Consider the following 57,671-nt stretch of genomic DNA (forward strand, 5'->3'; position numbering starts at 1 on the left):
AGCCCCAGAAAACGAAGCGGGCGAGGCCAGGGAAGGCAAGCCTCGCCCGGCACGTACGCTGGACGATGTAGAAACTCGTCGCGATCAGCGCATTGCCTCCGAAGGCGAAAATGACGGCGGACGTATGGAGCGGGCGGAGCCGGCCGAACGTCGTGTACTCGAAATTGAGATTGAGCACGGGAAAGGCGAGCTGGAGCGCGATGTAGAGCCCCGCCAGGAACCCCGCCATGCCCCAGAATACGGTCGCGATGATGCCCCAGCGGACCGGATCGTCGTCATAGCGGCTCTCGTCGGGCCGTGGTGCCGCGCCGCGCGCGAGCGACGCGAAATCCGCCTTGTTCGCGGTCGCGAATGCCGCGATCAGCGCGGCGGCGACCACGATCCACATATGGATGGCGAAGCCCGAATCCGCGGCCGCTGCGGCGGCCACAAAAGCCAAAAACGCGACGATCAACCAACCGCCGACCTTCATTGTCAGAGTTTCCATGCGCCCTTCCCTTTGCAAAGCGTGCCCCGCTCATAGGGGGCATGGCATCCGACTCTTTGATCGGAATCAAGAACCGGGCCGGGACAGGCGCTCTTTCCGTCGTCATAGAAAAAATCAATGAAAATCCCGGGACTTGGGAAGGATGCGGACATTGCGCGGATGGCCGCGATTGCGCAGGGCAGCGGAGCCGCGCCCAGCCTGGGGATGCGCGACCTCGTCGGCGGGCGAGAGTGCGGGTTCGGCGACATGTCCGTCCGAAAGCCGGTCGAGCGCATCCGTGTGGTCGACGATATGCGCCGCCATCAGATGGACGACGCCTTCTTCGCTGCGCTGCACTTCGCCGTGAATCACCATGAGGCGCGAGGCCATGACCGGGCGGCGCAACCGCTCCATGTGCCGGGCCCATAACAGCGCGTTGACGATGCCGGTCTCGTCCTCGATCGTGATGAAGATGGCATTGCCCTTGCCCGGCCGCTGGCGGATCAGGACGACGCCGGCCGCCCTGACCTGGGCCCCGTCCTTCGCCGCGTTGACGGCCGCGCAGCGCAGCACCTCTTCCCGGTCGAACAGCGGGCGGAGGAACGCCATCGGGTGCGCCTTCAGCGACAAGCGGAGCGTCTGGTAGTCGGCGACGACATGTTCGGCGGCTTGCATGGCGGGGAGTCTCGGATCGGGTTCTTCCCGAAGTTCGCGCATATCGGCATGGGCGAAAAGCGGCAGCTCGCCACCTGGCATGCGGCGCACCTCCCACAGGGCGACGCGCCGGTCCTTGCCGATCGAGCGGCAGGCGTCGGCATCGGCGAGCAGGCGCAGCGCCCGGCGCGGCAGGTTCGCGCGGCGGGCCAGGTCCTCGATCCCCGCGAAGCGGCCCCGGGCGCGCGCGGCCTCGATCCGCCCGGCCCATTCCTCGCGGAAGCCGTCGATCTGGCGCAGGCCGAGGCGCAGCGCGAGCGCGCCCTCCCCCGCCGGTTCGAGACTGCTGTCCCAGGTGCTGGCGTTGATATCGGGCGCGCGCACCTCCCCGCCATGCTCGCGGAGATCGCGGACGAGCTGGGCCGGCGCGTAGAAGCCCATCGGCTGCGCATTCAGCAGCGCGCAGGTGAAGACCGCCGGATGATGGCATTTGATCCAGCTCGACACATAGACCAACCGCGCGAAGGACAGCGCATGGCTCTCGGGAAAGCCATAGCTGCCGAACCCCTCGATCTGCCGGAAGCAGCGCTCGGCGAAATCGCGGTCGTACCCGCGCGCCGCCATCCCCTCGATCATCTTCTGCTCGAACTGGTCGATCGTGCCGACATTGCGGAAGGTCGCCATGGCGCGGCGCAGGCGGTTGGCGTCCTCGGGCGAGAAATCGGCGGCGACGATGGCGAGCTTCATCGCCTGTTCCTGGAACAGCGGCACGCCGAACGTCTTGCCGAGCACGCCCTTGAGCTCGTCGGGATCGTGCGGCGGATGGGGCGAGGGATAGTCGACCGGCTCCTTGCCCGAACGCCGCCGGAGATAGGGATGGACCATGTCGCCCTCGATCGGCCCGGGGCGGACGATCGCGACCTGGATCACCAGATCGTAGAATTCGCGCGGGCGCAGCCGCGGCAGCATGTTGATCTGCGCGCGGCTCTCGACCTGGAAGACGCCGATGCTGTCGCCTGCGCAGAGCATGTCGTAGACCGCCGGGTCCTCGTGCCGGATCGTGTCCAGCTCGTAATCGCCGAGCCCGTGCCGCCGCATCAGATCGAAGCTCTTGCGGATGCAGGTCAGCATGCCGAGCGCGAGGATATCGACCTTCATCAGGCCGAGCGCGTCGATATCGTCCTTGTCCCATTCGATGAAGGTGCGGTCCTCCATCGCCGCATTGTGGATCGGCACCAGCTCGTCGAGCCGCCCCTCGGTCAGCACATAGCCGCCGACATGCTGGGAGAGGTGGCGCGGGAATTCGAGGATCTGGTCGACCAGCGCCTTCAGCCGCGCGATCTCCGGATTGTCGAGGCTGAAGCCGGTCTCCGCGATCCGCTCCGCCTCCATCTCGCGCGCATAGCTGCCCCAGACCGTGCTCACGAGCCGGCTGGTCACGTCCTCCGACAGCCCCAGCGCCTTGCCGACCTCGCGCACCGCGCTGCGCGGCCGGTAATGGATGACGGTCGCGGCGATCCCGGCCCGTTCGCGGCCATAGCGGCGATAGATATACTGCATCACCTCTTCGCGCCGCTCATGCTCGAAATCGACGTCGATATCGGGCGGCTCCCGGCGCTCCCGCGACACGAAGCGCGAAAAGAGCAGGTTATGCTCGACCGGATCGACCGATGTGATCCTGAGCAGGTAGCAGACGATCGAATTGGCCGCCGATCCGCGCCCCTGGCAGAGGATCGGCGGATCCTGCGACCGGGCGAACTTCACGACATCGTGCACGGTGAGGAAATAATAGGCATAGTCCTGGTCGCGGATCAGCGCGAACTCTTCGTCCATCAGCGCATGGGCTTTGGCCGGAATGCCGTCGGGCCAGCGCTCCTTCGCCGCCTCGAGGACGATATGTTCGAGCCAGTCCTGCGGCGCCCAGCCCCTGGGCACGGGCTCGTGCGGATATTCGTAGCGCAGATCGTCCAGCGTGAAATCGATGCGGGACAGCAGGTCGCCCGATGCCGCGATCGCCTCCGGACAGGCGCGGAACAGCCGGGCCATCTCGCCGGGCGGCTTCAGGTGCCGCTCGGCATTGGCGGCGAGCAGCTTTCCGGCATGGGCGATCGTCACACCCTCGCGGATGCAGGTCAGCACGTCGTGCAATTGGCGATGCCGCGGGGTCGCATAGAGCGCGTCGTTGGTGGCGAGCAGCGGCAGGCCGAGGCGCGCGGCGAAGGCCGCCAGCCTTTCCAGCCTGCGGTGATCGCGCCCGCTGCGCGGCATCGTCGCACCGATCCAGAGCGCGCCCGGCGCCGCATCCGCGAGACAGCGCAGCGCGCTTTCATGGTCCGCATCGGCCATCGCGATCAGCAGCAGGTCCTCGCAATGATCGAGCAGGTCCCCGAGCTGGAGCAGGCAATCGCCCTTCTCCGCCCGCCGGTTGCCGACCGTCAGAAGGCGCGTGAGCCGCCCCCAGCCGTGGCGGCTTTTGGGATAGGCGACAATGTCCGGCGTGCCGTCGACGAAACAGAGCCGCGCCCCGACGACGAGCCGGAACCGAAAGGCGGCGCGCGCCTCTTCGGGCAGATCCTCCAGCGCATCGCGAAGCGCGACATGCGCGCGGACGACCCCGGCCACCGTGTTGCGGTCGGCGATGCCGATGCCCGCCATGCCCAGCGCGACCGCCTGCCCGACCATCTCGCCGGGATGCGAGGCGCCGCGCAGGAAGGAATAGTTGGTCGCGGCGACGAGCTCGGCGAAGTTCATGGCCATGACCTCGCTCTCCCTCCGCAAGAGCAGGGGGAGAGGGATTTGGCAGTTAATCCCTTGCGACAAGGATTCGTCATTGCGAGGAGCGGAGCGACGAAGCAATCCAGAGCCGCACGCGCCTCGCCAGTTGCTCTGGATTGCCGCGTCGTCTGGCGGCTCCTCGCAATGACGACCTGAATTGCAATGTCGGTACGTGGCGCAAGGAAATAAACATCGCGGGATTTAAGGGACGGTCCCGATCGTGACCTGCTCATGCGAACAGCCCGTGCAGATACCAGCGGGGATCGGCTTTCTCCCGGCCGAACAGGCCGTGACGGAAGACCCAGTAGCGCCGCCCGGCCGCATCCTCGATCCGGTAATAGTCGCGCGTCAGCCGGGTGCGGCCCAGCGGGTCGCGGCTGCCGTGCCACCATTCCGAAGCGATGCGTTCGGGGCCCTCGTAGCGCACCACCTCGCGCAGCTTGCCCCGCCAGCGGAAGCGGTGGGGCGGCCCGTCCGGCACCTCGGCGATCACGCTGATCGGCTCGGGCGGATCGAACAGCTGCAGGGGGCGCAGGGGCGGCTCGCCGGGTTCGGGCACCGGCCAGGACATGGAAGCCGCGGCTTCGAGGGCGGGCACGGCGATCTGGCCCCGTTCGGGAATATGCGTATCGCCGGGGCGGAACCGGTGTAGCCGGTCGCGCCCGAACCGCGTGCTCAGCCGGTCGAGCAGTTCGGCGACCGCGCCGTCCCGCGCCTCCCGGCCCGTCCCGCCTTCCAGGCCCGGTTGGCGCGGCGCGAGCGGCTCGGTCACGGGCACCGCCAGCTCGACGCAATCGAAGCCGAAACCCGGATCGAGCGGATCGGCCAGCGCCCCGATCCGCTCGTCGAAGAGCCGGCGGATCGCCGCAAGATCGCGCGTCGGCAGCCCGGTCTCGACGCGGAGCGCCCGGGTGCGGCCGTCGGTCCGGTGGAACAGCGCCGTGAAGCGCCGCCCGCCGCGATCGCGGCGCGCCAGCGCTTCGATGGCCTCGGCGATCAACTCTTCGAGCACGGCCAGCGCATAGTCGCTGTTCGCCACGGGCTCGGCGAAGCGGCGCGCGACGCGGATGCGCGGCTCGCGGTATTCGGGGTCGAGCGGGCTCTCGGCCTCTCCCAGCAGGCGTTCCAGCGCCAGCACCGCCACCGCCCCGAACCGCGCCGCGATCGCCGCGCGCGGCCGGTCCGCTACCGCGCCGACCGTCTTGAGGCCCGCGCGGCGCAAGCCGAGATCGCTTTCGGGATCGAGTTCGAGCGCGGCGACCGGCAGGCGGCGGATCGCGGCGGCTTCCCCTGCGCCGTCTCCGCTGCCGTGCCGGGCCAGCGCATGGGCGGACTGGGCGGTCGAGCCGCGCGCGGAACGGACGGTCATGCCGATCGCTTCGAGCCGCGCCGCCGCCGTCCTTGCCAGCGCTTCCTCGCCGCCGAACAGATGCGCGCAGCCGGTGATGTCGAGCAGCAGCCCGCCGGGCGGATCGGCCGCCACCATCGGCGTGTAGCGGACGCAGTCCCGCGCCAGCCGGTCGAGCCAGTACGCATCGGCCAGCGGATCATGGTCGTGGACGGCGAGATCGGGCACCCGCGCCCGCGCATCGGCCAATGCGAGGTCTGGCGCGAGGCCCAGCGCTTCGGCGACCGGATTGACCGCCATGAGGCGCATCGCCCCCTTCACCTTCTCGACGAAGGCGAGCGGCCCTTCAGGCGCGGACGGCAGCCGCCCGCAGATCCGCAGCCTGTCGGCCGGCAGATAGGGAAACCAGAGCGCCAGGAAGCGCCGGCGGCCGGTCCGTCCCTTCGGCGGGTTCCCGGACTGCCTCGGAGCCCGGATCGGTGAAGCGCCGCCGGTCACGATCCCATTCCAGCCGCCAGCTTTGCCCGGCCGGCCCGGCGCGGCGGCGCAGCAGGGTCAGGTCGAAGGCCGGGATGCCGGGCGCATTGGCCGCGAGCGGACGGGACGGCGCGGCGCGCACCGACCAGCGGGTGTCGGCGGTGCTCGGCGCCGGCGTGCCGCCCGGGCGCAGCATCAGCGCGGTGACGCCCGACCGCTCGGCCGCCAGGGTCAGCCGGCGGCTGGCCATCAGGTCCAGCAGATGCGGATTTCCCCAGCATTCGGCGACTACCGCGCCCAGCCCGGCGCACCGCAGCGCATCGGCCGCGCAGCGCAGCAGCGACAGCGTGTCGGGAACGGTGGCGAGGATAAGCGCCGCCGGGTCGCCGCCCAGCTCGGCCAGGCCCGCGGCATGGAAGCGCCCGCCGCGCCGCCCGGCCTCTTCGGTGCGCAGCCAGAGCAGCGGCTTTCCCCCGCCTCCGTCCTGCGCGAGGATGCCGAGCATCGCGGCGAAACCGGCCGCCGCGCCGCCATCCTCGGCGTCTTCCGCGAAAATTTCGTGCAGCTGTCCATGCCGCAGACCTCCATCGAGATAGGCGTCGAGCGGCGCATGGCCCAGGGCCAGGACGCCGGACGCGTCTTCCCGCGCATCGCCGGACCCATGGTCCGCCAGGCGCGCCCGAAGCGCGGAGAGGATTGGAGCCGACTCACGCATAATCGTTCTTGTTTTGTTCCATACTGGCAGGAACGATGGACGAGTCAAGCGCCCGGCGCCTCCGGACAGTTGTTGGCCTGCCCCAGCAGCCGATGAAGCGGACTGCATTATCGAGGCTGAGGATGTTTCACGTGCGCACCCGGCATATTCGCGCTACGCGATCTGAAGTTGAAGAAGCCGTATGGGTCGGCTGTTTCCTTTCGGTTCGCATGTGTCGGTAAAGCTCTGCTTCATCTCGGCCGATCCACATCTATCTCCGAGGTCTCTGGAGAAAAGGGCTGGAGGAATGAACAATGCTGAAATCCATGAAGGGCCCATCAAGTCTCATTGCGAGCAGCGTGCTGATTGCGGCATGCCAAGCGATACCTCCAAGCGATAATCCGAGACTCGACGCGGTCAGTTGTCCCGCAGACGGTTATCAATCGCTTGTCGGCGCCCAGCTGGCGGCGGTCACGCTTCCAGCCGGACTAGTCATGCGCGTGATCAATCCGGGCGATGCCGTAACGCAGGATTATCGCCCGGACAGGATGAATGTCGACCTGGACGAACGCGGGGTCATCACTCGGGTATATTGCGGTTGAGGCCAGCCGGATGACCGGGCCTTCGTGCCCGTTGCGGCAAAATTCGGCGGCGGCTAATGGTCGGGCCGATCGCTATCACCGTTTCGATTCGAAAGGAATCCCGGTCATGGGGACCGAGGGTATCAGTGCGGTTTTCGAACGCGAACGCGAAGCGCTCCGCCGCTTTCTGCTGGCGCGCGGCGCCGGAGAAGAGGCCGAAGACCTGCTGCAGGAACTGTGGGTCAAGCTGCATAATTCCCCGACCGGGCCGATTGCGGACGCCCGTTCCTATTTGTTCCGGGCGGCCAATAATCTCATGATCGACCGGGCGCGCATGACCCTCCGGCGGAAGAAGCGCGAACAGGACTGGGATTTCGCCAATCACGGCGACCAGGCCGGCGTTTCGGCCATCCCGTCTCAGGAGCGCATACTTATCTCGCGCGAAACCCTGGGTCGGGTGCAGGAGGCACTCGACGCCTTGGGAGAGCGGCCGGCGGCCATATTCCGCCGCCATCGGATCGACGGGCTTAGCCAGCGCGCGATCGCGGAGGAAATGGGCCTGGGACTGAGCACCGTCGAGAAGGATCTGCGCAAGGCGTATCGCGCGCTGATCGATTTCCAGACGCGGTTGGATAAGGAATAGCGGCAATGGCGACGTCTTACCCAAGAGGGACTGACCATGAACGCTCCTGAGCGACAGATTGAAGACGAAGCGATCGGCTGGATCGTCCGCATGCGCGAACCCGATTTCGCGGACTGGGACGGCTTTACCCGATGGCTGGAGCAGGACCCGCGCCATAATGGCGTCTATGAGACAATGGCGCTCGCCGATGAGGATAGCGAGCCGCTCGTGGACGCCCTGAAAAATCCGCCCGTATCGCCGCTCGACCGCGGCATCGCGGAGCCCGAACGGCCTGTTTTCAAGCGACGGGCGGTGCTGGGCTTCGGCATTGCCGCGTCGGCAACCGCCATCGTCGCGGGCTATACGTTGCTCGATACCGGACCCGCGCTCACACAGGTCGCGACGGCCGATGGCGAGCGCCGCAACGTGACGTTGGCGGACGGCAGCCGGATCGCGATCAACGGCGGAACCCGGCTCGTCTATGCAGCCGATGGCCGTTTCGCGCGGCTCGATCGCGGCGAAGCGCTGTTCACGGTCGTCCACAACGATGCCGACCCGTTTATCGTCGAAACCGGCGGGACCGTCCTGCGCGACGCGGGTACGATATTCAATGTCGCGGCGCGCGAAGACGTAACCGATATCGCCGTCTCCGAAGGGGCCGTGATCGTGAATCCGGAGCGCCAGGCGATCCGTCTGGATGCGGGGCAGGCCCTGCAAATCGCCGAGGGCCGGCTGCTGCGCCGGGATGTCGCGCTCGGCGATGTCGCGAGCTGGCGCGAGGACCGGCTGATCTATCACAACATGCCGCTGCCGGTCGTCGCATCCGATATCTCGCGCAACACGGGCGTGCCGATCGCGGTCGCGCCCGATCTTGCGACCGAGCGGTTCACAGGGGTGCTTCGGCTCGACGAAGATCCGAACCGCTTCGTGCCCACGCTGGGCCGCCTTGTCGGCGCCGAAGCGCGGGAGAGCGAGACGGGCTGGACCTTGTCCAGGGGCTGAATGTGGGGGGGCTCGTCAGACTGCTAGTCGGTGCGCTGCTGCTGGCATGCGCCGTACCCGGGCAGGCCTCGGGCCGCGTCGCAATCGACATTCCCGCCGGCCCGCTCGGCCGGAGTATCACAATCCTGTCGGACCAGGCCGATATCAGCATCGCGCTGTCCGACCCGGCGCTTGCACTGCGATCGGCACCGGCGGTGCGGGGGCGGATGACCGCGCGGCAGGCCCTTGTCCGGCTGCTCGAAAACGCTGCTGCGCGCCCCACGCTCGTCGGCGACCGGGCCTGGCGCATCACGCCTGCCGTGCGGCAGCGGGCACCGATACCGGCGCCGGCGCCGGCCCGCGCGCTTGCCCCGGCACCTACCGTGGTTCCGATCGAGCCGATCGTCGTGACCGGGTCAAAGCGCGATCTGTTGCTCAGCAACTATCCCGGCACGGCCAGCGTCCTGATCGGCGACGCACTGAACATCGGCGTGCCCGGGCGCGGTACGGAGGCGATCGTCGAGCGTTTCGCGACCGTGTCCTCCACCCATAGCGGCCCCGGCCGCAACAAGCTCTTCATTCGCGGCATCGCCGATTCGAGCTTTCTCGGACCGACCCAGGCGACGGTCGGACAATATCTCGGCGATATGCGGCTCAACTATAACGCCTCGGATCCGAACCTGCGGCTGTACGATATCGAACGCGTGGAAGTGCTCGAGGGGCCGCAGGGCACGCTCTATGGCGCGGGCGCGCTCGGCGGCATCATCCGCATCGTCCGCAATCCGCCCGAACTGGACGTATTGGCGCTTGAAGGTTCGGCGGGTGTCTCGCTGACCGAGCATGGTGATCCGAGCATCGACGGGGGCGGCATGGTCAATATCCCGCTCGCACCGGGCCGGGCGGGCTTGCGCCTGATCGGCTATGGCGCGCTGGACGGCGGCTATATCGACGATCTGGGCCGCGACCGCGAGGACGTGAACCGCGTGACGACCTATGGCGGGCGGGCCAGCCTGAGGCTGGCTCCGGCCGAGGGCTGGACGATGGATATCGGCGGCGTGTTCCAGACGATCGACGGGCGCGACAGCCAATATGCCGATCGTGGCGCGCCGCCGCTGACCCGGACGAGCGCGATCGCCCAAGGCTATTCGAACGATTTCTTCATGGGCGACGTGGTCATTTCCCATGACTGGGACGAGATGCGCTTCACGTCGTCGACCGGGATTGTCCATCAGCGGCTCGAAGAGCGTTTCGATGCCACGCGGATCGGCGGGACGCCGATGACCTTCGATCAGGAGCGACGCATCCTCCTCGTCTCGACGGAAAACCGTCTCGCCAGCCGGTTGCATGACGGCTTCGGCTGGGTTGTCGGCGCGAGCCTGCTCCACAACAGGGTCCGGACCGAAAGGCTGTTCGGCCCGGCCCGCGGCCCGATGGATGCGACCGGGGTCCGCAACGCCATCAACGAAGGCACTTTGTTCGCCGAGATTTCTTTCCAGCCGGTCGACCGGTTGACGGTCATAGCCGGCGGCCGTTTCAGCCATGCGCGGCTCAACGGAAAGGGGCTCAACGTGCAGGCGCCCGCCTCCGCGCTGACCGATCCGGGCGAACGCTCGGAAACATCCGTCCTGCCATCGGTCGCCGCGATGTTCGAATTGTCATCGGAATCGACATTGGTCTTCCGCGCGCAACAGGGTTTCCGCCCGGGCGGCCTCGTCGTGCGCGACGATTTCATCCAGCGGATCGAGAATGACCGGGTGACGACGCTGGAGTTCGGCGTCCGCCATGGTTCGCGCGAGAGCGGACGGTTCGATATCGCCGCAACCGTCGCCTATTCGCGATGGACGGATATCCAGGCCGATATCGTCGATTTCAGCGGCTTTCCGACGACAGCGAATATCGGCGACGGCCGCATATATACGTTCGACGCGCGTGCCGGGTGGCGGCCGATCGACGGGCTCGCCTTCGAGGCCGGCTTCTTCGTCAACAACAGCAAAGTCGACGAACCGGTGTCCGGGATCGTGCTGGCGCGCACCGACCGATTGCCCAATGTCGCCGATGTCGGGGCGCAATTGTCTTTCCACTATACCAGGCCGCTATCCGAGCGATTGACGCTGAACCTGTCGGGAACAGCACGCTATGATGGCGATTCCCGCCTCGGCATCGGACCGATCCTTGGCGAACCGCAGGGCGATGTGGCGGAAGCCGATCTTTATGCACGGATCGGCACGGAGCGATATGGCGTATCGCTCGGCATCGCCAATCTGTTCGATACGGTCGGCAATCGCTTCGCCGTCGGAACGCCGTTCGCGCTGCCCTTCCGGCGGCAGGTTACGCCGCTGCGCCCGCGCACGGTGCGTCTCGGTTTCGACGCGCGCTTCTAGAATAGAACAGAAATTTCGCGCCGGCATAAGGCTGGCGGCCGCGCATGTCGTCTTCTCACCGAAGGGCCGGAGGAAAGCCTTCCGCCTCCCGGACAAGAAGGGACTGTGTTTATGCGTATGTTACTCGGCTGCACCTGTCTTACGCCCATCCTCGTGCTGGGCCATCCCGTTCAGGCCCAGACGGTCATCGATACCGCGATCACCAATCCGATCCGTACCTCGACGGTCGATGACGGTGAGCGTGACGACATCCGGATCACCGAAGATGGCAGCATCAGGCCGAGCTCCGGCACCGCCATCACCATCGACAGCAACAACGATGTCGACAATGAAGGAACCATTGCGATCCGCGGCGCGAACAATGCAATCGGCATCCGCGCTCTGGCCGGGAACAGCGGCGACATCATCAACGACGGCGCCATCACCATCGACGAGGATTACACGCCCGAAGACGATGATGACGATGGCGATCTCGACGGTCCATTCGCCCAAGGATCGGGACGCTACGGCATCTTGATCGAAGATGGCGGCACCTTTCGCGGCGATGTCGACAATAGCGGCGTCATCACCGTCGAGGGCAATGAATCCGGCGCCATCGTAATCGAAAGCCGGCTCGAAGGGGCGCTCGACCATAGCGGGACGATCTCCGTCGTCGGCGACAACAGTTACGGCATCCACGCGGTCGAGATCACCGATACGGTGACGATCGTGGGCGGCGTCAGCGTCCGCGGTGAGGATTCCATCGGCGTTGCGCTGGACGGCGATGTCGGCGGCCGGGTGACGTTCCAGAACAGCGTCACGGTGACCGGCTTCCGGACCATTCCGCGCCCGTCCGACACCGACGATCTCGACGCGGACGATCTGTTGATCGGTGGCCCCGCCGTCCGGATCGCCGGCAATGTCGATGGCGGCATCCTGTTCGACGCCCCTCCCCCCGATCTCGACGAAGATGACGATGATGAGGACGATGACGGGATCGACGACGGCGAAGAGACCACGACCGTCATCCTCTCCCAGGGTTCGGCAGCGGCGGTCGAGATCGGATCGGCGGACACCGATATCACGATCGGCGCGCTGGCCGACAATGGAGATGGTCACGGCATCGTCGTCCGCGGAATCATCACCGGTGACGGGATCTATGAGGATGTCGATGCCAACGGGCTGATCATCGGCGGGCGTGGCGGGGCTGTCGATATTGCCGGCGGCATGCGCATCACCGGCCGGGTGCGGGCCGTATCCGATGGCGGCAATGCGACCGCGCTGCGCCTGGGTGACGGGACGACCACTGAAGAGATCATCGTCAACGGGGAAGTGTTCGCCGCCGGCGGCTCGGATGCGGCAAGTCTCGTCCGGGCGATCACCATCGATGCGGGCGCGTCGGCGCGGGAAATCCGCAATAGCGGCACCATCGTTGCGGAGTCGGATGGCGACGGGCGCGCATTTGCCATTCTCGACGAGTCGGGCAACGTCGACACTGTCCGCAATACGGGCGCGATTATTGCGCGCGGCGGCGAGGGCCGCCGCCACACGGCGATCGATCTACGCAACAACAAAGACGGCGCCACGGTTCGCCAATTGCTGCGCGCCAGCGATGCCGATGCGCCGCGGATCGTCGGCGATGTCCAACTCGGCGACGGCGATGACCTGTTCGAGGTTGCCGCGGGTTCGGTGACCGGCGACATCATCCTGCGCGCCGGCGACGACAGGCTGATCCTCGACGAAGACTCAGAGGTTGAAGGCGATGCCGATTTCGGTGCGGGCGACGACGAACTGGTGCTCGCCGGCAGCTCCCGTTTCGATGGCGATGCCGATTTCGGCGATGGTGCAAACCGGCTGAGTCTCGCGGGCGAAGCGGTGTTCAGAGGTGCAATCGCGAACAGCGGCAGTCTCGATCTCGTCATGGATGGCGGCGTGCTCGACGTGACCAATACGGGCACGATCGCGCTCGCCTCGATGACCCTTGGCGAGGGCAGCATGATCGGTGTCACCATAGACACCGAGGCCGGAACGAACACGCTGTACGATGTCGCGGGCACGGCCAGCTTCGGGAAGGATAGCGCGGTCATGGTCCGGGTGGCGAACCTCGCCGATATCGGCGGCGAAATCGTGATCCTGCGCGCCGGCACGCTCGAAGGTGCGGACAATCTGTCGCAGGATTCGGCGAACCTTCCGTTTCTTCTTCAAGGCGGGCTCAGCGTCGACGAACCGGCCGGCGAGATCAGCTTGGAAGTATCGCGCAAGCCGACCGAAGAGCTCGGGCTCAACGGCTCCCAGAGACGCGCCTTCGATGCGATCTTCGCCGCACTCGAAAATGACGAGGACGTTGCGGCCGCCTATCTGTCGATCTTCGATGGCGATGACTTCCGCACCGCCGTTCGCCAGATGCTGCCCGACCATGCGGGCGGCACTTTCGAAACGGCAATGCAGGGATCGCGCGCCACGGCCCGCTTTCTTGCCGACCCCTCCTCCGCATTTGCCGACCAGGGGGGCTGGGGCTTCTGGATCCAGCAGGTCAACTGGGGCACCTCGTCCGATTTCGGCGACACCGCGGCCTATGACATTCTCGGCTGGGGCATTACCGGCGGCGCCGAGATCAAGGCAGGGGAGATCGGCAGTTTCGGCGTCTCGCTCGCCTATCTGTACAGCGAGATCGACGACGAAGGCACGCTCAATACCGTCGATGCCGAGCAGTTCGAGGCGGCCGGTTACTGGCGTGGCCAATGGGGCGATTTCAGCGCCCATGCCCGGGCTTCGATCGCACAGATCGATTTCGACGGCCGCCGCGAATTCAGTGGCGAAACCGCGGATGAGGCGGTTGTCCGCCGGGCCCGCGGCGAATGGGACGGCCGACTATACTCGCTTTCGGCCGGCATGAGCTACGAGTTCGGCACGGGGCGCTTCCGCGTGCGTCCGGTCGCAACGATCGACTATCACAACCTGCACGAGGACGGTTACGCCGAAACCGGTGGCGGCGACGCTTTCAACCTGACGGTCGACGAGCGAACCAGCGACGAACTCGCGGCGACGGCGCGCCTCGTGGCCTCGCTTCATTTCGGCGACGAGAATCGTGCCGCCAGCTGGATGCGGGTCGAGCTCGATGGTGGCCGTCGCCAGATCCTGGGCGGCGATATCGGCGAGACGACGGCGCGCTTTGCGGACGGCGACGATTTCACGCTTGCCGCCGAAGAACGGACCGACGGCTGGATCGGCGCGCTGCGTGTGATCGGCGGTCGTGCCGGATTCTCGATCGGCGGTGAATTCAGCGCCGAAGAGCAGCAGGACCGCTTCGTCGTCGGCCTGCGCGCGTCGCTCCGAGTGGGTTTTTGAACGATCGGCAGGCGGTGCGTATCGATCGCCTGCCGTCGAGTCCTTGGCGATGACCGAAGTCTCCCTCGCACATGCCCCCCGCAGGAAGACTATCTCGGCATCGCCAAGGACGACCAAATGAGGCGTCGATCGAACCCGGTCGGGACGCGTGTGCGATCACGGAAACGATCCAGTGACGAGAGATAGATTTCTGATTGCCGTTGTCTTGATGATGATCTTCGGCGCGCCGACGCCGGAGCTAAGCCGTAAGATCTGCTGGACGTGCGGCGAGGCGGAAGCCGACACGCCCGACCACCCAACTGCCAATTATTGCAGACAACTCCCCATTTATCACTGGCGATATTGAGGCACTATGAGGCGCGGCACCGCTACCCTCGACCAGCGGCACCGCTGTTGGCAAAGGCCGGCTAATCTTGCAGGTTTCTTCGACCAGTCCACTCGCTTGCGCCGGGCCCCTGTGAGGCCAATCAGCGGCGGAGAACGGATAGCCAGCGTCTTCTGTTTCGAATGATACTGGTAATACATGCGCCAGAGTTTCGAACCGCTCGGCGTGGCCAGCGGATAGAAGCGGTGACGATCTCAAGCTTGTATGGCTTGGCCCTGGGCTTGGCGGTCCGGTCCTTGACGTCCGTCGGCATGACCTTTCTCCAAGGTACCGCATTTTCAGGATCGATACCACAAATGTCCACGCCCGTTCATGGGTTCGGCGCGAACGGGAGAAAACGGGTCTCTGGCGGAGAGGGCGGGATTCGAACGCGATAATCAAATGTTTGTTTTGTTTGAATTTATTTTAGCACCGATCTCGAAATACCATGATAGACGCCACGAAATTCGGTCTGGTAGCTCTCGTTTAGTCAAAATCGGGCGGAGCTTGCCCTGTTGCGAGTATTAGCCTTCTGGCGGAGCGACGGTGCAGCGTAGTCCTACCAGATCCGAAGATACGGTGATCTGACAGCTGAGCCGGCTTTCAGGGCGCGAATGCAGTTGATCGTCAAGCAGGTCGGCCTCCTCGCCGGTTCGTTCGCCGACGCGATCGATCCATTTCGGATCGATATAAACATGACAGGTCAGGCAGGACATTTCTCCACCGCAGACTGCCTCGACGTCGATATCGTTATCACGCAACGCGACCATCAGCGGTTCGCCCTCGACGGCATCGACACGATGCTCTTCGCCCTCCCGGTCGACGGCGATGATCGTCACCATAGCATTGCCTCCTTCACCAGATCTCAGCGAACGAGCCTGATTGAGCATGTTTCGAGGCCGTAATTCAAAAGGCCACCGGTCTGACGGAGACGCGGCGCCGAACCCGGTTCGATGGCGCTATAGCGGTCGAGAATGCCGTTGAGCATCTGCGTCGCCTCGTTCCGGGCGATGCCCGAGCCCATGCAATGATGGACGCCGTGGCTGAACGTCAGATGTCGGCCGATATTGGGGCGTTTCAGAATAAAATCGTTCGGTCGCTCCCAGATGGCGGGGTCGCGGTTGCCGGATGCGAAGAAGATCGCCACCCAATCGCCTTCGCGAATTTTGGTGCCGCGTATCTCGGTATCTTCGGTGCAGACCCGATGCAACCGCTGAACAGGACCATCGCGGCGCAGGCTCTCTTCAATGAACGGCCGGATCAGCGAACGGTCTTGTTTAAGTTCATCGAAGAAATGCGGTTCCTCGACCAGCGTATCGATCAGATTGCCGAGCAGATATCCAGTCGTTTCCGCTCCGGCGACGACAAGCGTCACGCAGAAACGGATCACTTCCTCCTTGGTCAGCATATTGCCGTCCGCCTCGGCCTGGATGAAGGCCGACATCAGATCGTCGGGCACGTCCTTGCCGGCGGCGATATCGGCATAGCGCTGCTCGACCGCGTCCTGATAATAATTCCACAGCTCGATATTGCACTGATTGCGCTCTTCCGTGGTGAAGTCGGACGTCACCATGAAAGCGTTGGCCCAGCGGCGGAGCAGCACATGATCTTCCTCGGGCGTGCCGATCAGCTTGGTCATCACCAGCGCGGGAAGGTCGGGCGCGAGATTCGCCATGAAATCCACCTCGCCTTCGTCTTCCTTGTCGAGCAGCTTGTCGACGACGCCCTGCATCCAGGGTGTGATATCGGCCTCGACCCGTTTCGGCTTGAACGCGATCTGGGCGATCTTGCGCAACTCGGCGTGGCGCGGATCGTCGTGATTGACGAGCATCAGCGTCGGCGCGTCGGACTCCTCCTGCATGATATCGCGCGAGGAGAATATTTGCGGCTTCCGGCAGACTTGGATGATGTCGTGGTATTTGAGCACGACCCAGGCTGGATAGGGCTTGTCCTGACCGGGCACAGTGCCGGGCGGATAGTCTTCGAGGCCGAACTGGATCGGCTTGTCGCGCAGTGCGTCATAATAGGGATAGGGATTGGCAATCACCTCGGGCGAATAGAGATCTTTCGCTTTGAAATCGTCGAGACCGGAAGCAACTGTCACGCTGGCCATGATCGTAAAATCCCCTATCTGAATGTTATCCGTGCTTGAGCAGAAAGCGCGAAACGCGCTCGAACGTGCGCCCATAGGGCGGCCGCAGCGCGCCGCCGATATCGAACCGGCTTTGCCGGTAGATGGCGCGCGCATGGCTGAATTGCTTGAAACCGTCGAAACCGTGATAAGCGCCCATGCCGCTCGCGCCGACGCCGCCGAACGGCAGATTATCGATCGTATAGTGCATGATGACGTCGTTCATCGTGACGCCGCCCGACTGCGTGTTTTCGAGCAAGGCGCGGGTCTCGCCATCGTCAGAACCGAAATAGTAGATGGCGAGCGGGCGCGGCTGCTGCTGCATATAGGCGAAAACATCGTCGAGATTGCGGTAGCTCTTGACCGGCAGAAGAGGACCGAAAATCTCCTCCTGCATTACGTCCATCTGCTCATTAGGCCTGAGCACCAGTGTGAGCGGAACGAGATTGTCGTTGCCCTCGCCAAGCCAGTCGAAGCTAACGATCTCCGCGCCTTGTGCGCGCGCGTCGGCAATGTAGCCCCGCAACCGCTCGGCATGGCGATCATTCACGATCGAAACGAAATCGGCCGCCTTACGATTTTCAGGTGCAGTCTTGCGCACGGCATCTTTGAGAGCCGCGACGAAATCATCAATTTGGTCTTCGGGCACGAATACATGATCGGGCGCGAGGCAGATCTGGCCGGCGTTGAGCATCTTGCCGAAGATCACGCGTTCCGCTGCAAGCCGCATATCGGCGCCCCTGCCGATCAGCACGGGCGACTTGCCGCCAAGCTCCAGCGTTACAGGTGTAAGATTGTCGGCCGCCGCGCGCATAACATGCTTCGCCACCGCTTCGCCGCCCGTGTAGAGGAGATGGTCGAAAGGCAGCATGGTAAAGGCGCGGGCAACATCCGGTCCGCCATTGACGACGGCGACCTCGCCTTCGTCATAGGTCGCCGCCACTAGCTCCTCGATCAGCCCCGCGCAGGCCGGTGTTGCCTCTGACGGCTTGATCATCGCCCGATCGCCGGCCGCCAGAATGCCGGCAAGCGGCGCAAAACTGAGGTTGAATGGGAAATTCCAGGGGCTGATGCAGCCAACCACGCCGAGCGGCTGGTAACGCACCTCGGCGCGCGCTCCGGCCAGCCGGAACGGCGCGTCGACGGACCGCTTTTCAGGCTTCATCCAGCGTCCAACCCGTTTGATCGCTTCCTTGATCGGTTTGGCCGTCGTCACAATCTCGACGAAAAAGCTCTGTTGGGGTGAACGATAGCCGAAATCGGCCATGGCCGCGTCGATTATGCGCCGCTCGTTGGCGACAAGCAGGTCGAGCAATCGGCGCAGCCTGTCCTTGCGGACGGACACGGACGGATAGGTTTCAGCGAGAAAAGCCGCGCGCTGCGAATCGAGCAGTCGCTTCAAGCCATCCGCGCCTTCGGCGCTGACTGGATCGGTCTGTACGGAAGCGGATTGCGCGATATTCAACACTGCTCTCCTTACTGCCGATCCCGCGGACATGGACCACGAGCCGAATGCTCATTGTTCTCGGAATTTATGCTAGCTTAAGGACATTATGAGTCAATAGAAAATATGTCTTATAGACATTGTTTCAATTGCTGTCTGTTCCGCTATGCTCATGCAATGCAATCGGATCGGGCCGCAGGATGGCCCGTTCTGAAAAAGCCTGGAAAGCGAATAATGACAAAGGCCAAAGACCCCGCACTCGCGTATCTCGACCTGTTTTTTCCCATCCACTACATTGTCGGCATGCAGATCGAAGATACGCTGCGCAGTGGCGTATTGACGCGCCAGCAGGCCTGCATTCTCTGGACGATCCGCGTTCAGGGCGAGAATGGCCAGATGATGCGCCGCAAGGACATCGAGAAGGCGATGGCGTCCTGGTACGAGGTCACAAGCTCGGCGATTTCCAAATCGATAAGAGCATTGACCAAGCCGCCTCTGGACCTTCTCCAGATTTCCGAGGACCCGCGCAGTGGCCGGGAGAAGCTCGTCCAGCTCACGCCGCGCGGGCGAAAATTCGTCGAGGGAATGATCCGTAACGGTGTCGGACTCATGGATATCATGATCGAACGGCTGACGGACGCGGAAATCGCGAACGGCATCCATTTTCTGACCCGCGTGACCGAAGTGTATCAGGACATCCGGGAAGAACATGGCGATCGTATCAACGAGGTGGCGGCACAGTCCGCCGCCTGACCCCTACCACGGCAAACGCGTCAACGCTCCGGCGTCTCGACATCAGCGCACACGAAGGCCGCCTTGGCGCTATCCTGAAAGTCGCGGAAGCGGATCACCTTGCCGTCAGCGACGTCGATCACGTGGACATAATCGGAATCATAGACCCGCCCTTTGGCGTGCAGCTTGAGCGTGAGATGCCCGACGACCGCCGACTTACTGCCATCGACGATGAATTCTTCTTGCCGGAAATCCTGAATCTCAACATCGTTGGCGACATGACCGAAAAATATGCGGCACTTCTCCTTGCCGCGGAAAATGCCGGCAAAGGGGATAGCCGAAGGGCCATAATATTCGATCGTGCAATCGTCGGAGAGTATATCGAATAGCGCATCGAAATCGCCGCCGTGAATGGCTGCATAGAAGCTGTCTACAACGGAACGAGTATCGTCATCCATCGTCATTCTCCTCAAAACGGTTATCGACTCAGAACCGCGCGCGAAACTCGATCCCGTACGTCCGTGGCGGGCCCAGCGGCCCGACAAATTCGGCGCCGTAGACGGTGCCGGTCAGAATCTGGTTCGAGAAATAGACTTCGTCGGTCAGATTGTTGCCGAACAGGGCGAAGCTGTAGCGTTCGTCAGCGGTAGTGAAAGCGATCCGAGCGTTAAGCAGACCGTATGAGCCTTCCGAAGCGGCATCGATATTGAATACCGTGAAGAAGATTTTGTCCTGCCAGCCATAGTCGGCGCGCAGGGTAAGATCGCCTGCGGTCCCGATCGGAATGTCGGCTTGCGCACCGATATTGAACTTCCATTCCGGCGCGCGCGGCAGCCGTAGCCCGGAAAGATCGCGGAGCACGGATCCGGGCGGCTGGCTCAGCGGCGCCGGACGCAGCGGCTCGGTCAACTCGCCGTCCGTGAACTCCGCATCGACATAGGTGAGGCTGCCGTCGATCCGGAAATAGTCGCTGAGAGTGGCAATCGCCTCGACTTCGAAACCCGTGACGCGCGCCTCGCCGACATTGCGGATGATCGGCTGATTACCGATCGAATCCTGCGCCTGAAGATTCGTATAGTCGTAGCGAAAGCCAGCCATGTTGAAGAGCAGCCGGTCGTCCAACAGCTGCGACTTCAGGCCGATCTCATAGGCCCAGATCGTCTCCGGTTCGAAAGGTGTGCGCTGGCTGGAACCGATATTGTAGCCGCCGCTTTTGAAACCGCGCTGCACGGTCGCATAGAGCAGCACTTCGGGCGTCACCTGCCAGTCCAGCCCGATCTTCGGCGTGAAGGCGTCGAAGGTTTCCGGGCCGTCGACGGGCGCGACGACGAAGCCGAACGGATCGGGCATGACGTTGTTCCGGTCGCCACTGATGGCGTTCGGGAATAGCTGGGCGTTCGGTGCGAAACGCGTCTGTTGTCCACCCGGAGTAGCCGCCAGAAATACGAGATCGAAATTCTGAAAGCCGTCGCGCCGTTCCCAGCTGTAGCGGCCGCCGAGCTGCAATGTCAGCGTGTCGGTAATCTCGTAGGATGTATCGAGGTAGACAGCAAACGCCTCGGTCTCCTGACTGCCGTTCAGATGCAGTTCGCAGCACAGGTTGGTATCGGGAATGACGATCGGGAAGACCGGGATGACGCCGGCGTCCTGCAGGTCCTGCAGGCCCTGCCGCAGGATCGGCTCCCAGAAATCGCCGAAGATGTCATTGGTAATGTCATTTTCTTCTTCGAAGTAATAGCCGCCGAAAATCCATTGGAACGGCCGGTTTTCGGGGGACGTCAGCTGAAATTCGACGCTCCATTGCTGATGATCCTCGGCGCGCCGATAGATATTGACGAACTGGTCGGAGAGATCGAACTCGTTCTGGAAATCGGGATTGGTGTCGCGGTAGCTGCCGATCAGCGACAGCGTGTGATCGCCTAGCGCCCATTCGAGATCGCCGGTAATGCCCCAGATTTCGGTATCGTTGAAATATTCGGCATCGGCAAAGATGTCGCGCGACCGCGCCTCGGTGACCCGCCCCTGATTCTTGAGCGCGAAATAGGCGAGCGTCTGGCTGCCCTCGCGGCTCGCGAGCCAGTTCGGCACTTCGTCTTGATAACCCAGGCTGGCAAAATGGAAGACGTTCGCGGTGTCGTCGGCGCGATAATAATCGCCGCGCAAAGTCAGCACGGCATCGGGTCCGAGATCGGCCTGCAGCGTCAACCGCATGGCGATATCGTCACGCGCTTCCACGCGTCGCATCGGATTGGGCTCGCTCGCCGGCAGATTGCCGCGCGGCAGATTGACGGTCGTATAACCATCGCGATTTTCGTAGTTGACCGCCGCCCGCGCGCGAAAACCATCCGTCAGCGGCCCGCTCACCGCGCCGAAAAACCCCGTGCGGTCGTAATTACCGAGGATGAACCGTGCCTCGGCCTCGAACTCTTCAGTCGGATCGCGCGTAATGATGTTCACCGCGCCGGCGGTCGCGTTGCGGCCGTAGAGCGTGCCCTGCGGTCCGCGCAGAACCTCGAGCCGTTCGACGTCGAAGAAAGCCGGGCCGATAGCCGCGGCGCGCGAGAGATAGACGCCGTTGAGATATGTCGCGGTCGAGCTGTCGCTGCCCGCAATGATCACCGGCGTGCCGACGCCGCGAATGAAGATCGAGGTATCGCCCTGATAAGTGGATATCTGGACACCGGGCGTAAGAGCCGCGATCTGATCGACGGACTGAACGGACCGCACTTCGAGAGCGTCGTCCGTAAAAGCGGAGACGGAGAGCGGCGTACTCTGCAAATCCTCTTCACGCCGGCTGGCCGTCACGACGATAGGCGCTCCGGAAAACGGCTCGGCTCCGGCAGAGCCATCCTCGACCTGTGCGTTGGCCTGACCCGCAACACCCACGGCCAAAGCAACCCACGACGCACAAGCATAACGATAGCGCACCATCGCAGAACCTCCTCCCCATGTTTATTATGTCTTTGCGACACTATTATTTGTGGACATATTTCATGTCAAGACATGATGAGGACCTTGTGTTGGAGTAGGAAAATCTTGTCTGCCTTATGAGGACGGAAGCTGATACTTATCCGTGTCCAAGACCGATCTTGTCAGTTGTGCCCTCAAATGCGGCCGGACTGCGGATCGCTAGCGCGGCACTCGAACCCGTATCGTAACTCGCTGATATGATAGGATGATTTTCATTACATGCCTAAAATGTCATGGATTATCCCACGAAAGAATTCTGCTCTGCCTCGAACGGAGTTGCGGCAGTCGGAAGCCCCTCACCGTCTCGATTCAATCGCAGGCTTCCCACTTATCCCATATCGAATGGGGTGGCGCGGTCCGGATCATTCGCTCCATCCACCCGCCGATCGACCTGTTCGAGGATATCGCCGATCCGGCCGACGGGCCGCTGCTGATATCGGCCGAGCAGAAGACCAATCCGCGCCTCGTCGAGAATATCGGCGCTCTCGATCTGGTCCCCGGGGACCGGAGGGTCGGCGGTGCCGGCGCGTCCTACCTGATGGCCCCGTTCATCCATATCAGCCTCGACCGGCCGACGCGGTTCAGCGACGGCAGTTTCGGTGTGCTTTATGCCGGCCGGCAGCCCGAAACGGCGCTGCTTGAGACCATCCATCATTACGGCCGCTTCATGGCGCGCACGAACGAAGCCCCGGGATGGACGTCGCAGTATCGCGAGATCCTGCTCGATATTGATGCGCGACTGCACGATCTGCGGACGGGCGGAGAAGAATACGAAGAAGCGCTTGCGCCGGAAGACTATGCCCCTAGCCAGCCGCTTGGCGCTGCTCTGCGCTCATCGGGTTCGGACGGGATCGTCTATCCCAGCGTTCGGCATGGGGACGGCGAATGCGCAGGGCTCTTCTATCCCGATCGTGCTGCCAATCCCCGAAAGGGCAGGCATCTCGATTATCATTGGGATGGCGAGCGGGTGGATCTGTACCGCGATGCGGGAAGCGGAGCGGTGTTCCGGATCACATAGACGCATTGAGAACCCGACGGAACTGCAAGATCAGTAAGATCGCTAGCGGGCTTACCCAGTCAGGCTTTGCCGATCAGAAAGCTGCTGCCTGCTTCTCCGACCATTCACCGTCAAGAACCTGGCTAATAGTCTTCTGACGAAGGTGCGATTACGTGCGCAAATGACATTTGCGTCGTAAGGCAGATCGCGCTTTCACGTCATTGGTATTATTTACTATTTTTGGCGGAGAGGGCGGGATTCAAAATAGACAAATAAGGCACTGAAATAGCCTGATTATTCCGATCGACACTCATCAAACGCCATGTTCGATACCTTACGGAAATTTCTCTCCAGAAAAGATACCGCGGTGCCACAGACCCCCGAGATCAAGGCCGGCCGGGGCGGGAGTGTTTGGTGCAACTGGCCGGCCTCCGATACATCGGCTTGGAGCTATGGTCTCTGAACGCGCCGCTGGTCCAGCGGCGTCGCAAACCGTGCGACATGCTGGATCTCACCGCCGGCGCGGTGAATGCTGTTCCGATCAAGAAACCGCAGATACTGGCACGGCTCAGCATACATCGCTCGCCCAAGGGACCGCTGACCCGCGCCGCCAAGACTTTTCTCGACGTGCTGAAGGATGCGCGACAGACACTTCAAGGCTGAACCCAAGATGGAGAGCGCCGAGCGCCATCCCCCCAAATACCTCGCAGCACCGGAACGCCGACTTAGCGAGTGGATCAGGAAAATTCATTCTCGGATCGGGCGCTCTACCGGGTTCGGAGTCTTCCGATAATGTGAAGCGCGACCGCGAGGTCGAGTTGCTGATTGAATCGTGCAGGTACGGCGAGGTTGTCCGATTTTGACGATGGAAGGATATCGTCGATCGATCGCAGCCGGTATGCAACAGTATTGCGGTGCACGCCGAGACATTCGCTGGTGCGCGATTGGCTGCAGCCTGTCGCGAGATAGACGCGCAGCGTCTCGCGCAGAATGTCCAGCCTCGGGTCTGGAGCAGCAAGGGGTCCGAGGGTCCGGAGCACGAAGCGATCACGTTCCTCCGGCGCGTTCGACAACAAAATAATCAGTTCGGTATCTTCGAAAGTCTCGACGCGGCTTCTGCCTGATCCGGGAACGGCACGGGCGAACGCGGCGGCTTTCGTGGCGTCGCTATGAGCTTGAACGAAGCCGTCCAGGCCTGCGCGTTCGCCCGACGCGGAGGCGAGAACGCCGGGAGGCAGCACGACTTGGTCCAATGCCTGCATTTGCAGCGGGCCGTGCGAGCTCAGCCAGGCGATAACGCGCCTCCGGGTAACCGGCATACGTAGCGTGTATCGTGCGGCCGAAGCGCGCGCCAGCATCTCGAGTGCCTCGTCGAACCCGCCTGTGTCGCCCGTTTCGTCCGCGCCCCACAGGATAACTGCGACATGGCGAGCGTTCAGGGGATGTTGGAGGGTGTGGGCTGCGGCGATTTCATCGATGAGCTCTCCCGCCAGAAGCTGGCGGATCAGATGATGGCGGCGGGTATCAGGGTCATTGTGGAAACGGTCGCTTTCGCGCCTATGGGAGGCGCGTATCTGTTCCGTGCCCGCGTCGACATAACTCGATACGAAATGGCTCAGCGCTTTGGTCGCCGAGGGCAGGATTTGGGCATCGGCATGCGCCGCAAGCTTGTTCTGCCACCATTCAATCGTAACGGTCTGGGCGGTCCGCCACGCTTCAAGCAACGAGATCAGCGGAATGCCGTGATGAATGGTGCTGTCGAGCAGGTCAGCCGTCTCGACCGGCAGGCTCATGGTTGCAGCGTTCGACTGTTTGGCGAGTAGCTGCGTGAAGCGGGCGACATTGGCGCGGACAGCCGCGCTCATGTCCGCTGCGACGTCATCATTGCCGAAGAATTCCGGCGTCGAGGCCCGGATCCGGTCAAGAATGGCGTGCACGAGTTCGTCTTGTTCGCCGCGATTCGCTGCGGCGAGCACGCGCAGAGCGTGAGCGGTCGCCATGTTCATCGATGACATGGCCAAAATATATATTTTTGTGCAGAAAGCACAATCTTAAAGGTGATTTTTATAGATACTGCAAGAGACCGGGTGCAGTGCTTGGCGGTACAGAATGGGCATGGACAAGGATCGATTTGCCCCATTCAAGACTGGTCTCGCCGAGCTGGAGACGTTCGACGACGGTCCACCGCACGAACTTTACGAGCGGATGCGCGATGAGGCGCCGATCATCTGGACCGCGGCGCCGAGCGACTGGCCGGAGGTCGATCAGCCCGGTTTCTGGAGCACCACGCGGGCCAAACACGTCGCGCAGGTCAGTCGGGATCCGAAGACCTATTCGTCATGGCTTGGCGGGTTCGCCATGCGAAGCGAAGAGGTCGGATCTCTGGAAGTTGCCCGCACGGCGATGATCGGCAAGGACGGAGAAGACCACCGGCGGATGCGCGGTACGGTCAGCCTGGCCTTTACGCTGAACCGGGTCCAGAGCCTCGAACCGTCGATCAGCCGCACCGTCTCTCGCGTTTTCGATGCCGCTTTCGAGCGAGGCGAAGTCGATCTCGCGACGGACATGGCCGGGGTGGTGGCGAACACGACAATGGCCGATCTGCTGGGCATCCCCGAAGAGGATCGCGCACGGCTCAACCAATGGACTGACGCGTTCCTATCCGCCGACGACGCCATCGCCGGCGGAATGCGCGGCGACGAAGCCATGGCCGCGATATCCGAATATTTCCAAGAGCTTCTCGTCGAGCGTGACGCGCATCCTAGCGACGATCTCGTCACGGCCCTAAGTGCGGCGACCTATGAGGGCGAACCGATGCCCCGGGATGAGCAGGTCGGCGTGTTCGCGCAACTGATTGCGGCGGGCATCGATTCGACGAAGAACACGATCTGCAACGGCGTTGTTACGCTGCTGGAACATCCCGACCAGCTTGACCTGTTGCGCGACGAACCGACGCTCGTGCCGTCCGCAGTCGAGGAAATCCTGCGCTGGCGGCCACCGTTCAGCCATCAGCGTCGCACGACGAGTTGCGCCACGGAACTGGGCGGTCAGAAACTGGGGCCCGGCGAATCCGTCGTCATGTGGCTGCAATCCTCGAGCCGCGATCCTCAGGCCATTGAGCGCCCAGATGTCTTCGACGTGACTCGCGGTCCCAAAAATTGTCCGCATCATGCATTCGGCGGCGGCGGACGGCACTTCTGCTTGGGCGCGAGCCTTGCCCGGCTCGAACTCGTGACATTCTTTCACGCATTCGTCACGCGTGTCGCCAATGCGGAACTGACGGGCACCCCCAGGCGCATCCGCTCCCGTTTTGTGGACGGCTATACGCATGTCCCAATCGCCCTCAAGCCGCATGGCAGGAAAGCGCGGGGATGAGTGCGTCTACGGGCCAGACTGACTGCAGTCAGGTTTCGAACCCTGACGATCAGGCGATGGCGTTGCTCAGCGAAACCATAGAGCGGCAGCGATCTGCATTTCGCGCCGATCCATACCCTGACATCGCCGCGCGCACGCGCAATCTTCAGGCGCTCGCGGCGATGCTGGTCGGCAATAGGCGGCGCATCTGCCGCGCCGTGCGGGACGATTTTGGAACTCATCCCGACGCGTTCACCGATCTGATCGAGATCCTCGGCCCTGCCGGGCGGGCCGGCTATGCCATCGAATGTCTCGAAGCCTGGATGCGCGACGATGAAAGACCGGCGGAGGGCGGCCTGTTCGGCGATGCGCGCGCTTTCGTTCGCTACGAACCCAAGGGCGTGGTCGGCAATATGGCGCCCTGGAATTTCCCGTTCGAAATCGCGTGCGGCCCCGTCGTGGAGATGCTCGCGGCCGGCAACCGCGTGATCATCAAGCCGTCCGATCTCGCGCCTGCGTGCAGCGAATTGCTTGCCAAACTGGTCGCCGACACCTTCGACCCCGATCATGTCGCCGTCAGCGTCGGCGGGATCGATCTGGCCAAGGCTTTCGCCGCGCAGCCATGGGACCATCTAGTGTATACCGGCAATCCGCGTGTCGCGCGGCAGGTCGCCGCGGCAGCCGCCGCCAACCTCGTCCCGCTCACGCTCGAACTTGGCGGAAAATGCCCGGCCATACTGACCGAAAGCGGCGTGACCGCGGATGCGGCCGAGACCATCGTCGGCACGAAACTGGTGAAGAATGGCCAGATGTGCATCGCGGTGGATTATGTGTTGATGCCGCGCCATGCCGTTGGGGACTTCGTGGACCTCGTCCGCGAGACGCCCCCTTTCGCCGGATCCGGCCATGCCGCCACCGATGATTGCACAGGCATGATAACGGACCGGCATGTAGATCGCATCTCGGCGATGCTGGCCGAAGCGCGCCAGCACGGCACCGAACTCATCGAGCTGGAACCGCATCCGGACGCTCCCGAAGCAGAGCGTCGGCTAGGCCTCACCCTTGCGATCGATCCGCCTCGTGGTTTGCAGATGTGCCGCGAGGAAATCTTCGGCCCTATTCTTCCGATCATTACCTACGACTCTCTCGACGATGCCCTGCAGGCCATCGATCGCAATCACCGGCCGCTTGCCATTTACATCTTCGGCACCGACGACTCCGAGAACGACCATATCCTGCGCACGGTCCGCTCAGGCGGCGCATGCGTGAACGGCTGCGCGCTGCAAGGCGCCATCCCGTCCCTTCCTTTCGGCGGCACCGGCAATAGCGGCTACGGCCGGCACCACGGCATCGAGGGCTTTCGCGAATTCAGCAACCTGCGCGGCATCGTCGTCCGCGGTTCCAGCGACAGCACCGACATCCTCTTCCCGCCCTATGGCGAGAAAATCCGATCCTTCCTGAAATCGGCCGTCGACGAATGAACGGCCACGAAGGTTCGGCGGGATAAAAGGAGAGACAGATGATCAAGATCAAGGCTCGGGGTGCGGCCCTGATGGCGTCCGCATCAATGATTCCGACCGCGATATCCGCGCAGACGCCGGAGCCGGCAGCCGGCGAGTCCGAAACGACCGTTCAGGAGATCGTCGTAACCGCGCAGCGCAGAGCGCAGAACCTGCAGGATGTGCCGGCGGCCGTCTCCGCAATCACCGGCGACGATCTGCAACAGCGCGGGATAACCGAAACGAGCGACCTTATGGGCGCGCTTCCCAATTTGCAGGTGACCAGCGCCTTCGGAACCACGCAACCCAACTTCTCGCTCCGCGGTATCTCGGTGGCCAACGAATTCTCCGCGGCCACGGCTTCGCCGGTCGGTGTCTATGTCGACGAGGTGTATCAAAGCTTTCGCGCTAGTCACGGCCAGCAATTGTTCGATCTCGAGCGGGTCGAAGTGCTTCGCGGCCCGCAAGGTACGCTTTACGGCCGCAATACGACCGGCGGCGCGATCAATTTCATTACCCGACGGCCCGATCTCGGCGCTCCGAACGGTTATGTCACACTTGGCTATGCGAACTACGACACCCTGACCGCTCAGGGTGCGGCCGAAGTCACCCTTGTTGAAGACCAATTCGGCGTTCGCGTCGCCGGCACTTACGCTAATGGCGATGGCTATACGTTCAATCCGACGCAGAACCGCGATTTCGGAACGACCAACAGCATTGCCGGCAGGTTTGCGGCGCGAATGCGCAGTGGCATTGCCGATATCAACTTGCGGATTTACGGCGCCCGCAACGACCCGTGGCAGGATCTCGCCTATGGTATCGGCTATCTGGAAGGACGGACCGACGCGGTCGGATATTCGCGGTTCGCGCCGCGCCCTGAACTAGGCGGCCGGATACTTGAACGAGACGAAATCCAGTCCGATACCGGCGGCAAATATTTTACCTCGTCATGGGGCGGTTCGCTCAACATCGAGCTGGATATTGCCGATGCGCTGACCCTTATTTCCGTCACAGGTTACGGCGAAGGCCGCTATCGGGTTGCCCCATTCGACTGTGATGGTTCACCCAACAATATCTGCGCGATCCGCTATCGCGCGAACAGTACCAATTTCAATCAGGATCTGCGTCTCAACTATGATGGCGATCGGACCAGGGCCATCGTCGGCGCCTATTTCGGGATCGACCGCATCGATACGGTGAACGAGCCGGACCTGTTCGGATTCTTGCGTCCAGTGTTGCTTGGCGCGGGTCTACCCGGCGAGTACGACAATATCCCGATCGCGGTCGGGAACTCGCTGCGCACCATCCCCGCTTTCCTTGCCGATCCCACGCTGACGCCCGGGACGCCCGGTTTCTGCGCGCCGGTGGTGGTCAATCCGAGTGGTTTCTTCGACGCGCGTACGCTTATCGCCTTCAATGCGGACGTCGCCGCCACCAATTCGGCGGCCGGCAATACCTTCCAGGCGGCATGTCTGGCCGAAGGGGCACCGCCGTTCGGCCCTATTCTCGCGCGTCAGGCTTTCACGATTGAGCGGCCGTCCACCGCTATCTACGGGGAAGTGAACCACGAAATCGCTGACGGCTTCTCTGTCACGCTCGGCATGCGCTACACCTGGGACACCGTCCGCTACGAGAATGCATCATCGATACTGTTCGACCTGTCGGGAACGCAACCGGTCGCCAATCTCGTACCCTACAGCTTTCCCTTCGACCCGAACCTTGCACCCCTCGATCAAAGCCGAAGCACGGGGCGCTTTTCCGGCCGGGTGGTGCTCGATTACGAGGTCGCGCCAGACGTCTTGCTTTATGGCAGCTATTCGCGTGGCTTCCGGGCCGGTACGTTCAACGCGCTGGCCTATCAGGATGTGAGCCAGGTCTATTTTCTCGAGCCGGAAAAAATCGATGCCTTCGAAGTCGGCGTCAGGAGCCGGTTCCTGGACAGGCGCGTCCAGCTCAACCTCAGCGGCTTCTACTATGACTATAGCAACCAGCAGATCGCGCAGATCGTCGGCGCCACCTCCTTCCTGCGCTCCGCCGACGGCCGGGTATACGGACTGGAAGGAGAATTGGCGGCTCGGGTGGCACCCGGTTTCCGCATCGATGCCGCGCTCGGGCTGCTTGACACTCGATATGTCGGCAACGAGATCGATGCGACCGATCCCGCTTCGCTCACCCGCGACATAAACGGCAACCCGTTTCCCAACGCGCCGGACATAACCTTCTCCGCCGGTTTCGATTGGGACATTATCGACACCGCCCGGTCGCGGCTGACGCTGCGCGGCGACGCGCAATATATGGGCCGCTACTATTTCGACCCCTTCAAAGATTATGGCCAGGACCCGTGCGATCAGCCGGCTGCGGAAAGCCTCGTGCTGCTCGCGACCCCTGAACTCGCCTGCGGCAACCCGCCCTACTGGCTTTTCAACGCTCGGCTCACCTATACTTATGACGAGCGCTTCTCGGTCGCTCTGTGGGGGCGGAATCTCACCAATAAATTCTATTATACGTATGGCATCAATCTGAACCCATTCTATCAGGATTATCTCACCCGTGGCGCACCACGCACCTACGGGATTGAGGCAACGGTGCGCTTTTAGAATAGCCAATACTCGGAGTGCTGTTAGCTCCAATCATCTAGCACCTGATATCACACTCAGATTTGGCAGGCTGGCGGCCGCTGACGCAGCATTCGAACTCGCGATTTAACTGTCTGAAATGATTAACCTAGGTCCAGCACATCTTGTGAAATGCCATGAAATATGCCGTGGAAAAATTTTCGTTTTCTTTGAAAGGGCTTGCGGTTGTCGAAAGCCCTTTGAGCTGTGCAGCGTGTGTCCGGCGCACAAACACGCTGTTCGGGCGGATCTCACAGCGCCAAATGGCAGAAGTTAGCGAAGGCTACATTTATCCCGAACACTCGCATTGTATGGTGCTATCGCCATTGTCTCCGCTTGCCACCTTATCGCTTCCATCCAGCCTATTCTTTTTTGTCAGGCCAAGAAAGCCGGTTCTTCGGAAGTCGGCCGCTCGGATCATAGACTAGGACCTGATGAGGGAGTTCCGGGCCCCATTGCCACAGAACGAGATTTTGATTGTCCCTTGTGGCGCCGGGGGCAAAGCTCGGCACGAGAATGCCGGCGAAACCCTCCTTGCGCAGCCGATCAGCGATCATCCAGGAGGGCGCATCGCCGGCCTCATAGCGGTAGTTGAGCCAACCACATTTGAGGTCGCTGAGCTCCACTTTTTGTTTTTTGCGGTTCGCTGACGTGCGAAGATCTGCGATATCGTCGCAATCGACGTCATACTCACACAGCGTGATCGGCTGCAGGCGATTTCCCAGACCTTGCGTGCATTCTTTGATGGCCGTTATCGCGTCGAGCGCAAGATAGAGCGTCGGTTCTCCGATCCGGTTGAACCGACCGCCCGTAAGCGACGCGCCCTCGCCCGATAAAGGCGAGAAGGACCACGCGGGATCATGCCCACGATAGCATCGCTCAGTGAATCTCAAGCAAAGCCGCCGAGCGCCAAATGGTCGAGATAGTCACGCACTGCATTCGCTTTGCCCGACTTGACCAACGCCTCCGGCGTACGACCATTGAGCGCCGGGATCGGCTGCGAGCGATACCAAGCCATCGCCTGAGCTTCGCCGCCCGCCCAATCGTGCACCCGATTGATGATTTCGAGCATTTCCGTGACACGCCTTTGTGCCTTGGGAGAAGTTTTCCGGTCGGCCTTGGTCAGCGTTGCCACTCCGAGGCCTGTCGTATTGGCCAGCTGTGTTTTGGTCATGTGAAATGTCTCGGCAACCTCATCGACATCAACAATGCCGCCTTTTGCCATAAAACGCGTCACGAAAGAGCCCGTATTACGGCCCGAAGCCGGGCCAAGCTTGCCGCTTGTGGTCGCAACACGCCCATCTCGGCCGCGTCGCGCAATCCGCTTGTCCGATTTCTTGCCTTGCGCCCCTGCCTGCCGCATGTCCATCACTCCGTCCCGTATTCGGACGTTAAATAAGACATTTCGCATCGAAATTCAATCCCTGCGCTTCCTTCTTCATCAGCTTATCAGTGTTCGGCTCTTCACCATCGAACCGCTCAGAGCCAGCCGTCGCCTAACTGGGCGTTCCAATAACTCGTTGAAATTACTAGTTATTTTGGCAAAGAGGGTGGAGTTTGAATTAGTCTTCTAAATGCATGTTTTTTGGCGATTTTAAGCTAGTTCTTTCTGAAAGGACCATGGAAAATACCACAAGAAAAATTTGTTCGAAGATCGTTTCCTCAATCCACATGCACTTTGAGTACGACCCGCGCAGATGGAGTTTGTAACAAGTATCCGGCGGACCAAGCCTGCCAGCAGATAGTCCGACATCGCCCAATCGGAACTCTTGACATAATCGACGATGTGCCATTGGCGTCTGCTCGTTGGCCGATCGCGGGGCGGCTTGACCACGAAACCCCACGCCCGCGGTGCGATGCCAGAGGACTCCCGCTCAGCGTCGTCAAGATCAACCGCCGCGACCCTATCCCGCATGATCGCGAGAAATATCGCTGGCGCAATTTCGTCGAGCGATTGTTCAACGAGCTGAAGAACTGGCGACGGGTAGCCTCCCGATACGACAGAACGAGAAAGTACCACCTTGGCTTCGTCGCGCTCGCTTCAATCAAACTCCGGACGAACTTTGTCCACGAAGCCTAGCCAGTCGCAAAAACCGAAGATTCAGGCTATGATTGTAGCATATCTGTATCAGAGGCACCTAGACTAACCGTGATTGATGACCAAACCAGTTTTGTTTCACTCTTTAGCGCCCTCAACAAGGCCGCGCTCAACGACGATGGCTGGGATTTCGCCCTGGGCCTTGTTGCGGAGCAATTCGGAGCGCAGGCGGCCGAATGGGAGCAGATCAGCCTGGTGCCCGGCGGAGCAGCGCGAACCCATGGTTATGCCGGATTCGAGGACAAAATGCTCGATGAATATATAGCCCATTATTACCGGCTTAACCCCAGGCTTGAAAAGGCGAGGGCGGCGCCGGTTGGCGTCGCTCAGATAGACGACGATTTCATCACTGCGACAGATCGCCGACGTTCATCCTATTTCGACTGGCTCCAGCATTCTACCGATCATGTTTATTGCATGTTCGTGAAGACGAGACACGATCGTGAGACGCTCACCGCTCTCGGCCTTCATCGCGAGGAGGTAGGCCGGACATTTACTTCGGCGGAACGGGCTGCGCTTGAGGAGCTCGTCCCCTATCTGCAGATGGTCGAGGCGACTTCGGACGAGATCCGCCGGTTGCAGGGCAAGCACGCGGTCACCAGCGCTTTTTTCGAAGAGCTCCATTCGGGTGTCGCCTATCTCGATCGACATGGCCGGATCAGCGCGACGAATGCGGCTTTCACCATCGGACTCGACACCGGTGACTTCCTGTCGATCACCGCGTCGGGACAGTTGCTCGCGCGCGCCCGGCAGGGACAGGCGGGGCTCGATCGCGCGATAGCCGGAGCCGTCACAGGCGAGATCCAGGCGGTGCCGCTGCGTAGCGCGGCCGGCGACATTCGCATCTTGCGGATCGTCCCGCTATCGATCGATCATCCGCTGCGCAGCAGCTCGGCCGACATTGCTATCCTGTTTCTCCAGGATCTCCAGACCAGTCACCGCTCGAAGACCGTGCTGCATTCCTCTTTCGGCCTGACCCGGCGCGAGGCGGACATCGCGCTGCTCATTGCAACCAACCATTCGGTGCGCGAGATCGCCGATAAGCTGCAGCTCGCCGTCCCAACTGTGCGTGTCCATCTGCGTTCAATCTTCGCAAAAACCGAGACGCGTAGACAGTCCGAGGTCGCCACGCTCATTCTCAAGCTCATCGGCGAGATCTGACGCAGGCCGCGGTGGCAACCGGCGGCCTGAGCTAGTCCATTTGAGGTATGGATTCGGGTTTTTTGCTGGTCTAGCACCAGAGATAAGACCGTTAACCGATTCTAACTGGCTTGGCGCGATGCAACACCGGGGGGGTGAAGGATATGGCGCATAGCAGGCGCCGCACGGCGCTGCTGATTGGAACATGCCTGGCGGCAATCACACCGCCCGCCGCCGTGCAGGCCGAGGAAACGACGGCCGGAAACTGGCATCCCCATGCCGAGTTCGTCGTCAGGCCTGGGTCAGACGAATCGGGCGGTGGAGCGGAATTCTTCGTGCCGCTGGCCCAAAGCTACTCGAGCCTTCTTTTCGTTGACACCAGGGTCGGCACGACGACGCGGGCGGACTATTATTCGTCGATCGGCCTTGGCGTTCGGAGCATCGTTTCCGACGATGTCCTGATCGGCGGCTACGCATTTTTCGATATTACGCGCGAAGAGAATGACGAGACGCTCTATGGTGCGACGGTCGGAGCGGAACTGCTGACACCGGGCTTCGATTTCCGCACCAACTTCTATCTCCCCGCCAGCGACACCCGATTCCTGAGAACCGACACCGTCTCGTCCGGCAATCTCGTCGTGGACAACAACCAGTTGGTTGAACGCATCGATACCGTCAACTTCGACCTGGAAACGATGACCGGCGTCGATGCCGAAGCGGGCGTGCAGCTCTTCGGCGATGAGGAAAGCGGCCAGGAATTTCGCCTCTATGGCGGCGTCTACCATTTCTGGGATTCACAGGTCGACAACGTAACCGGCGGCCGCGCAAGAGCGGAATACCGCCTGCTCGACGCCTTCGGCATGTCCGGCGCGCAGTTCGCGGTCGGCGCGGAAGTCAGCGACGACAATCTGCGCGGCACCGAATTTACCGGCGAAGTCCGGCTGCGCATCCCGTTCGGCAGCAGCGAGCGTATCGCGGCTTCGCGCTCGCGCATGAACCCGATCCAGCATCGTATGGACGAACGCGTGCGCCGCCGCGCGACGATCCGCACGCAAGTCCGCCAGACGGCCGGGAGCTTCGATGTCGGCGTTCTCAACAACCTGACCGGGCAGGCGTTCGGCAACATCTTCTTCGTGGACGGGGCGAATACGCTCGGGACAGGCGATCCCGACGATCCGACGACGCTGCCCGATGCGGTCACCCGCTCGGGCAATAGCGGCATCATCGTCGGCGAGGGCGGCAATGGCGACATATTGACCGGCGGCGAAACGCTGATCGCCAACCAGCAGCTGCTCGGCGGCGGCACACCGTTGCAGGTGCGGCTGTCCGGTGGCCGCGTGCAGACTTTTGTCCTCGGGACGACCCCGGGTACGATCGCAAATACCGGGACCGCCGCGCCCACGCTGGCACTGGCCGACAACAATATCATCCGCAATCTGCTGTTCACCGGCGGCGCGACCGCCTTGTTCGGCGACGGTGCCAATGGCGTCGTCATCGACAATGTGATGATCTCGGGCGTCACCGGAATCGGCATCTCGCTCAACAATTCGTCCGCGACGATCGGCAATATCATGATCGGCGGCGGAGCCGGCGGTGCACTGTTCCTGTCAGGTGCCAGCACGCTGGCGCTGAGCAACGGCGTTTTCGCCTCAACCGGCAGTTTCGTAGTCGATCTCGGCGATTCTACGGTTACGGCGTTTTCCGACATCATGATCCTCGGCGGTAGTGGCGAGAGCGGCGGGATTACGGGCGACGGCACCATCTTCGACGCCGACCTTGCGACGGCGGGCATTCAGCAGGTCGCTGGCGGCGATCTCGTTATCGGCACGAGCCAGAACCGCGTCGGCGGCACCGGCCTGTTGCTGACCAATGCGTCCGGCGCGATCAGCTTCGACAGCGCGAGCATCTTTACCAATGGCAGCGGGCTGCCGGTCACGATCGTTCCAACCGCGCCCGCCGCGACGATCGCGCGCCAACAGGACGCGCAGCGCGCCGCAGTGACCGACGGACAGTCCTTGACGCACTCGCCAGCCAGTCGGGTCGCCGCAGTCTTCGCCGCACCCACGCCGGACACCGGTGCCGACGATGAGGAAGCCGAGAGCAGCCCATCGAACGAACCCGCATCACCGGCGATGATCGCCGAGAACGAACCGCATGCCGCCTCGCCCGCCGGAATGATCGTCGAAGAGGAACCACACGCTGCATCTCCGACGGGCATGATCGCTGAGAACGAACCGCATGGCGGCGCCGCTCCGGACGGCATGGCCGCAGAGGAAGCACCGCACGGCGCAACCGGCTCAGCCGCGATGATCGTCGAAAACGAAGCTCAATCGGGTGCCGCGCCCAGTGCGATGATTGCGGAAGAGGCGCCTCAGGCCGATGCCGCCCCCGATGGCATGACGGCCGAAGAAGCGCCGCAGGTTACCGGCTCGCTCGATCTTATCGTCGAAAATGCGCCGCAAGCGACTGCGCCGGCCGACATGATCGCCGAGAACCAGGCGCAGGCGGGCGCCGCTCCGGCTGGAATGGCTCCGGAAGACGCTCCGCACAACGCCGTTTCGCTCGATCTGATCGTCGAGGACACCCCATACGTTGCAGCACCGCCCGATTTCATCGCCGAAAATGAACCGCATTCGGCTGCCACGCCGGCGGGACTGACAGCAATCGATCTCGCGCCGAGCACTCCTGCATTGACGATGATCGTCGAAAATGCGCCGCAGCCGGAGCCGGTGACGATATTCGGAGACGGCGATGCCAGCGTGACCGCCCAGCGGGTTTCGATGGAGCCGGTTGCGGCAGGGCAAACCGCCTCGTCGCCTTCCGCCGCCGTCGCGCAACCGGCCGCGGCTGCGACCCCGCTCGCGGCGACGATCACGGTATCCGGCGCCGGCATCAATATCGACGGCAGCTCGTTCGATCTCAGCTTTGCAGGCCCGGTCACGGTGAACGCAATCGGCGGACCCGGCATCGCCTTCACCAATAGCCCCAATGGCAGCCTGACCCTTGCCGGCGGCGTCACCGTGACGAGCAATGACGGCGCGGGCATCCTTGCGGGCGACAGCGGCGCTCTGACGATCGCCGGCGGCAGCGTTTCGGCGACTGGCGGCTCAGGTGTCGCGCTCACCAATATATTAGCCGATATCACTTTGGCATCGCTCGACGTCGTCGGCAGCCCGGGTGCAGGCCTGATGCTCGATACAATATCCGGGAATTTCGAAGTTGCAGGCACGACCACTATACAGGGCGCGACTGCCGATGGCGTGTTCATCACCGATAGTACTGCGGATATCGCGCTGAACACACTGACTATAACGTCCACAGGGCGCGATGGCGTCCTCCTGAACGAGAATGACGGCGTAATAAGCGTGGGATCGACGACGTTGTCGCAAGGCATGGGCGCCGGGATCGAAATCACGCGGAACCGCGCGGGCATCACATTCGCCGATGTCGATATCAGCGATTATCTTGTTGACGGTCTTTTCGCCCAAGCCAACTCCGGTGCGCTGTCCTTCGGCGCCGTGACGTTGTCTGATATCAGCTTCTACGGGGTCTTGCTCGAGTCGAACAGCTCGGACATTTCGTTTGGGTCGGTCGATGTTCAGAGCGTCGACCAAGGCTTCCACGGACGCGACAATTCGGGCGACTTATCGCTTGGCAACGTGACGATCTCAGACGTTTCGGATCGCGCCCTGTGGCTGCGAGACGGTTCGGGAACGGTCACGGCGGATTCGATTTCAGCGAGCAATGCAAATGTTGGCGTTCAGGTTGACAGCTATGATGGGCAAATCAGTTTTGGCAACGTTGCCGCGCTCGGCACAAACACCACCGCGCTACTTATTTTCGGGAACGCTGCGCCGTTAACCTTAGGCGATGTCACTATATCACAGGCGAACGGCCAGGCGATTTTGTTCGCCAACAACGGCGGAGCGGTAACGCTTGGCGATACCTCCATTGGCGACGTCGCCGGCGACGCTATCACGATCGTTGGGACAAACGGCGATATCGTCTTTGGCGACACCGACATCACCGGACTGGGTAGCGGCACCGGCGTCGATGTGTCTTCGGCCTTGGGCAGCATCACCTTCGCGACTCTCAACATCACGGGAACTGGCGCGGCGGGTTCGGTCGGCATCGACATGGCCGGCTCGACCAACAGCGGCAGCATAATCACGACCGAAAGCGGCGACATTTCCGGTGTCGAGATCGGCGTCGATCTGACCGGCGCGAACATCACCGGCAATTTCCAATATGGCGACGGATCGAACACCGATGCCGATGGGGCGGCCTCGACGATCACCGCGACAACGCCGATCGTCTTCACCGGCCTCGGCGCGACCGGCGACTACAACTTCCTCGATGTCGTGCTGGTCGGCGATACCAGCGCGCTGTCTTCAGCGGCGGTCGACCTCTTCTTTATCGATACGACGCCGGGCGCGGGTACCGCGGCCGACCCGGGCACGATCGCGCAGGCGGAACTTTCCGGCGCCGATATCTTCGTGCTCGTCAATGACGGCAGCAACGGCGGGCTGGGAACGATCGACAGCGCCGGCTCAAACGGCGACGAGACCTTCCTGCTGACGCTGGGCCAGGATGTCTTCTCCTTCCTCAATCAGACCTCATTCGATGTCGTAAATGGCGGTCCGCCGAGCAATCTGCGCGTCAACGGCTTCACCTCCGGCGGCACGATCACGATCAACGACCCGACCGGCAATGGCGCACCCGAACTGCTTTCCACCACGGGCGACGCGCTGACGCTCGCTGGCGACAATCTGATCGACAACGTCCTGATCGCCGACAGCGCGGGCGCAAGCGTCGCCATCCCGTCGCTCACCGAAGATTCGACGATCACCAACAGCGATATCAGCTCGGTGCAGGTCACCGACGGCTCGGGCGATGTAACCATCACCAACAGCACTCTTGGCGCGCTCGGTATTTCCGGCGGCACGAGCGACGTTTCTCTTGTCAGCGTTACGCTGAACCAGGACGCCAACGCGGCGGCCATATCGGTGTCGAACGGCCATAGCGGCAGCCTTACCATAGATGCCGCCTCGCTCATCACTGCCAATAACGGCTCTGGCCTGCAGTTCTCGGATGCGAACGGCAGCTACGTCTTCAATGGCGCGATCGATCTGGCTGGGAGTGATGTTCAGTTAGCGATTGGCTATTCGTCGGTGCTGAGCGCCTTGCAGGGAGGGCCTTTCCAGTTTGCCGATTTGACCATTTCTACGCTGACGGCAGGCATATCAATCGCCGGGGCCCGTGGGGACATCGTTTTTGCAGGACCGGTCAATATAGACACTTCGGCCGGTGCTGGCCGAGGCGTCGACATCGATATCGGTACGACGCAAAGTGACATCAGGTTTACCGGCGGCCTCGGGGTCTCGTCCGGATCCGGTGAAGCCTTCTATGCCAATGCGGGCGGAACGCTTGTCATCAGCGGTTCTGGTAACACCCTGGCGAGCACGGGCAACTCCGCTCTGCGAGCGAACAGCTGGCGAAATCTGGATTTGCAGTTTGATAATCTGACCTCAGGCGGAGACCGGTGGGGCATACAAATCACGAGCAGCGGCGGACAAGTCGCGGTGACTGGACTAACGTCGCTCAGCAATAACTTGATTGCCGCTGAGCTCGTCGGCGGCACCGCAGACCTGACATTTGGTCAGCTTCAGATTTCCAATGCATCGAACACCGGGCTGCGCATAGGAAATATCAGCGGTACCATTGCTGCGACCGAAGTCGAAATATCCAATACCAGTTCGGCACTTCAGCTCAGCTTCAGCGGTGCAGATGTTCAGTTCGGTGATTTGACCATCGATACCGTCGATGAAGGGATTAGGGTTGATCGTTACGATGGGGCCTTCGAGGTTACCGGCGCTACGTCAATCGCTGGCGCAACCACAGCCGTTACGACCATAGCGGGCAGTGGCAGCGCAACTTTCAACATTCTTGAGATCACCAATTCTGACGTTGGATTATATGCCACGGCCAACTCTACGGCGTTCCAGATCGCAGATGCTCTGATCTCAGGTTCGGACATCACCATTACGATTGGCGAAACGCTTGATGCACCCATTTCATTCGATGCTCTCGAAATCCAACTGACCTCAGACAATAGCGTTGGTTTCGACCTGTCAGGTGCATTTGGCGGTTTTCCGGCGGTCCTGAATGCTGACATCACGATCACCGATTTCGACCTCACCTCGACAAGCGCAACTGGCACAATCGGCGTCGATCTTAGCGACGCAACGGGCACGGGTACGGTAACCATCGGCGATACATCGCTGCCCTTCTCCACCGGCGAAAGTGCGACGATCGACGGCGTCGCCACAGGCGTGGCGATCACCGACGCGTCCGACGTCATGTTCACTTTCGGCGACGGCGAAGAGGCAGTCGACCAGGCGTCCATCATCAACGCGACAGTTGCGATCGACGCAACCGGCGTTACCGGCGCGAACGGCAGCTTCAACTTCCTCGACGTCGATTTCGGCGGGGTCGATCCCGATGGCGCGGGTACAGAATTCGCCGTTCCCGACGTCTATTACTTCAGCGAAACGGCCAGCGGACTTGGGGACGGCTCTTCGGCGGCAAATGCCGGTACGGTCGCGGGTGCTGAGACGACGAGCGCGGACATACTGATCCCGGTCGGCGCGGCGGCGAACGCCATCGACGTCAGCAGCAGCAACGGCGACGCATCCAACGCGCTTGAACTGGACGACGCGCAGGATCTGCTCGGCTTTGCGGCGGGCGAGGACACCATCGATATCGGTTTCACCGCACCTGCCAACATACTGATCGGCGTGACCGCCGGCCAGGCCGCCAATGTCCACTCGGACGGCTCACCGGCGCTTACGCAATCGGCGGGCGCCGCCGAGAACATTCTTGTTCTCGCGAACGGCAACACGCTCGACAGTCTGCGCTTCGACGGATCGGGCGGCAGCTATGCCGATGCAATCGAAGGCAACGGCATCAACGGCCTGATGGCGACCGACATCATGATCGCCGGCGCCACGATCGGCATCGAAATCATAAATTCGACCGGTGCCTTCGCGTTCGACACGCTGACGATTGGTTCGCCTGCGGGCATCGGGCTCAGTCTTGCGGACAATACGGGCGGCGTCTTTACCTTCACCGGCCTTCTCGACATCGACGTTGGAGCCGGCGTCGGGTTCCTTTTCACCGGCGACGGCACGGTCGACATTCAGGACGGCGCGGATATCGATGTCACCACCGGCACCGGCATCTTCATGCAGAGCACCGGCTCGCTTTCCATCGCGGATGGCCTGACGATCGACAGCGGTGCCGGCTCCGGCCTGCGCAGCGCTGGCGGCGGCACGGTCAACATCACCGGCACCGGCAATACAGTAACCGTGACCACCGGCGGGGCAATCGAGCTGGACGGCGTTACGGCAAATATCACCTTCGACAGCCTCGCTGCGACCGCCGGTGGCGTCATCGTCGGCAACACCAGCGGCAGCTTCACGGTCACCGGAACGACAATAATCACCAATGCGGCCGCACACGGAATCGACCTGTTCGACAGCAGCGCCGCCTTCACCTTCGGCGATGTCACGGTCAACACCACGACAGACAACGGCATCCGCCTGGAAAATCTGACTGGTACGACCAGCTTCACCGGCACGACCAGTGTCACCGATGCGGGCGACGACGGCATCGATCTCAACGGCACGCTAACCGATGTCAGCTTCGCCACGGTCACCATCACCGGTGGCGTGGATGATGGGATCGATATGTCGAGCGTCGCCGGCACAGTCGCCTTCAACGGCCCGACGACGATCAACACGCCCGGCGAAATGGGTGTCGAGATCACTGACGGTAGCGGCACCTATACCTTCACCGGCCTGACGGTGAACGATGCGGTGATAGACGGCGTCAGCATCTACGATACCGACGCGAACGTGACGTTCACCAATCTGGTCGTCGACGACGCCGGGGAGAACGGGTTCTATGCCGAGGACGATGATCTTGTCGGCCTCGTCACGATCACCGGCACGAGCACGATCGACGATACGGCCGATGAGGGCATATTGCTGGTCGACGGCAATTACGCCCTGCGCGGTATCACCATCGGCGGAACGAGCGCCGTAGGCCTTGACGGCATTGCGCTGGTCAACTCGCCCGGCTTCGAGCTGGTCGTCGCGCTGAGCGATATCACCGTCGTCGATGTCCTCGATCCGCTCGCGGTCGGGATTTACGGCGAAGAGTTCGGCGACGGCTTCTACATCACCCAATTCTCGAACATCACGGTCGACAGCCAGCAGGATGGCGGCATCCTGCTGACCGGCGTGATCTTCGACGCCAATCCGTTCGACGGCGATATTATCGACGACACGGTCGCGGGCGGCACGCTGAATGTCGGCCAGAATACGACGCTGGCAGGCTATGGCGTCGATATCTTCCCGGCGGCGGGCGACATCGCCTTCGACGCGGTGAATATCTCCTCGACCGGCGACGCGCTGTCGATCCTGGGCAGCGGCACATTCAACCCCGCAGCCTACGACATAGCCGATACACCGCCACAGCCCGACGCGGGCCTGAATTTGGCGATTGCCGGCGGCGTGATCGAATCGACGGCGGGACAAGGCGTTGTACTGGCCGATCTGACTGTGGATATCACCCTCGGCAGCATTACCGCGGGTGGCGGTAATTACGGCATCCAACTGGCCGAAGCGTTTGTCAGCGAAGGCGTGGAGGGCACGTTCGACGTTACCGGTGCGGTGAATATCACAGGTGTTTCTACGCACGGAATTTCGATCACCGACAGCTCCGTCGCGGCGAGCTTCGGTGGCTTGGTGACCATAGACAATACGGGCTTTAACTCGGCCGGCATCGAAATTGCCGACACTACCGGCTCGCTGAGCTTCACAGGCAGTCTCGATATCACGCTTGGCACCGGTTCGGGAATCGCCGCGATCGACATTTCCAATACGGTCGGCGGGCCGATCTCCATTGCCGATCTAGACATCACTCTGGCCGGCGACAATCAGACCGGCCTCTCACTCAACGGCGCGACACTCGGCGACTCGCTCACCATCACCGATTTCGACCTGACGTCTACGAGCAGCAGCGGCACTATCGGCATCGATATGCGCGGGCTGACCGGCACCGACGTCACGGTCGGCGACACTTCCGCGCCGTTCGCCAGCGGGCAGGATGCGACCATTGCGGGCGTCGCGACCGGCGTGATCTATGACGACGCGGCCAATGTCGCCTTTATCTTCGGCGACAGCGAGGCGACCGAGGATGTCGGCAGCTCCATTGCCGCGACGACCGCGATCGACTTTACCAACGATACCGGCGCCACCGGTACCTACAATTTCCTCGACACCATCTTCCCGACCGCCGGCAGCACGAGCAATCTCGAGGTCAATGCGGACGTCTACTATATCGACGCCCAGGGCGACGGCGACGGCAGCCGCGCCAATCCGGGTAACTTCGCGGGCGCGCCGGCAACCCCCGATACCGTCATCATATTGGTCGATCAGACCGGCAGCGAAGTCATCGACCTCGCAGCGGCGGCGCAGGGCAGCGTCAACGGCTTCACGCTCAACGACGAACAGGTGCTCGCCAGCTTCCTCAACGGCGATATCGACCTTGCCGATTATGGCTTCATGGGCGGCACGCCGGCGAACCTGCTGGTGACAGGCGTCAGCGGCGATACGCTCATCACCGACCCCGGCTCGGGCGCGCCCGACCTCACAACCTCGAACGGCGGGTCGGACGTAATTGTCCTCGCCGACGGCTCGACGACGATCATCGACGGCGTCAGCATCACCGCGACGACGGGGGCGGGGGACGGCATCTTTGGCGACGCGTTTACCAGCACAACGATTACCAACTCGGCGATCGCCGGCACGCAAGACGGCCTTTCCTTCAATTGGGCCAATGACGGGGCGGCGACGACTGCCACCGTCACGCTCGACGGCGTTACGGTGTCGGGCGGCAGCGAGGGGCTGTTCAGCCGCGTCAATACCGGCGACGACATTACGATCACGGCGACCAATTCGACCTTCACGAGCACGGGCGCGGCCGGATTCGTGACTCTCACCGGGACCGGTGGTGTTCATACGGTGGGCCTGAGCAACCTCACCGTCGACACCAGCAGCGGCGGCGGAGCGCTCACGATGGTCGGCTCCGCGTCGTCCGACGCGCTCTTCATCACCCGGTTCGAGGATATCACGGTCGACAATGCCGGCATTGCGGCGATCACCATCAGCAACGCGATCTTCGATGCCGATCCCTCCGATGCCGACTTTACCGGCGATACCGTTGCGGGCGGCACGCTGTCGATCGGCCAGGGCGGCTCGGCTACCGGCGCCGGGCTGGTGCTCAACGACGCCGCGGGCGATCTTGCCTTCGACGATATCCAGATCACCACTGCCGGAACCGGGCTCGATGTGAGCGGTACGGCCAGCTTCAACGGCGGCGCAGGCACCGGCTTCCGCCTCGCCACGACGACAGGCACGATCAACTCGACCGGCTCCTCGGGCATCCTGTTCGATCCGTTCACCGCCGATATCACGCTCGCCAGCGTCAGCTCGGGCGGCGGCGCCAACAATATCCTGATCGACCAGATCGACGGCAGCGTAACGATCGCTGGCGGTGCGCTTTCCGGCAGCACCGGCGACGCCTTCCGGATCGTCGATTCGAGTGCCAATATCAGCTTCGGCGGCACGATCGACAACGGCCTTAGCCGCGCCGTGTTCATCAACAACTACACGAGCGGCACCGCGACCTTCTCCGGCGCAATCACCAACAGCGGTGTTGGCACCGGAATTCTGATCGGCGGTACGAATACGGGCAGTACGGTCAACTTCACCGGCGGCCTGTCGCTGGCCACAACCGGTGGCGCAACGATCTTCGATGCCTCTGGCGGCGTGACACTGAACGTCACCGGCACCAATGCGGTCACCAGCGCGGCAACGGCCCGAATCCTCGATTGGAACGGCGTGAATATCGGCGCATTGGGCGCTACCTTTAGCAGCCTGACCGGCAATGGGACGATCGCTGGCACCGCAATCAGCCTCAACAATGTCGATGGCAACTTCTTCCAGCCCAATAGCGTTGCCATTCAGGATACAAGCGCGGGTGATGCGATTTTCGTGGGGGGCGGATCCAGCGCGTTCTTCAACTTCGGATTGGTTGATATCAACGGCGCGGCCGATGATGGCATCGATATTGACGGATCGGGCAATGGCACAGTGAGCTTTGCGAGCTCTTCAATCGACGGTGCTGGAGATGCGGGTATCGAAATCAGCGATAATTCCGGCACTGTTTTTATCAACGCGACCGTTGGAGCGCTTGACGATCCGAACGGCAATGCAGTCGATATCAACGGCGGCAGCGGAAATATTACAATCAACGCAGACGTCACCAAGGGCGGTGCAACGACCGGTGACGTTTATGAGATCGCGAACAGGTCTGGGGGAACAGTCACGATCCAGGGCTCTTTGTTCAGTTCGGGTGTCTCAGGTGGCATCGACATCGACAATTCGACCGGCGGCGCGGCGATCAGCGTCTCGGGCAACATCAACTTTACCGGCCTGGGCGGCATCGATGTCAGTCAGACCAGCAGCACCGGCACCACGACCTTCTCGGGCAGCAGGATCGTCCTCAATACCGGCGCGGTTTCTGCGGTCAGCCTGAGCACTGCCGCAGGCCACACGATCAACTTCACCAATGGCGGGCTCGATATCGACACCACCAGCGCCACGGGCCTGGTGATGACCGGCGGCGGAACGCTCAACATCACCGGCGTCGGCCACACGATCGATTCCACCGGCGCCAGCGCGATCGATATCGACGATGGCGGCGCCGCGACGGTCGTCGGCCTGCAAGGGATCACGGCTTCCGGCGGCGGCGGCCTGGCGGTCATCGACATAAACGGATCGGGCGCCGGCAGCGTCACGATCACCGCGCTCGACGACCTCACCATCAGCTCGACCGGCAACGAAGATGGCGGGATCGCCGTCGAAACCGCGACCTTCGACGCCGATCCGGGCACCGGCGGCATTCAGACGGCGGCAGGCGGCGATACCGCGATCGGGACCTCGCTCGCCCGCGTTCAGGGCGACGGGATGCGGCTCAACAACGTGATCGGCGCGATCGGCTTCGGCGATCTCGACATCTTCAACAACAATGGCACCGGCCTTTTCATCCGCGATGCCGGCGGCAAGGGCGGCAGCTTCGCCTTCTCCAACACATCGGGCACGGTCGACACGACGAACGGCACCGCGCTCGATATCGATCCGGTGACGATGGGATCGGTATTCGACAGCGTTACGGCAAGCGGCGGCGTCAACGGCGTGCTGCTCGATACGATCGCCGGCACGCTGACGATCAATGGCGGCGCGATATCGAACACCAGCGGCAATGCCTTCGACATCAACAATTCGACCGCCGATATCACCTATGCCGGCACGATCACCAACACCGCGGGCCGCGCCGTCGAAGTGACAAACCAGTCGGCCGGCACGATCACCTTCTCGGGCGCGATCGACGAGGACGGTTTGGGCCTCTCGCTCGTCAACAACACCGGCGCGACGATCAACTTTACCGGCGGGCTCGACATAGACGACGCCGGCTTCTTCGCCAGCGCCGGCGGGACTCTCAATATTACCGGCGCCGGCAATGTGATCAGCCAGAGCATATCGGGCGCCAACATGCTCAATCTAAACGGCGTCACCATCGGCAGCAGCGGGATCAGTTTCGCCTCGCTGATCCGGACAAACAATAGCGGCTTTGCCGGGATCAGGCTGGCGAATGTGGACGGCGGCACATTGACCATCGACACGGTCGATATCGCCGGCACGACCGGCTTCGGCTCCGAAACGGCAATCGTTATTCAGAATAACGATGCGACGCTGAATTTCGGCTCGGTAACCGTGCGTGACGCCACCGCCCGAGGCATCGACATTTCCGATTCAAGCGGCAGCGCCGGGCTCGGCAGCATCACCTTCGGCACCGTCGATTTGCGCGCGGCCATTAACGGTGACGGCTTGATCGTTGTGGGCGACACCTCTCCGATAACGATCAACGGCGGCACGATCAGAGCCGGTTCCTCGCCGGTGCGTATCATTGGCGGCAGCCAGACGATATCCATCGCCGCAGCGATCGAGAATGCCAGCGGCAGTTTCCTGTCTGAAGTCACGGGGCGGACCGGCGGCACGGTGACCTTCTCGGGCAATCTCAGCGCCACCGGCGGCCAGCATCTCAACGTTCACGACAATAGCGGCGGCACGACGACCTTCTCGGGAACCAGCAAGGTGCTCAACACGAGCGCCAATGCGGCCGTATCGCTGACCAACAATACCGGCCACACGATTAACTTCACCAATGGCGGGCTCGATATCGACACCACCAGCGGCACCGGTTTCACGGCGACCGGCGGCGGTACTGTGACGGTTAGCGGAACGGGCAACACGATCACGTCGGGGACCGGCACGGCGCTCAATATCGCAGACACGACAATTGGTGCCGCGGGCGCCACCTTCCAAAGCATCAGCGCCAACGGCGCCCCCAACGGCATCGTGCTGAGCAGCACAGGCTCGGCCGGGTTCTTCACGGTGACGGGGGATGGCGCGACCATCAGCACGCGGGGCGGAAACGGTTCGGGCGGGACGATTACCGGCACGACCGGAACGGGAATCTCGATCACCGATGCTGCGAACATCACCCTGCTCAACATGAACGTGACCAACGCAGGCACACATGGCGTATCGCTCGTACGCGTCGAAGATGTGACGATGAACGGGATCACGCTGACCGGCAACGGCAACGCCAATCAGGAACATGGCGTCTATATCGAAGACGCGACCGGAAATTACAGTTTCGACCACCTCAGCGCCTCGGGCAATTTCGACGCCCATATCCGCGTGCTCCAGAGCACCAACGGCACGACGCTCGATTCCTTCCTCGTCGACGACAGCCTTTTCCAGAACGTCACCACCGGCTTCTTCGAGGACGGCATCATCTTCGAAATGCTGACCGGCACGACGACCACCGCGATGACCTTCCAGAACAGCACCTTCGCCAACCATGACGGCGATCACATCCAGGTCGCCTCGAACGGTTCGGCGGTGATCGGCAATCTGACGATCAGCGGCAACACGATGACCGGCACAGCGACCAATCTCGGCGCCGGTATCACGGTCAATTCGGCGGGCAGCTTTTCCGGATCGGTCGATTTCATCATCTCCAACAACAATATCCAGAAGGGCAATGGCGCTTCGACCAGCATCAACGTGAATATCGGCACCTCAACCGCCGCCGGCAGCTACACAGGCACGATCAGCGGCAATACGATCGGCACCGGCGGCGTTGCGGACTCGGCGGGCGACACGGGCATTGCGGTCGAGGTCAACCAGAATGCGACGATGACAGTCTTGATCGACAACAACACGATCAACTCGTTCGACAATATCGGCATCGATATCGGCGCCGTTGATGGGACAGGAACGCTGAACGCCACCGTGACCACAAACACCGTTTCATCGACAGACATCAATGCTTTCGCGGCGCTGTTCGTCGATGCACAGACAAACAATACGGTCTGCCTCGATGCGGGCGGTACAAGCTTGGAGAACACATTGAGCGCGTCGGCAGGGTTCACCGATGTTGCTTTCCAGACCGGCGGCGCGGGCGTGATCAACCTCGAAGGATATGGCGGCGCGGCCAACAGCCAGGCGCAAATCCAAACCTTTATTCAAGGTCGTAACAATGGATCACCGGGAGTGCAGCTGAATATCGGCGGTGGGCCGGTGCAAGGCGGTGGCGCCTGCCCGACCCCATAAGACCGTTACGGTGGCAAGCAGCACTTTGCGCGTCGTTCAGGCATCCGCGGCAGCGCTGTCTGCAGCGAACAACGGCATCACCGTCGACAACCAGGCGCCGGGGGCGACGTTCGGATCGAGCAGCTGCTTCTAGAGTGGCGGCGCGGGCTCGATAGCGAAGCCTTCCAATGTAGGATTTGTCCGGCCAGCCTTGGCGGGCCGAGTCTCTCCTTGGACGCGACCCCGGCTCTTTGACTCCGTCCGTTCCTCCGATGCCCGCCGCCGACCCGGCGCACCCTTTCGCTTTCAGGGCATGTGAGCCATGTGAAGTTCCGCATTGCGGAGACTCCCGGCGCGCAACGCTACGTGTTTCACCTGTCGCATTGCTGAAACAATATTGCGCGGCAGCACCGAACAGGCCCGCCGCCGCACGGATGGGTGCCCTGCGTCAACAGCCCGTCAAGCAGCTGTCAACTTAAGCCCTGGCCGCAATCGCCAGGGCGAGCCCCGAGGGGCCAGCATCGCCCGGGCGGCGGACCATCGCGTGCGTGCCGAGCCGGCAGGTGGCGGAGAGGGTGGGATTCGAATTTGTTAACTAAGATACTGTTTTCTAATCATTTCATGTGAGCTTTCCTGTGGAAGTACCATGAAAAACGCCACAAAAGATTTGTTTTGGCTAACCTGTTCAAACTGGGCCAAGAATCCTCGTTGCCGGAGAATGGTTGCAAATGCTCGCAGTTCGAAAACGCCGGCGTCACCTCCGACTGATCGACGCTCAAATTGAGATGCTACCAGATCACTGAAAACTGCGCGGGGCGAAATCCATAACCTCGAATTTGAATATTTTTACATGGCGCGATCCTCAATTCAGGAGGCAAGTTAGTTCGCCGGCGAAAGCGTTCGCGATCGGTGAAGGCTGCAGCTCTTGCGACGATGTCCCTCATTTCGGGCGTCATCCTCTTTCGTTCGGTGGGTACGGGTATCGGATGCGTGGCGGCACCGTCTAGGGAGCACAAACCCTACTTCATCGTCGGATAGCGAACGCTGTCCGGAGAAGCGGGCGGCTTGCCGACGGACGATCTCTGCCCGTCCTGGCCGTTCAATCACCGAGATTCAATGGCTGGTTGACCTCAAAAAAGTAGCCGTCCAGATCCCAGAAGGAGCAGCCGATCATCACCTTATGCGCGCCATCCGCGCCGGTGACGGTCCATTGATGGGGCTCGCAATGGATGCGCGAACCTAAGGTATGCGCCCGTTCGACCGTACCGCGGGCGTCTTCTGACTCGACGACGAAGATCGGCGCGCCGAAAGCGATTTCGGTGGGCAACACCCGGGGCACCGTTCGGCGCGGGTCGATCCACTCCAATAGCCCGATCATGCCAATCTTGTCATGCCGGCATTTGATAATGATAAGCCGCGTCTCGTCGCCGGCGCGCCCGGCCGCAAGCAGGTTGCCCGATAGAGTGAATGGCGCGTCCATCCAGCGAGTCATTCCGAATACCTGTTCATACCATCGGGCGGCGCGCTCACCGTCTCGCACCATCAGCGTCGTGCGCTTGACCTGATCAGCCATCGATGACCTCCATCCTGAAAGGCGCCGACGCATCTCCTGCCGAGGAGACCCGGCGATAGGCTTTGCGGGCGATCGCGAGCAGCATGAGCGACAAAAGACTCATCGTCAGCGCCACGGTGGCGAGCGACCAGTTCAGCATGGTTTCGTCGCGGAAGACCGAGTCGGTGAGCATGGCCACCGATGTCGGACCGAAAATTACCCCCATCAGCGTGATCGTCAGTAGATAGGCGGCGGAAAACTGGGCCCGGATGGCGGCAGGCGCAATATGCAATACCGCGGCCGAGGTGGTCGCTGACGACATCGCCAATGCGATCAGTGCGGGAATGAAGGCTGCCATCGACAGCTCTGCGCTGGGCATCAGTGGCGCAGCGGCGCCGAAAATGGCGAACAGGCCGACCGATATGATGATCGCGCGCAGAGGTCCGGCGGGATCCCCGGCCGCGAAGAGTCGCTCCGACAGACGGCTGCCAATAACGACGCCGAGCGGTCCGGCGATGGCCAGCCCGCCGCCATAGGTGATTCCGATCAGTTGCATGTCCCACTCCCAGACCCGGCGAAACATCTCCGGCACCCAGAAATAGGCGTAGCCGAGCACCGTCGTGATCGAGGCACCGATGAAGAGGGGCGCAATCAGCGCGCGTTCCTGCCGGACGAAGCGGAAGAGCGCATATTTCTCTCCCGGGTTTGCCGCCTTTCCGGCGCGGGGCGGTTCGGCCACGACGTAGAGCAGCGGCACCAGCAATAGGCTCGGCAAGCCGACGACGACGAAAGTGACTTGCCAGGGTTCCAGAATGCCGACGATCGGCAGGTTGATGGCAGCCGCCGAGCCGACCCAGGCGATCACCTGGCCGCCGACGAGAAATGCCAGGCCGGCGCCGATCGACTGGCCCATGGTGAAAAGCCCGACTGCGCGAAGCGCCTTGTCCCGCGTGAAGCTGTCGGAGATCAGGGAGTAGGCGGACGGTCCGAGTGTCGCCTCGCCGACGCCGACGCCGATGCGCGCCAAGGCGAGTTGCAGGGAATCGCGGCTGAGCCCGCACATCGCGGTCATGATGCTCCAGAAGGTCATGCCGATCGCGATTATGGTGCGCCGGCTGTACCGATCGGCGAGCCAGGCCACCGGGAGGCCGAGCGCGGCATACATGATGCCGAACGCCGGCCCCATGAGCCAGCTGATCTGGGTATCGGATAGATCGAGATCGGCCTTTATCGGTTCGATCAGAAGGGCGAAAATCCCGCGATCGATGAACGAGGCGATATAGGCCAGGATAAGGATCGCAACCCCGACCCAAGCGCGGGCGAGGGGGATCGGCGGCGTTTTGTCCACCTACGCCGTCACCATCGCATCGGCGGCGTCGACGAACATCCAGCGAATGCCGTCGGGCGCCGTGGCGAGCAGGCTTCTTTCTCCAAATTCATTTTCCTGTATTTCGGTCATTTCGGACGCGCCATTGGCTTCCAGCCAGCTTGCAGCCGCTTGGAGGTTTTCCAGACGCGCTGTATAGAGCGTATGACCGAGCGCGCCAGGCAGGCTGTCCGATCGCCGGTCGGGAAGAACCGTCGCGCTGTTGAAGCTGAACACGGTCAGCCGGCCGGACCGTTTCGACGCTCCCTCGCCTGATCGCGGATCGTCGAACTTGACGAGACGGAATCCTTCGCCTTCGGCGAGTTCCAATATGTCCTTGCCCGAAGTTCCGATCTCACTCCATCCGAGTTCGAAATCGCCGACGCGCTTCAGGCCGATCACGTCGTCGTAAAAGGCCAGCTGGCTGTCCGACGCGGTCTTGAGGCCCAGGCACATATGAGTGAACTGGCTGGCCCGCATCAGGCTGTGTGGCGCGACCTGACCATAAAGCGGATTATCGGTGTCCGCGCGTTCGAAGAGCACTTGCCGGAAAAAGGGTTGTGCGATTGCCATCTCGAACGCTCCGCGGATCGGGCGACAAAACGCTGTTCCGGATGCCGGAGAGCCGTCGGCCGGCATGAAATCCGGCGCATGCATCCGGATCTCCGTGCCGGCGTCGCGCGCATATTTGGCATGGGCGAACGGTCGCGCGACCTTTTCCACCAGCGCCGCGCTCCATCGGCTTCCGATGCACTTGAAGCTCTCCAGCCCCAGCCCCGGACCCGTGGGATGCTCCCACTCGATCAGCCGGACCAGGCCGTGATCCGCATCGCCATGAAACAGCCGCACCATCCTGGCACCGCTGCGAACACCGTAGAGCGCATCGGCGCGCGCGGCGTCGAGTGCGCCTTGTTGTCCAACTCTGAAACCGAACAGTTCCCAATAGCGGATGGCGTCCAGCAGATCCGGCACGCCGATACAAACGTCGAATATGCCGCCGACGACCGGCCCGTTGCGCGCTTGTTCCGTCATCCGCCCACTCCCCGCACGTCCCGTGCATCGACAAAACACCATTGGTTGCCGTCCGGCGCACGGCAGGTGAAGCTCCGCTCTCCGAATTCGTTGGCGAGGACGTCGCTCAGTTCCGTGCATCCGGCGCGGTCCGCTTCGCCGTGAACCGCCTCGACGTCGCCGACCCGCCAGGAATAGCCCGTGTGGCCCAAGGCACCCCACAAAGCGTCGTCGCGCTTGTCGACAAGCGCGCTCTCCGCCTTGAAGTTGAACAGGATGAGCCGTCCCGAGCGCTTGGCGACCCCGTCGCCGGACCGCGCGTCGTCAAATCGGATCATGTGAAATCCTTCGCCGGGCTCTAGTTCGAAAATATCTTTGCCCGATGAGCCGATTTCGTCATAGCCGAGGTCGAAATCGCCCGAGCGTTTCAACCCGAGTATATGATCATAGAATTCGAAAGCCTCGTGGGGCACGTCTTGCGTCATGATACAGCTGTGGGTGAACTGGCTCGCCTGAAACAGGCTTCCCGCGTTGATGCGCCCGTAGAGCGGGCTCGGAAAGTCGGCCCGTTCGAAAAGCACCTGACGCGCGAGCGGCTGTACGAGCGCCATTTCGAACGCCACGCCGATCTGGCCGTCGAAAGGCTCGCGATAAGGCTGGGGCGCCGCGACCGCGTCGGGCGCATGAACGATGATCGGGCCGTCATGATATTTCGCATGCGCAAACGGCCGGGCGATCTGCGCCACCTCCGCTGCGCTCCATCGGCTTCCGCGAGCCCGAAACGGCGTCATGCCGAGCCCGGGACCGGTCGGCGCCTCCCATGCGAGCAGACGCAACAGCCCGTGATCGGAATCCTGATGTCGCATTCGCACCGACCGGGCCGCCGATTCAACGCCATAGAGCGATTGCGCCTGCGTGACCGAAAGCTCGCCCGTCCAACCCATGCGGTAACCGAACATCTCCCAGTAGCGGACCGCTTCGACGAGGTCGGCCACCCCAAGACAGACATCGAACAATCCGCCGACGGCCAACCGGCCGGCTGCATCCGCCGCATTCATCGGCCGAGTCGCAGACGCAGGGTGACGCCAGCCGTCCGACCGTCTGCCGGTGTGATCTGCCAAGCCCGAGCGAAGAAGCCGTTGCCGAAACGATTCGTGGAGTCGACGAACCGGATGCCGACAGCGGGCGTACGGTCGTTGAAGACGTTGCGTACCCAAGCCGACAATTCGTAACGCTCGTTCTGGAGGCCGATCCGCAGATTGACCTTGGTCTGATCGCCCGTCTCGGCGAGGTTGGCGGAAGTGGAATATTGGCTCGACTGATACAGAGCCTCGACCCGGCCGTACCAGTCCCAATCGCCCATGGCGCCCCCCTGATATTCGAACACGCCGTTAGCCTGATGGCGCGACTGACGCGGCAGGGTGTTGCCAGACACGTCGCCATCCGGTGCGTAGCTCGGCAGTGCAATAAGTGCGGGATCGAAGAAGGTCTCGAACTCCGAATCGGCGAACGCATATCCGGCCTGTAGCGAGAAGCCGTCGCCCAAGCGCGCGATAATGTCGATCTCCAGACCGCGAATGCTCGTTTCGGCCGCATTGGTGACATAGGTGTTTGCCGTGTTGCCGGCGAGCGAAGCAGAGGAAACCTGTTGGTTTGTCCAGTCGACGTAGAACGCCGCCACGTTCGCGTTGATTTGGCCGTCGAACAAGGTCGTCTTCAGACCGACTTCGTAGGTCCAGTTCGATTCCGGATCGAAACTGCGCTCATCGGCGAATATGTTCTGACTGGAGTTGAAGCCGCCAGATTTGAACCCTCTGGCTGCGCTCGCATAGGCGAGGATGTCCGGACTGAACCGATAGGACAACGAAAAACGCGGCAACCATGTGTCCCAGCTCTCATCGAGATCGAGCGGCACGCCAGCCGCGTCAGTAAGGTCGCTGCGGAAATCGCTTTCCTCCTGAAGGTAGCGCAACTCGCCCGTCAACTCGATATCATCGCCGATTTCTTGTGTGATCGAACCGTAGATGGAGAAGGATTGGGTTGCCGTGATGGACTCGATGTTCGGCGGCGTCTGACCGAACCCGGGGAGATGAAGATTGTCGAGCAGGGTATTCTCGAAATCATAATAGGATACGCCCAGGATTGCCGAACGCGAACCGTCGGCAGCCTCGTGGCTCACCCGCGCATCGATGCTATAGTCTTGCCGGTCCGTCTCTTGCTCCCAGACCCAGAAGCGCACGGGCAGCAGGTCGGCGTCGTAATTGTAGAAGATGTCCTCGTCGGCGAAGCTCGTCGTGATGTCGAACGAGAACTCGTCGCTTATCTCGTAATTGAGAAAGCCGAAGGCGCGCAGCGAGTCCCTCTCGAACCCTTCCGAATCCGGCCCGTATCGGTACCCGTCCGGCGATCTTTCGGGCAACTCGCCGGTGTAGAAGCGCCCGCCCTCGCTGTTTGCCGGCACGAGGAACGATGTCGGGTTCGCGTCCTCGTCATGCGATGCCATGACTCGAAAACGCAGCGACAATCGGTCAGTCGGCTCGAGGCTCAGCGTGGCATTGCCGGCGATCGTCTCCTGATCGCCGATATCGACGCCGCCGGGATTGTCATTCTCGTAGAAGCCGCCCCAGGAGCGGTAGACGCCGCCGACGCGCAGCGCGGCAACGTCGCCAAGCGGTCCGCCGACCGTGCCGCGGATTTCGTAGCGGTCATGCGTGCCGATCGTCAGATCCAGCCCCGCCTCGAAATCATCGGGCGCATCGCGCGTGACGAAATTCACCGCTCCGGCGAACGTGTTGCGTCCATAGAGCGCGCCTTGCGGCCCGCGCGTCACTTCGATGCGCTCAAGATCGGTCAGGACCAGATTGAGGCTCGATCGTCCGGATATATACGCGCCGTCGATGAAGAAGCCGACCATCTGCTCTTCGCCGATCCCGGGATTGCTCATCCCCCGCATCGATGCCGTCGGGTTGAGCCGACCGAAGGGATCGTTGAACGTCAGGCCAGGCGTCAGGATCGATAGGGTCGAAATATCCGCGATTTCGGCGCGCTCGATCGCATCCTCGTCAAAGGCGGTTATCGACAGCGGCACGTCCTGGAGGCTTTCCTCGCGTAGTCTTGCCGTGACCACGATCGGAGCGAACTCCTGATCTTGAGCCCGGGAGCCAGCGTCCTGCGCCCACGCAGGCGCTCCGAGCGCCGCGATCACCGCGCCGGCAGCCGTCCCCATCCAAAAAGTGCGATTAGCCATCGAGCGTCCCCTTCTTCCCTTGCGCCTCCCGGTCGCGGTCGTTGCCCGACCGGGTAGAAGCGAACGCTAGACCGCGTTTCTCGGCTTTATCAAATTTATTGATATTATTCTGGAATATATATTACTTATGGGCTGTGATTACTTTGAAACGCCTTCGCCACTTCGTTGCCGTCGTCGACCAGCGAAGCTTCCTGCGCGCGGCGGATGTGATCAACATCAGCCAGCCGGCGCTCAGCCTGTCCATCCGCGAACTCGAAAAGGGCCTCGAAGTCCAACTGCTCGATCGGACGCCGACGGCAGTTTTGCCGACGGTGCCGGGGCAACAGCTCTATTCGCACGCGGTGGCCTTGCTCCGCGATGCGGATGCCGCCAAACGCGCCGTCGCCGGCATCGGCGACCCCGCGCTCCAGGATATCCGCTTCGGCGTGGGCAAATCGATCTGCGCGCGCAAGCTCGCGACGGCCATGCAATCGCTGACCGCGCGCTTTCCCGGAGTCCGGCTGACGGCTGTCGCCGGGACGTTCGCGGGTCTGTCCCCCCGGCTCGCCGCGGGAGAACTAGATTTCCTGCTCACCCGCCTTCCGGACGACAGGAGCGCCAGCGATTTCACATTCCGGCCGCTGTTCGAGGATTCGCACATCGTCTTCGCCGGGCCGGACCACCCGCTCGCCCGTCGCGACGCGGTATCGCTCGCCGATCTGGCGAACGCCCGCTGGGTCTATGGCGAACCCTTCGAAGAGGTCATACCGGATTGGGGCGCGCCGTTTTACGCAGCGGAATTGCGTCCGCCACGACCGGTTCTGCATGCCGATTCCTACACGCTGATCAAGGCTATAGTGTCGTCCAGCGACGCGATTTCGATAATGCCGGCGCCGGTTCTCGAATCGGATTGGCAAGCGCAAACAATATCGATCTTGAATACGCCCGATCTCGACTGGACACAGGAATGCGGACTTACGGTTCGGCGGGCACGATCGCTTTCGCCCATCGCGACTGCCTTCGTGACAGAAATCGAGACTGCCTACTCGACGGTCTAGCTCGGGCCAAAGACCGAAGCGCCGGTTTGCTCCTCGAGAAGCAACGCTTTCTTAAACTGGCTTAGGGCCTTTCCGCCGACGCAGTCGAGCTGTCTATCGCTGGCTTATCCTCAGCGGATACGGTCGAATCCAGTGCAAGGCAACTTGCCTCCGACCGCGCCGTTTGGGCAATGCGCTGGGGTCGGATTTTTTCTGATCTATTAAGGCGATTATTGACGAGAAAACGTTAGCCATGCGCAAGGCTAGTCGTTCCACTACTTGCCTTCGCCGATGATTCTCAGATCTCAATGGTATTTCCTGCCACCGATCGCCTTGGTGGGAAGTTGTCTCGTCAATCCTTCGGCCGCAAATCCAGACGGCAGTCTTGCCTCTATATTACGGTTATACATGACCCCTTGATATCCGCTTATAATGGCTTTCAATATGATGCTGATTGACGGAGATTGGGCCTTTTCGGACAGTCAGGTATCGGGATGAAAACTCGAAAAGCAGTCGTTCGTCGTCCAGCTTTTTCCGATCATTCTAGTGCAGATATTCCGTCCAGAAACGTTCGCACGCGGTCCCTGATTTCTTCGTGATGCCCCAGCAGCAAATGGCCACCACGCTCGATCTCGACGAACTCAGCGTTTGCGATCCTCTGTGACAGATCGACGCCGATCGCGAAGGGGTTGATGCGATCATCGCGCGCATGGACGATCAGCGTCGGCGCAGTGATGTCTTCCAACGAATAGGAGGCGTCAGGAGCAATCGCCGCGGCTTCATTGCCGATTCCCTCGATCCGGCGCGAGGCCGGCAGAAACGATGCAACAAGGCGATCGACCCGGCGGCGCTCCTCATCGGGCAGTCCGGCGAGCAGTTCAGCGCGCGCGTCAAATGCTTCGCGCAATCGGCTTGGCGCAAGTTTCGAAAGGGTCCAATAGACCGTGTCGCTGCCAAAGAGCGCTTCGTACAACCAGGCCGGGATGGGGCGTTCGCCATCCGGCGCGCCATGCGGTGTGAACGGCGCGGGCGAGACGAGC

General features: G+C 62.2%; 32 protein-coding genes (1 of these 32 running past the window's edge). 14 read left to right on the plus strand and 18 right to left on the minus strand.

Translation table 11 applies throughout. The annotated features are described in order from the left end of the window. The 4 genes from ACTS1Z_RS10970 to ACTS1Z_RS10985 form a co-directional block, all read right to left on the minus strand. On the minus strand, positions 1–487 hold a 487-nt coding region (locus ACTS1Z_RS10970), incomplete at its 3' end, for a cbb3-type cytochrome c oxidase subunit I (RefSeq protein WP_442624503.1). A 114-nt stretch (positions 488–601) separates the two neighbouring features. Continuing rightward, complete coding sequence (locus ACTS1Z_RS10975; protein ID WP_442624504.1) at positions 602–3,877, minus strand: error-prone DNA polymerase; 3,276 nt, start codon at positions 3,875–3,877, stop codon at positions 602–604. 247 nt (positions 3,878–4,124) lie between these two features. Next, the gene (locus tag ACTS1Z_RS10980; RefSeq protein WP_442624505.1) at positions 4,125–5,552 is read right to left on the minus strand and encodes a DUF6504 family protein; all 1,428 of its coding nucleotides are present in this window, start codon (positions 5,550–5,552) and stop codon (positions 4,125–4,127) included. A 37-nt stretch (positions 5,553–5,589) separates the two neighbouring features. Beyond that, positions 5,590–6,435 (minus strand): ImuA family protein, encoded by an 846-nt coding sequence (locus ACTS1Z_RS10985; RefSeq protein ID WP_442624506.1) that lies wholly within the window; start codon positions 6,433–6,435, stop codon positions 5,590–5,592. 293 nt (positions 6,436–6,728) lie between these two features. Between ACTS1Z_RS10985 and ACTS1Z_RS10990 the strand changes: the two genes are divergently transcribed. The 5 genes from ACTS1Z_RS10990 (at position 6,729) to ACTS1Z_RS11010 (ending at position 14,306) form a co-directional block, all read left to right on the plus strand. Further along, positions 6,729–7,016 (plus strand): I78 family peptidase inhibitor, encoded by a 288-nt coding sequence (locus ACTS1Z_RS10990; RefSeq protein ID WP_442624507.1) that lies wholly within the window; start codon positions 6,729–6,731, stop codon positions 7,014–7,016. A gap of 106 nt (positions 7,017–7,122) precedes the next feature. Continuing rightward, a complete protein-coding gene (locus tag ACTS1Z_RS10995; protein WP_442624508.1) occupies positions 7,123–7,638 on the plus strand; it encodes an RNA polymerase sigma factor in 516 nt (171 codons plus the stop codon). 36 nt (positions 7,639–7,674) lie between these two features. After that, positions 7,675–8,619: a FecR family protein gene (locus ACTS1Z_RS11000; RefSeq protein WP_442624509.1), complete on the plus strand. Its 945-nt coding sequence runs from the start codon at positions 7,675–7,677 to the stop codon at positions 8,617–8,619. Between the two features lie 2 nt (positions 8,620–8,621). Beyond that, positions 8,622–10,979 carry a TonB-dependent receptor gene (locus tag ACTS1Z_RS11005; protein WP_442624510.1) on the plus strand — a complete coding sequence of 786 codons (2,358 nt, stop codon included), beginning with the start codon at positions 8,622–8,624 and terminating at the stop codon, positions 10,977–10,979. A 111-nt stretch (positions 10,980–11,090) separates the two neighbouring features. Then, positions 11,091–14,306, plus strand: a complete 3,216-nt coding sequence (locus ACTS1Z_RS11010; RefSeq protein WP_442624511.1) for an autotransporter outer membrane beta-barrel domain-containing protein — start codon at positions 11,091–11,093, stop codon at positions 14,304–14,306. An 888-nt stretch (positions 14,307–15,194) separates the two neighbouring features. On the opposite strand, the gene ACTS1Z_RS11015 is transcribed toward ACTS1Z_RS11010, so the two are convergent. The 3 genes from ACTS1Z_RS11015 to ACTS1Z_RS11025 are packed head-to-tail and all read right to left on the minus strand — an operon-like array spanning position 15,195 to position 18,266. Continuing rightward, positions 15,195–15,512 (minus strand): 2Fe-2S iron-sulfur cluster-binding protein, encoded by a 318-nt coding sequence (locus tag ACTS1Z_RS11015; RefSeq protein ID WP_442624512.1) that lies wholly within the window; start codon positions 15,510–15,512, stop codon positions 15,195–15,197. Between the two features lie 23 nt (positions 15,513–15,535). Continuing rightward, positions 15,536–16,783: a cytochrome P450 gene (locus tag ACTS1Z_RS11020; protein WP_442624513.1), complete on the minus strand. Its 1,248-nt coding sequence runs from the start codon at positions 16,781–16,783 to the stop codon at positions 15,536–15,538. Positions 16,784–16,808: 25 nt separating this feature from the next. After that, complete coding sequence (locus ACTS1Z_RS11025) at positions 16,809–18,266, minus strand: coniferyl aldehyde dehydrogenase (protein WP_442624514.1); 1,458 nt, start codon at positions 18,264–18,266, stop codon at positions 16,809–16,811. Positions 18,267–18,479: 213 nt separating this feature from the next. Between ACTS1Z_RS11025 and ACTS1Z_RS11030 the strand changes: the two genes are divergently transcribed. Further along, positions 18,480–18,998, plus strand: a complete 519-nt coding sequence (locus tag ACTS1Z_RS11030) for a helix-turn-helix domain-containing protein (protein ID WP_442624515.1) — start codon at positions 18,480–18,482, stop codon at positions 18,996–18,998. Positions 18,999–19,018: 20 nt separating this feature from the next. On the opposite strand, the gene ACTS1Z_RS11035 is transcribed toward ACTS1Z_RS11030, so the two are convergent. Both ACTS1Z_RS11035 and ACTS1Z_RS11040 read right to left on the minus strand, forming a co-directional pair. Then, positions 19,019–19,435, minus strand: a complete 417-nt coding sequence (locus tag ACTS1Z_RS11035) for a nuclear transport factor 2 family protein (protein ID WP_442624516.1) — start codon at positions 19,433–19,435, stop codon at positions 19,019–19,021. A 28-nt stretch (positions 19,436–19,463) separates the two neighbouring features. Further along, on the minus strand, positions 19,464–21,908 hold the full coding sequence (locus ACTS1Z_RS11040; protein WP_442624517.1) for a TonB-dependent receptor: 2,445 nt from the start codon (positions 21,906–21,908) through the stop codon (positions 19,464–19,466). 244 nt (positions 21,909–22,152) lie between these two features. Here ACTS1Z_RS11040 and ACTS1Z_RS11045 point away from each other — a divergent pair, with 244 nt between their 5' ends. Continuing rightward, positions 22,153–22,965 (plus strand): RES family NAD+ phosphorylase, encoded by an 813-nt coding sequence (locus ACTS1Z_RS11045; RefSeq protein WP_442624518.1) that lies wholly within the window; start codon positions 22,153–22,155, stop codon positions 22,963–22,965. 393 nt (positions 22,966–23,358) lie between these two features. Further along, positions 23,359–23,607, plus strand: a complete 249-nt coding sequence (locus ACTS1Z_RS11050; RefSeq protein WP_442624519.1) for a hypothetical protein — start codon at positions 23,359–23,361, stop codon at positions 23,605–23,607. A gap of 104 nt (positions 23,608–23,711) precedes the next feature. Here the strand turns inward: ACTS1Z_RS11050 and ACTS1Z_RS11055 are convergent, their stop codons facing one another. Beyond that, on the minus strand, positions 23,712–24,950 hold the full coding sequence (locus tag ACTS1Z_RS11055) for a PucR family transcriptional regulator (RefSeq protein ID WP_442624520.1): 1,239 nt from the start codon (positions 24,948–24,950) through the stop codon (positions 23,712–23,714). Positions 24,951–25,059: 109 nt separating this feature from the next. Here ACTS1Z_RS11055 and ACTS1Z_RS11060 point away from each other — a divergent pair, with 109 nt between their 5' ends. From ACTS1Z_RS11060 to ACTS1Z_RS11070, 3 genes are read left to right on the plus strand one after another with little or no spacing between them, the layout of a single operon-like run. Further along, positions 25,060–26,319 carry a cytochrome P450 gene (locus ACTS1Z_RS11060; protein ID WP_442624521.1) on the plus strand — a complete coding sequence of 420 codons (1,260 nt, stop codon included), beginning with the start codon at positions 25,060–25,062 and terminating at the stop codon, positions 26,317–26,319. A 56-nt stretch (positions 26,320–26,375) separates the two neighbouring features. Then, positions 26,376–27,779 (plus strand): aldehyde dehydrogenase family protein, encoded by a 1,404-nt coding sequence (locus ACTS1Z_RS11065; protein WP_442624522.1) that lies wholly within the window; start codon positions 26,376–26,378, stop codon positions 27,777–27,779. Positions 27,780–27,817: 38 nt separating this feature from the next. Beyond that, complete coding sequence (locus ACTS1Z_RS11070) at positions 27,818–30,394, plus strand: TonB-dependent receptor (protein ID WP_442624523.1); 2,577 nt, start codon at positions 27,818–27,820, stop codon at positions 30,392–30,394. Between the two features lie 380 nt (positions 30,395–30,774). On the opposite strand, the gene ACTS1Z_RS11075 is transcribed toward ACTS1Z_RS11070, so the two are convergent. Beyond that, positions 30,775–31,305 (minus strand): RES family NAD+ phosphorylase, encoded by a 531-nt coding sequence (locus ACTS1Z_RS11075; RefSeq protein ID WP_442624524.1) that lies wholly within the window; start codon positions 31,303–31,305, stop codon positions 30,775–30,777. Beyond that, a complete protein-coding gene (locus tag ACTS1Z_RS11080) occupies positions 31,302–31,781 on the minus strand; it encodes an antitoxin Xre/MbcA/ParS toxin-binding domain-containing protein (RefSeq protein WP_442624525.1) in 480 nt (159 codons plus the stop codon). The genes ACTS1Z_RS11075 and ACTS1Z_RS11080 overlap by 4 nt, the downstream gene beginning before the upstream one ends. Positions 31,782–32,561: 780 nt before the next feature. On the opposite strand from ACTS1Z_RS11080, the gene ACTS1Z_RS11085 reads away from it, so the two are divergent. Beyond that, positions 32,562–33,671 (plus strand): helix-turn-helix transcriptional regulator, encoded by a 1,110-nt coding sequence (locus ACTS1Z_RS11085; protein WP_442624526.1) that lies wholly within the window; start codon positions 32,562–32,564, stop codon positions 33,669–33,671. Between the two features lie 143 nt (positions 33,672–33,814). Then, a complete protein-coding gene (locus ACTS1Z_RS11090) occupies positions 33,815–48,460 on the plus strand; it encodes an inverse autotransporter beta domain-containing protein (RefSeq protein ID WP_442624527.1) in 14,646 nt (4,881 codons plus the stop codon). Positions 48,461–49,538: 1,078 nt separating this feature from the next. On the opposite strand, the gene ACTS1Z_RS11095 is transcribed toward ACTS1Z_RS11090, so the two are convergent. Genes ACTS1Z_RS11095 through ACTS1Z_RS11115 form a run of 5 tightly spaced genes read right to left on the minus strand, consistent with a single transcriptional unit; the run spans position 49,539 to position 55,615 of the window. Beyond that, on the minus strand, positions 49,539–50,012 hold the full coding sequence (locus ACTS1Z_RS11095) for a VOC family protein (protein WP_442624528.1): 474 nt from the start codon (positions 50,010–50,012) through the stop codon (positions 49,539–49,541). Next, complete coding sequence (locus tag ACTS1Z_RS11100) at positions 50,005–51,339, minus strand: MFS transporter (protein WP_442624529.1); 1,335 nt, start codon at positions 51,337–51,339, stop codon at positions 50,005–50,007. Before ACTS1Z_RS11100 ends, ACTS1Z_RS11095 begins: the two co-directional genes overlap by 8 nt. Then, on the minus strand, positions 51,340–52,389 hold the full coding sequence (locus ACTS1Z_RS11105; protein WP_442624530.1) for a VOC family protein: 1,050 nt from the start codon (positions 52,387–52,389) through the stop codon (positions 51,340–51,342). After that, entirely contained in the window at positions 52,386–53,426 is a 1,041-nt protein-coding gene (locus tag ACTS1Z_RS11110) for a VOC family protein (protein WP_442624531.1), read from the minus strand. Before ACTS1Z_RS11110 ends, ACTS1Z_RS11105 begins: the two co-directional genes overlap by 4 nt. Continuing rightward, positions 53,423–55,615 carry a TonB-dependent receptor gene (locus ACTS1Z_RS11115; protein ID WP_442624532.1) on the minus strand — a complete coding sequence of 731 codons (2,193 nt, stop codon included), beginning with the start codon at positions 55,613–55,615 and terminating at the stop codon, positions 53,423–53,425. The genes ACTS1Z_RS11110 and ACTS1Z_RS11115 overlap by 4 nt, the downstream gene beginning before the upstream one ends. 143 nt (positions 55,616–55,758) lie before the next feature. On the opposite strand from ACTS1Z_RS11115, the gene ACTS1Z_RS11120 reads away from it, so the two are divergent. Then, positions 55,759–56,652 (plus strand): LysR family transcriptional regulator, encoded by an 894-nt coding sequence (locus tag ACTS1Z_RS11120; protein ID WP_442624533.1) that lies wholly within the window; start codon positions 55,759–55,761, stop codon positions 56,650–56,652. Positions 56,653–57,169: 517 nt separating this feature from the next. Here the strand turns inward: ACTS1Z_RS11120 and ACTS1Z_RS11125 are convergent. After that, on the minus strand, positions 57,170–57,671 hold the 3' portion of the coding sequence (locus ACTS1Z_RS11125) for an alpha/beta fold hydrolase (protein ID WP_442624534.1). Its footprint extends 470 nt past the window's final position; only the last 502 of its 972 coding nucleotides appear in the window; its start codon lies beyond the right edge, outside the window; the stop codon is at positions 57,170–57,172.

Origin of the sequence: Parasphingopyxis sp. (assembly GCF_052168295.1) — a bacterium.
GTDB lineage: Bacteria > Pseudomonadota > Alphaproteobacteria > Sphingomonadales > Sphingomonadaceae > Parasphingopyxis.

Bases quoted from the DNA above. Each gene is read 5' to 3' on its own strand.
- ACTS1Z_RS11010 (WP_442624511.1), top strand. From the start codon at position 11,091: ATGCGTATGTTACTCGGCTGCACCTGTCTTACGCCCATCCTCGTGCTG.
- ACTS1Z_RS11015 (WP_442624512.1), bottom strand. From the start codon at position 15,512: ATGGTGACGATCATCGCCGTCGACCGGGAGGGCGAAGAGCATCGTGTC.
- ACTS1Z_RS11060 (WP_442624521.1), top strand. From the start codon at position 25,060: ATGGACAAGGATCGATTTGCCCCATTCAAGACTGGTCTCGCCGAGCTG.
- ACTS1Z_RS11110 (WP_442624531.1), bottom strand. From the start codon at position 53,426: ATGAATGCGGCGGATGCAGCCGGCCGGTTGGCCGTCGGCGGATTGTTC.
- ACTS1Z_RS11040 (WP_442624517.1), bottom strand. From the start codon at position 21,908: ATGGTGCGCTATCGTTATGCTTGTGCGTCGTGGGTTGCTTTGGCCGTG.
- ACTS1Z_RS11105 (WP_442624530.1), bottom strand. From the start codon at position 52,389: ATGACGGAACAAGCGCGCAACGGGCCGGTCGTCGGCGGCATATTCGAC.
- ACTS1Z_RS11045 (WP_442624518.1), top strand. From the start codon at position 22,153: ATGATTTTCATTACATGCCTAAAATGTCATGGATTATCCCACGAAAGA.
- ACTS1Z_RS11035 (WP_442624516.1), bottom strand. From the start codon at position 19,435: ATGGATGACGATACTCGTTCCGTTGTAGACAGCTTCTATGCAGCCATT.
- ACTS1Z_RS11000 (WP_442624509.1), top strand. From the start codon at position 7,675: ATGAACGCTCCTGAGCGACAGATTGAAGACGAAGCGATCGGCTGGATC.
- ACTS1Z_RS11070 (WP_442624523.1), top strand. From the start codon at position 27,818: ATGATCAAGATCAAGGCTCGGGGTGCGGCCCTGATGGCGTCCGCATCA.
- ACTS1Z_RS10975 (WP_442624504.1), bottom strand. From the start codon at position 3,877: ATGGCCATGAACTTCGCCGAGCTCGTCGCCGCGACCAACTATTCCTTC.
- ACTS1Z_RS11090 (WP_442624527.1), top strand. From the start codon at position 33,815: ATGGCGCATAGCAGGCGCCGCACGGCGCTGCTGATTGGAACATGCCTG.
- ACTS1Z_RS11095 (WP_442624528.1), bottom strand. From the start codon at position 50,012: ATGGCTGATCAGGTCAAGCGCACGACGCTGATGGTGCGAGACGGTGAG.
- ACTS1Z_RS11115 (WP_442624532.1), bottom strand. From the start codon at position 55,615: ATGGCTAATCGCACTTTTTGGATGGGGACGGCTGCCGGCGCGGTGATC.
- ACTS1Z_RS11030 (WP_442624515.1), top strand. From the start codon at position 18,480: ATGACAAAGGCCAAAGACCCCGCACTCGCGTATCTCGACCTGTTTTTT.
- ACTS1Z_RS11020 (WP_442624513.1), bottom strand. From the start codon at position 16,783: ATGGCCAGCGTGACAGTTGCTTCCGGTCTCGACGATTTCAAAGCGAAA.
- ACTS1Z_RS10995 (WP_442624508.1), top strand. From the start codon at position 7,123: ATGGGGACCGAGGGTATCAGTGCGGTTTTCGAACGCGAACGCGAAGCG.
- ACTS1Z_RS10990 (WP_442624507.1), top strand. From the start codon at position 6,729: ATGCTGAAATCCATGAAGGGCCCATCAAGTCTCATTGCGAGCAGCGTG.
- ACTS1Z_RS10980 (WP_442624505.1), bottom strand. From the start codon at position 5,552: ATGCGCCTCATGGCGGTCAATCCGGTCGCCGAAGCGCTGGGCCTCGCG.
- ACTS1Z_RS11080 (WP_442624525.1), bottom strand. From the start codon at position 31,781: ATGGACATGCGGCAGGCAGGGGCGCAAGGCAAGAAATCGGACAAGCGG.
- ACTS1Z_RS11065 (WP_442624522.1), top strand. From the start codon at position 26,376: ATGGCGTTGCTCAGCGAAACCATAGAGCGGCAGCGATCTGCATTTCGC.
- ACTS1Z_RS11055 (WP_442624520.1), bottom strand. From the start codon at position 24,950: ATGAACATGGCGACCGCTCACGCTCTGCGCGTGCTCGCCGCAGCGAAT.
- ACTS1Z_RS10985 (WP_442624506.1), bottom strand. From the start codon at position 6,435: ATGCGTGAGTCGGCTCCAATCCTCTCCGCGCTTCGGGCGCGCCTGGCG.